Here is a 42,708-nt window from a genome sequence, read left to right as displayed (position 1 = left end):
TTCCCTTTATCCGCTCTTTCGATAACAACCGATGCGCGCCGCCTCGCGCGGTGCGCGCTCTGATTACGCATTGACAGGCACACGACAAGGAGAATCCGCAATGAAGAAGAAACTGATCTGCCTGCTGGTGGCCGGCGCGTTGCCGGGCATCGCGCTGGCCGACTCGACATCCGCCCAGATCAAGGCGCTGCAGGCGCAGGTCGCGGCGCTGCAGAAGCAGATGAAGGCGATGCAGGCGCAGCTCACCGCGAAGCCGGGCGGCGCCGTCGCCGGCACGACGGCCAAGGCGGGCGCGGCAGGCGGCGCAGCGGTCGCGGCAACGAGCGTCGACGTATCGTCGCCCGACTACGGCAAGGCGCCCGCGGTGCTGACCAACGACGACGTCACCGAGATGAAGCAGCAGATCGCGAACCAGCAGCTGAAGGTCGACTCGCTGTCGGACGCGGCCAACACCGGGCCGATCGCGGGCCTGTCGGTGACGGGCTACATCGATCCGACCTACATCTACAACCGCGCGGCCGGCACGTCGTCGTTCCTGTTTGCGAACCACGAAAGTTCGTACAACTACTTCAACAGCACGTTCGGCGACCTGTACCTCGACATCAAGAAGACCTTCGGCGTCGGCCCGATGGCGCCGTCGGCCGAGATCACGCTGATGCCGAACCGCGGCAACGGCATCACGCTGCTGCAGAACTCGCGCGGCAACATCGGCAACAACATCCTGAACACGGCGGTCGTCAACGTGCCGATCACGGCCGAGACGACGCTCGTCGCCGGCCTGATCCCGAGCTTCGGCGGCTACGAGGTGCAGCAGTCGAACCAGATGCTCACGCTCACGCACAACCTGCTGTACGACTTCTCCGATCCGGGCAGCTACATCGGTGCCGGCGCGAACTACACGAAGGGCAACTGGGCGTGGAAATTCTTCCTCGGCAACGAGCAGTACCGCACCTACGGCTCGGTCACGCAGACCGGCACCAATGCGCTCGGCGACCCGATCACGACCAGCAACAAGGTACCGACCTTCACCGCACGCGCGGACTACACGTGGTCGAGCGCGCTCGACATCGGCGGATCGTTCAACATCGGCCGCCAGACGCTGTCCAGCGCGATCGATTCGAACGGCGTCGTCCACTACGGCCCGGGCGGCAACGCACCGAGCGCGTATGGCGCGTTCTTCTTCGGCGAGCTCGACGCGACCTACACGCTCGCGGACGTGCAGTACAACGCCGAAGTCGACTACGGCCGGCAGGACCATGCGGCGTTCAACGGCGGGCTCGCGCAGTGGTACGGGCTGTCGCTGCTCGCGCACCGCAAGTTCAACGCGCCGGTGGTCGGCCGCATGGGCGTGACGCTACGCTACGATGCGCTCGTCAACAGCAAGAACGGCGGCGGCGGCGGCGGCATCGCGCTGAACGGCAACGGGATGGATCCGAACAACGGCTTCGGCGTCGATTCGGACTGCCTCGCGACGTCGAAGGCGAACGGCGGCCTCGGCTTCGAGTGCAAGGGCGCGATCCGTCAGGACGTTGCGCTCGACCTGCTGTTCTATCCGACCCAGCAGATCACCGTGAAGGTCGAATACCGGCACGACTGGGCGAACAACAAGGTGTTCCTGCGCAACGACGGCTCGTACGGCAAGTCCAACGACCTGCTCGCGACGCAGTTCATCTACTCGTTCTGACGCTGGGCGCGCGGGACGCCGTGCGGCGCGCACGGCGTCCCGCGCCGCATGAAAGGAGTCGGTTTGATGAGCCAGTCATTCACCCGCCGCGCCGACGCGCTCGCGCGCGACTCGTACTACGAAGCGAGCGCCGCGCGCCCTGCGGTCGACGATCCTGTACTCGACGACACGCTCGACGTCGACGTGTGCGTGATCGGCGCCGGATTCGCGGGCCTGTCGACCGCGCTCGACTGCCGCGCGCGCGGGCTGTCCGTCGCGGTGATCGACGCGCATCGCCCCGGCTGGGGCGCGTCGGGACGCAACGGCGGCCAGGCGATCACCGGCTTCGCGAAGGACGAGGAGATCGAGCGCCAGCTCGGCGCGAACGGCGCGCGCGCCGCGTGGGCGCTGTCGCTCGACGGCGTCGCGCTGATCGCCGAGCGCATCGCGCGCTACGGGATCGACTGCGACTTCACGCGCGGCTACCTGACGGTCGCGACGAAGTCGCGCCGCATCGACGACCTGCACGACTGGATGGACGCGGCCAAGGCGCGCTGGGGCCATCCGTCGCTGACGTGGCTCGACACCGATGCGATCCGCACGCGCATCGCCTCCACCCGCTACCTCGCAGGCGTCTACGACCCGCTGTCGGGCCACCTGCATCCGCTCAAGTACTGCCTCGGTCTCGCCGATGCCGCGCGCCGCGAAGGCGTCGCGCTGTTCGCGCACACGCCCGCGCTCGACGTCGTGCGCGGCGCGCGGCCCGTCGTGCGCACGCCGTCCGGCGAGATCCGCTGCCGGTTCGTCGTCGCGTGCTGCAACGCGGGCCCGGGCGGCGTGCTGCCCGCGGCGACCGCCGCGCGCATCGCGCCGATCGCGTCGTACATCATCGCGACCGAGCCGCTCGGCCAGGCGCGCGCCGACGCGCTGATCGCGCAGCGCGAAGCCGTGTGCGACAACAATTTCTTCCTCGATTACTTCCGCCTGTCGGCCGATCACCGGATGCTGTTCGGCGGCCGCGCGGATTCCGCGGGCGCATCGCCCGCCGCGCTCGCCGAGACGATCCGGCGCCGCATGGCGGGCGTATTCCCGCAGCTCGGCGACGTGCGCGTCGACTACGCATGGGGCGGCTTCGTCGACGTCACGCGCAACCGCGCGCCGGATTTCGGCGCGCTCGATCCGAACTTCTTCTACGTCCAGGGCTTCAGCGGACATGGCGTCGCGCTGACCGGCATCGCCGGGCGCACGATCGCCGGCGCGATCGCGGGCGACACGCGCGCGTTCGACCTGTTCGCGCGCCTGCGCCATCGCCGCTTTCCCGGCGGCGACGCGTGGCGCCAGCCCGCGCTCGAACTCGGGATGCTGTATCACCGCGTGCGCGAGCTGTTCTGAGCCATACATTTGCCTTCCTGATCATGCAGACATTCGCGAACCAGCCGCATGCCGCGTCGTACTACGCGGCCACCGTCAACGATACGACCCGCCACCCGCCGCTCGCCGGCGCAACCGACACCGACGTGTGCGTGATCGGCGCGGGCCTGACCGGCCTGTCGGCCGCGCTCAATCTCGCCGAGCGCGGCTATACGGTGACCGTGCTCGAGGCGTCGCGGGTCGGATGGGCGGCGAGCGGACGCAACGGCGGCCAGCTGATCGGCGGCTACGCGTGCGACATCGACACGTTCGCGCGCTATCTGCCCGACTCGGACGTGAAGCGCATCTGGGAGATGGGGCTCGAGACGCTGGCGCTCGTGAAGTCGCGGATCGCGAAGCACGACATCGACTGCGCGCTGGTGCCCGGCTACCTGACCGCCGCGAACACCGAGCGCGACGCCGACGGGCTGAAACGCTGGCGCGACGACGTCGCGAAGCGCTTCGGCTACGACCGCCTGCATTTCGTCGGCGAGCAGGATCTCGGCGACTTCGTGCAGTCGTCGCGCTATCGCGGCGGCCTGTACGACCCCGACGGCGGTCACCTGCATCCGCTCAACTACACGCTGGGCCTCGCGCGCGCGGCCGCCGAAGCCGGCGTGCGCATCCACGAGAACAGTTGCGTGACGCGGGTGCGCAACATCCCGGCCGGCCATCTCGTCGAGACGGCGCAGGGCCATGTGCGCGCGCGCTTCGTCGTGCTCGCGTGCAACACGTATCTCGGTACGCTCGCGCCCGCGCTGTCGAAGAAGATCATGCCGGTCGGCACCTACGTGATCGCGACCGAGCCGCTCGGCGAAGCGCGCGCGGCCGCGCTGATGCCCGCGCGCGCCGCGATCTGCGACAGCCGCTTCGTGCTCGACTACTTCCGCCCGGCGCCGGACACGCGGGTCGTATGGGGCGGCAAGGTCAGCTATTCGACGCTGCCGCCGCGCAATCTCGCGGAAGCGATGCGCGGCGACATGCTGAAGACGTTCCCGCAGCTCGCGGACGTGAAGGTCGACTATGCATGGGGCGGCTTCGTCGACATCACGATGAACCGCGCGCCGCATTTCGGGCGCGTCGCGCCGACGATGTATTTCGCGCAGGGCTTCTCGGGACACGGCGTGAACACGACCGCGCTCGCGGGCAAGCTGATCGCCGAGGCGATCGACGGGCAGGCGAGCCGCTTCGACCTGTTCGCCAAGGTCAAGCATCGCGATTTCCCGGGCGGTGCGCTGCTGCGCACGCCGGCGCTCGTGGCGGCGATGAGCTGGTATCGGCTGCTGGATGCGTTCGGCTGGCATTGAGCGCGCACCCGGCGGACGCACACGGCACGCGGCCGCCATGCAACCGCCACGCGTGATCCGGCACGGCGATGCGGCGGCACGACGCGCCGCGCGCGTCGCCCGCTCACCCGCTCCTAATCTGCCACCTTCTGCCGCATCGTGACGAACTCCTCGGCGGCGGTCGGATGGATGCCGATCGTGTCGTCGAACTGCGCCTTCGTGGCGCCCGCGCGAATCGCGATCGCGATGCCCTGGATGATCTCGCCCGCGTCGCGGCCGACCATGTGCGCGCCGACGACCCGCTGGCTGTCGCGCGCGACGACGAGCTTCATCAGCGTGCGCTCGTCGCGTCCGGTCAGCGTGTGGCGCAGCGCCTTGAACGACGTCCGGTAGATGTCGACATCACGATACACGTCCCGCGCGCGCGCCTCGGTGAGGCCGACGGTGGCGACCTCCGGCTGGCTGAACACCGCCGACGGCACCCACTCGTGATCGGCCGCGACGGGCCGTCCGCCGAACAGCGTCGTCGCCAGCAGGCCGCCATCGCGCGTCGCGACCGGCGTGAGCTGCGGGCGCGACGTCACGTCGCCGATCGCATGGATCGACGCGACCGACGTCGCCGAATACGCATCGACCGCGATCGCGCCGCGCGCATCGAGCGCGACGCCCGCCTGTTCAAGCCCGAGGCCCTCGACGTTCGGCACGCGCCCGGTCGCATAGAGCGCGGCGTCGTACGGCCCGTGCTGCGCGCCGCCGGCCCGCACGCTCAGCGTGCCGTCGTCGGCGCGCTCGATCGCGTCGACGGAGGTGCGGGTATGGATCGTCACGCCCTGCTTCGTCATTTCGTCGGCGAGGAAGTGCCGGATGTCGTCGTCGAAGCCGCGCAGGATCTGCTCGCCGCGATAGAACAGGTCGGCCCGGCTGCCGAGCCCGTTGAAGATGCCCGCGAACTCGACCGCGATGTAGCCGCCGCCGACCACCGCGATGCGTGCGGGCAGCGTCGCGAGCGACAGCGCCTCGCGCGACGTGATCGCGTGCTCGATGCCCGGCAGCGGCGGCAGCGACGGGCGCGAGCCGGTCGCGATCGCGATGTGGCGCGCGGTGATGCGGCGCTCGCCGACCGCGACCGTATGCGCATCGACGAGCGTCGCGCGCGCGGCGTGCATCTCGACGCCGGATTGCCGCAGCAGGTTGATGTAGATGCCGCTCAGCCGGTTGATCTCGCGATCCTTTGCGGCGATCAGCGCGGGCCAGTCGAGCGTGCCCGCGCCGAAGGTCCAGCCGAAGCCGCGCGCGTCGTCGACTTCATGCGGGTAATGCGAAGCGAAGACGAGCAGCTTCTTCGGAATGCAGCCGCGCAGCACGCAGGTGCCGCCGATCTGCTCTTCTTCCGCAATCCCCACGCGCGCGCCGTATGACGCTGACATCCGGGCCAGCCTGACGCCGCCCGAGCCGGCGCCAATCACGAACAGGTCGTAGTCGAATTCCATCGCATGCCCTCATCACGGTTCGGCAGTTCGGATGACGGCACGATAGCAAGATTCCGGCTTGCTTGCCGCGCGCGGCGCGCGCACAAAAAAAACGGCGAGAGACATTGCCTCTCGCCTGTCAATCCAGCTGCCGGGTGTGCCATGCGTCACCGATCGACCGCATGCCCGACCTGCCGGCTGCGCGGCACCGGCTCGCCCGCTCGCGCGGATGCGCGGAACGCGGGACCGAGCCGGCCGCCATGCTCATGCCTGCGACGTGTCGCTACCGTCGGTGGCCTGCGTATCGTCTGCCGCTTCCTCGGGCTTCTCTTCCTTCTTCTCGAGCATGCCTTCGAGCGCTTCGGCACCCTTGAAGCCGGCGACCGCAGCCGCGGCCTTCGTCAGCAGGCCCGCATCCGGATCGAGCTTCTCTGCGGCCTCGACAGCCCCCACGGCGCCCGCGATTTCGCCAACGGTGTTCAGGATACCCATCGTCATCCCCTTTCAAGGTAAATCGTGTGACGCATCGTCCCACGAAAAAAACCGGCGGACTGCGTTTGTCATCACCGGATACACAATTTACGGACTATGCCGGCCACGCCCGCCGCGCGCACCGGAGCAACGCGCGCGCGTGCCCACGGACACACGCCGGGCGATGCACGCAGATTAGCGGAAAGGTGTCGCGCGCACTGTAAAAATATGTTCTGGAATACCGACGGAACCCTTACGGCTTAAGGATTTCGCTATGTAGCGCACGCTGCATAGTCGCGCTTGCGCATGAAGGCCGATGGCGCGGCGCGACCGGATGCACGCACAAAAAAAAGAGGTCCGGCGCAAGCTGCCGGGCCTCTTCGTCATCAGCCGGACATCGGTCCGGTGTAGTGCGTTCGTCAGAAGATATTGCGCAGACCGATCGCGATACCCGTCTGGTTGCTGCGGCCCGGCAGTTCGACGTTGGCCGCGCCGTTCGTCTTGTTGAAATCGACGGTGCCGTAGACTTCGGTGCGCTTGCTGAGCGCGTACTCGGCGATGCCGACGATCGCGTAGCGGTTGCCGCTCGACAGCGTGCCGTTCGTGGTCATCGCGTTGCGCATGTGGTCGTAGTAGAACGCGCCCGTCAGCGTCAGCGGCGCGGTGACCTGCCAGCTCACGCCCGCGTACGGACCGTCGTCGATGCGGCCGGTACCCTTCGCGACCGGAATCGTCTGCTGCGCGAGCAGGCTGTCGACGAAGCCCGTGTCGTCCTTCGAGCGCAGGTAGCCCGCGTAGACCTTCGCCTTGCTGAACGCGTAGACGACGTTCGCGTGGTAGATGGTCTGCTTGCGTGCCGAGTTGTCGCTGTTCTGCTGCGCGCCGGCCGCGACGCTGAGCGGACCCATCACGTACGACAGCGCGATGCCCCACGCGTTGCCCTTGCCGAGCGAGCCGGGGATCTGGCCGGAGAAGCCGCCGGAGCCGGTCGACTCGTAGTTCGTGCCGGTCGAGTACATCGCGGTCGCGGTCAGCCCGCTGAACGTGCCCGTGTACTTGATCTGGTTGTCCGCGTACAGCCCGGCGCCGAGCGCGACCGGCAGCCACGCGTTTTCGAAGTAGTTGCCGACCGTCAGCGGATCGTAGGTGTCCGACAGCAGGTCGAACAGCGGCGTCTTCTGGCGGCCGAGGGTCACGGTGCCGTACGGGCTCGACACACCGACGTACGCCGCGCGGTTGAACATGCGGCCGCTGTCCGAGAACGCGCCGTTCTGCAGGTTCACGCCGCTCTCGAGCTTGAACAGCGCCTTCAGGCCGCCACCGATGTCTTCGGTGCCGTAGATGCCGAAGCGGCTGTTGGTGATCGCGCCGTTCGTCATCGACAGCAGGCCGTCGTTGTTGGCGTTCGCGTTGGTCAGGTAGCGGATGCTGACGTCGGCGACGCCCCAGAGCGTGACCGAGCTTTGTGCTGCTGCGTATTGGCTGGCGAATGCCAGGAAGGCGCCCCCTGCGAGTGCTGCGAGTCTGGTGGTCTGCTTCATGAGCGTTCCCTTTTTGTTGGTGTCTCCGTACATTGCCGGCCGCGTGCGCAGCCGGGTGGGATCGCGCGCGCTCTTGGCGCGCGCGATGTGGGCTGAATCATAAGACCAGCCCGACCCTTGAAAGAAGTTGAAACGTGCCGTAACGGCCGGATTGTCGCCCGCACACAACGCTGCGCCGTGCGGAGCTTGCCTGTGCGGCGGCGGATGGCGGTGAATCGCGCCCGGTCGGGCGGCCGATCCTGTAAGAATCGGCCGCGGCGAGGGGCTGAAATGACACGGGAAAATGGAGCGATTGGAGGTGTCGGGATCGGCGGGATCGGTGGGTGCGGCGGTGCGGCTGTTGCGGCACAACAAGGCGGCGCGCCCGCAGCCGAGCGGCGAACGAAGGGTACCGCCGTCAGCCGGCCTCGACGCTGCCCGCGCGCCGCCACGCGCGGCGCACGATCTCCGCGAAGGCGCCCGCGAGCAGCAGCACGGCGCCCCACAGCGCGACGTCCGGCACGAGCCGGGTCACGAGGCCGCCGGCCACCGCGCCCGCGAGGAAGCAGAAGCTGATCGTCGCGAGCAGCGCCGAGTCATGCAGCGCACCGGCGTCGTAGCGCGGAATCAGCCCGACGAACAGCTTCTGCGCGGCGCGCCGCAGGTTGCCGGTCGTCATCACCGACGTGTACGACAGTTCCTCGAGATGGGTGAACGACAGCGTCTGCAGCGTTGCGACGAACGAGATGCCGGGGATCAGCCAGGCGCTCGACGCGCCGACGAGGCCGCTCGCGGCGACGCCGAGGAACGCGATCTCGACGATCAGGCTCGCGAACGCGGTATGCCGCATCCAGCCGCGCTGCGCGGCGAGCCCGAGCAGGTGCGCGACGAACACCGCGATCACGAAGCCGACGAGCGGCGGCACATGGTGCAGCGCAGCAGCCCACTCGCCGGCCGACAGGTTGATGCCGAGCAGCGCGACGTTGCCCGTCATCGTGTTCGCGAACACGTGGCCGTGGCCGACGTACGTGTATGCGTCGAGATAGCCGCCCGACAGCGTCAGCAGCGCGGCGACCGTGAGATTGCGGCTGGCGCCGTCGAGATCCATCGCGACTCCGCTTGTCCGATTGTTCGTTTCCCGCGTGCCCGGTTCCGGCGGGCGATCACTGCCCGAAGCCCGTCAGCCCGATCAGCGCGCCGGCCGCGAGCAGCCACAGCGGATGGATGCGCGTGCGATACGCGAGCACCGCGCACGCGGCGGTGACGCCCCATTGTATGGCCGTGCGGTTCGACGCCTCGGCGATCAGCACCGCGCTCGCCGCGACGAGGCCGGCGGTGACGGGCATCATCCCCTGCTGCACATAGCGCCGCCACGGACAGTCGCGAAAGCGCTCCCACGCATGCAGCGCGAGCACGGTGACGACCGACGACGGCCCGAACTTCGCGAGCGACGCGACGAGCAGACCCTGCCAGCCGGCCACGTGCCAGCCGACGAGCGACACGATCATCATGTTCGGCCCGGGCGCCGCCTGCGCGAGCGCGAACAGCGCGGTGAACTCGTGCGCGCTCATCCAGTGGTGCACGTCGACGACCTGCCGCTGCATCTCGGGCAGGATCGTGTTGCCGCCGCCGAACGCGAGCAGCGACAGCTGGGAGAAGATGGTCGCGAGCGCGATCAGCGTGTCGGTCATTGCGCGCCTCCGTCATGCGGGCGGCGCCGATCCGCGTCGCGCGGCGCGTACCGCGCACCGGCTTCCGACGCGCCGGCGCCGGATGCGCCCGATGCGCGGGGTGAGCCAGGTGACCCCGATGCCCCCGCCCCGGGTGTCGCCCGTTGCCCGGCCGCCGCCGCCGCCGCCGCCGGTTCCGCCCGGCGGCGCGCGGCGAGCCACACGCTGAGCGGCGTCAGCACGAGCATCGTCGTCAGCAGCGGCAGGCGCAGCACGGCGATCGCGACGAACGCGAGCGCCGCAATGCCGGCCGCCGCGCGCGCGTGCCGCAGCGGCTTCGCGACCTTCACCGCCATCGCCGCGAGCAGCCCGGCCGCCGCGGCCGCCAGCCCGGCGAACAGATGCTGGACGCGCGGGTCGTTCTCGGTTTTCGCGTACAGCACGCCGAGCGCGACGACGACGAGCGTCGGCCCGGCGATCAGCCCGAGGATCCCGGCGAACGCGCCCGGCACGCCGCGAAAGCGCATCCCGACCGCGACCGACAGGTTGATCACGTTGCCGCCGGGCAGAAACTGGCACAGGCCGAGCAGATCGGTGAATTCGTCGGCGGTGAGCCAGCGGCGCTCGTCGACGATCGTGCGGCGCGCGAACGGCAGCGCGCCGCCGAACGACATCAGGCCGAGGGAGAGAAAGCCGATGAACAGCTCGGCGAGCCCGACGCTGCGCGGGCGGCCGGCAGGCGGCGTGGAGACGGATTGCATGGGAGTCCTCGACAAACGACAGGTCGAGCGTACCGCCGTCCGGCGCCCGCGCAAAACGATTTTATCGGCGCGCCCTTGTGACCTAGAATCACAAGCATGGCACGCGATCTCCCGCCCTTTTCCGCGCTTCGGGCCTTTGAAGCCGCGGCACGACATGAAAGCTTCAGCGCCGCGGGCGACGAGCTGCATGTGACTCACGGTGCCATCAGCCGGCAGATCGCCGGGTTCGAGGCCTGGCTCGGCAAGCCCGTGTTCCACCGGCTCGGCAAGCGCGTGAAGCTCACCGACGAAGGCCGCCAGTATCTGGACACCGTGCGCGCCGCGTTCGACAGCATCGCGCTCGCGACCGAGCGCTTGCGGGCCACCGGCACCGCGCGCGTGCTGCGCATCAATGCGCTGCCGACCTTCGCGATGAAATGGCTGCTGCCGCGCCTGTCGCGTTTCCAGCGCGACGTGCCGAACGTGGAGCTGAAGCTGTCGACGTCGAACGCGCCGCTCGACATGCTCGACGGCTTCGACGTCGCGATCCGCCGCGGCCCCGGCCACTGGCCGAACTGCGCGAGCGGCCGCTTTCTCGACGAGAGCGTGATCCCGGTGTGCAGCCCCGCGCTGCTCAAGCGCGCGCCGATCGTGCGCGCCGACGATCTCGCACGCCACGTGCTGCTGCATTCGGATACGCGCCCGGAAGGCTGGCGCGACTGGTTCGCCGCGGCCGGCGCGACGATGAAGGCCCGCAAGCGGCAGTCGTTCGACCACTTCTACCTGGCGCTGCAGGCGGCGGTCGACGGGCTCGGCGTCGCGCTCGGCCCGCTGCCGCTGATCGACGACGAACTCGCGAGCGGCCGGCTCGTGATGCCGCTGCCCGGGCCGCGCATCGCGACGCGCAGCTACTGGTGGATCACGCCGCGCGAGCACGCGGACGAGCCGCTCGTCGCGCAGTTCTGCACGTGGCTCGAAGCGCAGGCGAACGTCGCCGGCGCGTGATTGGGCGGGACGCGGCGCTCGGCGTTGCCGGCCCCGCATCGGGCTGCCACCGGCGGCGAGCGCGCATCGCGCTTCGCCGGCTGCCCAAGAGATTGCCGATCGCCGGAACCGGCGTCAGACCACCGGCCCCGGCTCCTTCTCCTTGCGCAGGATCGCGTACAGCAGGATCGCGCCGAACGTCGCGGTGCCGATCCCGCCGAGCGCGAAGCCGCCGAATTTCAGCGAGAAGTCGCCCGCGCCGAGCACGAGCGTGACGGCGGCGACGATCAGGTTGCGGTTGTCGGAGAAGTCGACCTTGTTGACGACCCAGATCCGCGCGCCCGTCACCGCGATCAGCCCGAACACGACGATCGACACGCCGCCGAGCACCGGGCCCGGAATCGTCTGGATCACCGCGCCGAACTTCGGCGAGAAGCCGAGCACGATCGCGATCAGCGCGGCGACGACGAACACGAGCGTCGAGTAGATCCGCGTGACGGCCATCACGCCGATGTTCTCCGCATAGGTGGTCACGCCCGTGCCGCCGACGCTGCCCGACACGATCGTCGCGAGCCCGTCGCCGATGAACGCGCGGCCGACGTAGCGGTCGAGGTTCTGGCCCGTCATCGCGCTCACGGCCTTGATGTGGCCGAGGTTCTCCGCGACGAGGATCACCGCGATCGGCGCGAGCATCAGCATCGCGTGCGGATCGAATACCGGCGTATGGAACGCCGGGATGCCGAACCACGCGGCGTGCGCGACGATCGAGAAGTCGATCGGCTTGCCGAGGCCCATCCCGTTGGTCGCGGCCGCGTAGATCGCGTAGGCGATCACGAGGCCGACGAGGATCAGCAGGCGCTGCAGCATCCCGCGCGCGAACACTGCGACGCCGCCGACCGACAGCACGGTGACGAGCGCCATCACCGAATCGAAGGTCGACGCGGACACGCCCTTGACCGCGATCGGCGCGAGGTTGAGCCCGATCACCGCGACGATCGCGCCGGTGACGACGGGCGGCATCAGCGTCTCGATCCAGCGCGTGCCGACCGCCGACACGATCGCGCCGATCGCCATGTACACGACCCCGCACGCGATGATGCCGCCGAGCGCGACCGGAATGTTCGGGTTCGGGCCGCTGCCGCCGTAGCCCGTCACCGCGATCACGAGGCCGATGAACGCGAAGCTCGAGCCGAGGTAGCTCGGCACGCGACCGCCGACCAGCACGAAGAACAGCAGCGTGCCGACACCCGACATGAAGATGCACAGGTTCGGATCGAAACCCATCAGCAGCGGCGCGAGCACGGTCGAGCCGAACATCGCGACGACGTGCTGCACGCCCATCGCGATCATCTGCGGCCATGACAGGCGCTCGTCGAGGCCGACGACGCGTGCGGCCGCGCCGGTCGGCTGGACCCGCCAGCGCGGGAAATAGGAATCGGACATCGAGATACGCTCCTGGCTTGTCGGTCGCCCGGCTGCGACGGATGCGCCGGGTCTGGAATCTGGCGCGAAGTGTACGGAGCGGGGATGGCGCTGGCAAGCAGGGGCCGGCGCGGGGCGCGCGGCACGCGCGCCGGGACGGGGCCGGAGCCGATGTCAGCGGGCGCTCACATCGGCTCCAGGGCCCGGGACATCAAGGATTGATGTACTGGAACAGCGACAGGTTCTGCAGCTGGACGAACGCCTTCTGCGCGCCGGTCAGCGCGTTCTGCATCTGCAGGTACTGGCTGATCGTCGACACCATGTTCGTGCTCGTCAGGTCCGCGAGATTGCTCTGGATCTGCAGCGAGTTCGTCGACATCACCGTCTGCATCGCCTTGACCTCCTGCTCGCGGCCGCCGACCGACGCCTGCACGCTGAGGATGTTCGTCATCGTGTTGTTCAGCTTCGTCGTGCCGGTCGTCATCACGTTCGCGAGCGCGGCCGCCGCGGTCGTGCTGTTGCCGACCGGCGTATTCAGCGCGGCGATCATCGAATCGAGCGCCGCGAACACGTCGGTGCCGGCCTGCGGCGCGGGCGTGACCGAGAACGTGTCGCCGGGCGCCGGCGAGCCGGACACCGGTACCGTCAGGCCGTTGCCGACGGCGATCGCCGCACCGTCCGAATACGACTGGGCGGCCGTCGTCGACGGCGGCACGACCGTGTTGTCCGTGACCGTGTAGGTCGGCGCGGCCGCGGTGCCGCCGAACGTGATCGTGAACTGGTGCGTGTTTGTCGCGGCCGACGGGCTCGTGATCGTCACCGCACCGATCGTGCCGGTCCCGGTGTTGCCGGTGCCCGCCGCCGGCACCGGCTGGCTGCCGAGCATCGGCACCGACATAAACACGCTCGCGCCGCTGTCGCCTTGCGAGATCGAGCGCGTGTCCGAGATCTGCACGTTGCGCGAGCCGCTGTCGCCGGAATAGGCCACGCCGCCGCCCGCCTTGTTCACGAACGGCGGCGTCGTCGACTGGAAGCCGGCGAACAGGTAGTTGCCCGCACCGTCGGTCGTGTTCGCGAGCGTCACGAGCTGGTTGCGGTAGCCCTCGAGCTGCGTCGCAAGCGCCGAACGGTTGCTGTCGGACAGCGTGCCGTCGCCCGCCTGAATCACGATCGTGTGAATGCTGTTCAGCAGGCCGTTGACGCTCGTGAGCGTCTGGTCTTCCTTCTGCAGCGACGACAGCGCGACGTTCTGGTTCGACGAATACTGCGACAGCGTCGCCGACGTCATCGACAGCTGCACGGCCTGGGCCGCGCCGAGCGGGTTGTCGGCCGCCGTCGACAGGCTCACGCCGCTCGAGATCTGCTGGTAGAGCTGCGCGAGCTGCGCCTGCTGATCGTTCATCTGACTGACGTTCAGCTGGAAGAATTGGGAGCTGGAAATCCGCATCGCTTCGATCCTCGAGATCGCTTGATCAGTTGAACATGCCGAGCACGGTCTGGAACAGCGTCGATGCCGTCTGGATCACCTTCGCGTTCGCCTGGTAGAACTGCTGGTACTGCATCAGGTTCGCCGCTTCCTCGTTCTGGTTCACGCCCGACACCGATTGCTGCGCGGACGTGATCTGGCCGACGAGCGCCGTCTGCGCGGCGCTCGACGACTTGAGCTGGCTCGCGGTGTTGCCGATCCCGTTCACATAGCTCGCGTAAGCGCCCGTCAGCGTCGTCGTGCCGTTGCCGAGCGTCTTCGCGCTGACGAGCTTCGACAGCGCGAGCGCGTTGCTGCCGTCGTTGGTGCCGCCCGAGTACGGCGAGACCGTAAATGTGTCGCCGGTCGCGGGCGTGCCGGACACCGACACCGTCAAGCCTGCCGTCAGCGTGATCGCCGAGCCCGCCTGGTACGACTGCGCGGCGCTCGTCGTTGGCGGCACGGCGGTGTTGTCCGTCACCGTGTAGGTCGGCGCGGCCGAGGTGCCGCCGACCGTGATCGTGTACTGGTGAGCAAGCGTCGCGGCCGACACGCTCGTGACCGTCACCGAGCCGATCGTCCCGGTACCCGTGTTCGTCGTCGTGGCCGCCGGCACGTATGGCGACGCCGCCGCGATCGCCGAGCCGTTCGACGTCGCGAGCGCGAAGTTGTCGGTCGCGCCGCGCGTCGGCAGCACCGTGAACGCATCGCCGGCCTTCATCGAACCGGACGAGAACGAGAAGTTCAGCCCGCCGATCGCGCTCGGCATCGACGTCGACGTGCCGACCACCGCGCCGCTCGCGCGGTCGGTCAGCGTGTACTTGCTGCCGTCGTACGCGAGCGTGTAGTCGCTCGTCGTCGGCTGCGCGGCATTCGCGAACGACACGGACAGCGTCGCGTTGCCGGTGTTGCCCTGGTTCGCGTAGACGGCCGGGCTGCCGACCGAGAACAGGTTGCCGCCGGCGTTGCCCGACAGGTCGATGCCGAGCCCGTTCTGCGCGTTGACCTGCGCGGCGAAGCTGGTCGCGATCGCGCCGAGCTGCGCCTGCGCCGGGTCGAGCGTCTGGCTGCGGAACGACAGCAGGCCGCCGAGCGTGCCGCCCGACAGCGATGCGTCCGGCAGGTTCTGGTTCGGGCCCTGCGGGTTCGCGCCGGCGATCCCCTGCGACACGATGGTCAGCTCGCTCGGATCCGACGACGACGTGACGGCCGCGAGCTGGTAGCTCTTGTCGGCGACGACGAGCGGCTGGCCGCCCGCGAGGAACACGCTGGTGCCCTGCGCGTTGCTGACGGTCTGGACGCCGACGAGGTTCGACAGGTTCGACACCGCGAGGTCGCGCTGGTCCATCAGCTGGTTCGGCGGCTGCCCCTGGCTGCTCGCCGCCGCGATCTGCTGGTTCAGCTGCGCGATCTGCGTCGTGTACGAATTGATCTGCGAGACCGTGCTCGTCAGTTGCGTGTTCACGCTCTGGCGCAGCGTGTCGTACTGCTGGCCGGCTGCGTTGATCTGGTCGGCGAGCGACTGCGCGTTGCTCATCGCGGTCTGCCGCGCGGACGGGTCGGACGCGTTGTTCGCGACGTTCTGCAGCCCCGTGAAGTAGTTCGTGATCGCGGTCGAGATGCCGGCCGTCGGGCTGCCGACGTAGTTGTTCAGCTGCGAGACCATCGAATACCACGTCGACAGCGCGCCGCTCTGGGTCTGCGCGCTGTTGAGCTGGTCGTTCAGGTACTGGCTGTACTGGCGCTGGACGGTGACGGTGTTCACACCCTGCGGCATGTAGCCGCTGCCCGTGTACTGGCCGCTCGCCTCGGCATAGACGGGCCGCTCGACCGAATAGCCGGGCGTCGAAGCATTGCTGATGTTCTGGCTGGTCGTCGTCAGGCCCCATTGCGCAGCGTTCAAGCCGCTGAGACCGAGGTTCAAGAGAGTGTTGGACATGCGCGATCCTGATGAGCCGGCCGCGCTGCGGCCGCCGGGTTGCGTGACTCCCGGTATAACGGCCGCGGATCGGAAAAATTGAGGGAAAAATGCACACGGCCGCGCCTGCCGGCGCGGCGTGCAACGGCCCGCGCTGCGGGCCGGCTGGCCGGCTGGCCGATGTCAGGCGCGCGCGAGCTGGCGGCGCTTCATCTCCAGTTGCGTGATCAGCCGCTGCAGCGTGTTCTCCGCGCTGCCCGGCAGCGACATGAAGCGGAAGCCGAGCTGGTAGCGCCGCGAGCCGTTCGGCACCTGGGTCGAGCGCTGCGACACGAGCTTCAGGTCGAGCGACAGCTTGCCATGGCCGTTCAGCTCGAACTCGACGTCGGGCAGCAGCGTGCCGACCTCGAGCGCCTCGACGCGCTCGTCGGCCGTGCGCAACCCGACGCCGCCGAGCGACAGGTTGTGCACCTCGAACAGGAAGCTTTCACCGTCCGGCAACTTGCCGCGGCACAGGTACGGATCGACGATCGGCGCATCGACACGGAAATATTCGCGGCGCTGGATGCAGTACAGCAGGTCGGGGAAATCGGCCTCGAACGCGGGGAGCCCCTCGTAGCGCGTCTCGCGCGGCGTACTGGTCGCGAACTCGACGCGCACGCCTTCCGGTGAGGCCGAGAACTTGCAGTGCGCGGCCGAGAGGATCCCGGTGTTCTGCTCGGCAAGGGCCCCCCAGTCGAACGTGAAGGTGCGCGCGCCGACGTCGACCTCGAGCAGCCGGGTGACGAGCTGGCCGCCCGGGTACTGGACGGTGAGGAAATCGCCGCGGTTCACGAGGTTGCGCAGTTGCACGCCGATCTCAAGCGGGTTGCGGCGGGCATAGTCGGGCCCGGAATGTCCCGCGTCGGGACTCGTGTCCATCGACTGTTCGATATTCATGGCTTGCCGGTCTTTCTTGTCATGGGGCGCACGGGAACCGGTGCGCGATAAAACCGGGCCAGAACAGTGACCCGGTCACAGGTCTCTCACACTTAGCGGCAGTGCTGTCCGAAAGTTTAGATCGATTTTCCGAATTTTTTCGCGCAAACGTTCAAACCGTGCAAGGTCAAGCCTGGCGCGATCGGACAACGGGGGTGGGCGGCGGGACCGGCGGCCGTGCCGGCGGTGGTGGGGAGGCGGTGAGTCGGCGATCGGCCAGATCGGCCGGATCGGCTGGATCCGTAAAGCGGACCGTCCGGCGACCGGTCAGCCGATCTGCTGCATGATCGAGATCAGTTTCTTCGCGTAGTTCGGGTCGGTCGCGTAGCCGGCCTTCTGCATCCCGTGCGCGAAGCCCTCGACGCTGCGGCTCGCGCTCAGCACGCCCGCGTAGCGCGGGTTGTTCTTCAGCAGGTTCGCGTAGTCGGTCATCGCATGCTCGTACGAATCGTACGCGCGGAACTTCGCGACGACGCGGCGCGGCGTGCCGTTCACGTATTCGGTCGTCAGCGCGGACACCGTGCGGCCGGTCCAGCCCTTGCCGGCCTTGATGCCGAACACGTTGTGGCTCGTCGAGCCGTCGGCCGCGAGGATCTCGCGCTTGCCCCAGCCCGATTCGAGCGCCGCCTGGCCGACGATGAAGCGCGCCGGGATGCCGGTCGACGCGCTCGCCGCCTGCGCGGGGCCCGCGAGCCGGTCGACGAACGCGTCGGCGTCAGCCACGCCGCTCGCGCCCTTCAGCGGCGGCGTCAGCGCGCTGCCGCCCGAGTAGCCGCGCCCGTCTGCCAGCGCGCCGTTGTTGCCGGCCGCGTTCGCGTAGGCCTTCGCCATCGCGTTCATCGCGGCCATCCCGCCCTCGTTGCCGGCCGCGCCGAAGCCGGCCGCGCCGCCGTCGGCCGCCGTATCGGCGCCCGCGCCGAGGTTCGCGTTGCGCATCAGCTGCTTCATCAGCGCGTCGGCGACGCCGATGCCCTTCGACGACATCTGCTGCGCGAGCTGCTGGTCGAGCATCGACGTGTACATCTTCGACGTATGCGAGTCGAACAGCCCGCCTTCGGGCGTCGCGTCGCGCATGCTCTTCAGCATCATCTGCGTGAACATCGCGTCGAACTGCCCCGCGACGAGCTTCGCGCCCGCCTGCGGCGACTGCTTGACCTGCGCGCGCAGCGCGTCGAAGCCCTGCACGTCGAGCGCGAAGCGCTGCGTCAGGCCGTTCGCATCGGGAAGATTCGCTGCCATTTAGATGATCTCCAGGTCGGCGCGCAGCGCGCCTGCCGCCTTCATCGCCTGCAGGATCGACATCAGGTCCGCGGGCGTCGCGCCGAGCGTGTTGAGCGCCTTCACGACGTCGGCGAGGTTCGCGCCGGCCGTCACCATCTTCAGCGCACCGTTGTCCTGCTTCAGCTGGATCTGCGACTGCTGCGCGACGACCGTCTGCCCGTTCGAGAACGGCCCCGGCTGCGACACGACCGGCTGCGTGTTGACGACGACCGACAGGTTGCCGTGCGCGACCGCGCAGCTCTGCAGCGTGACCATCTGGTTCATCACGATCGAGCCCGTGCGCGCGTTCAGGATCACCTTCGCGGCGGCCTTGTCCGGGCTCACGTCGAGGTTCTGCAGGCGCGCCATGAACGCGACCTGCTGCGCCGAATCGGCCGGCGCCGCGAGCTGGATCGTGCGGCCGTCGAGCGCGGTCGCGGTGCCGAACCCGAAGCTCGAATTGATCGCGGACACGATCCGCTGCGCGGTGCCGTAGTCCATGTCGTTCAGCTGCAGCATCAGCGTCCCGTTCATCTGCGCGACCGCGTTCGGCACCGCGCGCTCGACGATCGCGCCGCCCGTGATGCGGCCCGCCGCGAGCTGGTTCACCTGCACGCGACTGCCGTTCGCGCTCGCGCCCGCGCCGCCGACCGCCATGTTGCCCTGCGCGAGCGCATACACCTGCCCGTCCGCGCCCTTCAGCGGCGTCAGCAGCAGCGTGCCGCCGCGCAGGCTCTTCGCGTTGCCGAGCGACGACACGGTCACGTCGAGCGCCTCGCCCGGCCGCGCGAACGGCGGCAGCGTCGCCGTGACCATCACGGCCGCGACGTTCTTCAGCTGCATGTTGGTCAGCGCCGACGCACCGCCGTTCGCCGACCCGTTGTTGATCGAGATGCCGAGGTTCGCGAGCATGTTCGCGAGCGTCTGCGTCGTAAACGGCGTCTGCATCGTCTGGTCGCCGGTGCCGTCGAGGCCGACGACGAGGCCGTAGCCGATCAGCGGGTTGTCGCGCACGCCCTGGATCTGCGCGAGATCCTTCAGGCGCTCCGCGTGCGCGGCGCCGCCGGCGAAGGCGCACGCGACGAGCACGCAGGACAACAGGCTTCGGAAGAAGGACTTCATGGCATCACCACGGCGCGATGTTGAGGAAGAAGCGCTGCAGCCAGCCCATCGTCTCGGCTTCGTTGATGTAGCCCTTCGCCGAGTATTCGATCTTCGCGTCGGCGACCTGGGTCGAGTAGACCGAGTTCGCGCCGGAGATCGTGTTCGGGTTCACGACGCCCGAGAAACGCACGAACTCGTTGCCCTGGTTGATCAGCATCTGCTTCTGCCCGCTGACGATCAGGTTGCCGTTCGGCTGCACGCCGGTCACCGTCACCGTGATCGTGCCGTTGAACGTGTTCGCGGCGCTCGCGCCGCCCGTCGCGGTGAACTTGTTCGCGCCTTCGGCCGACAGGTTCGTCTTCGCGAACAAGCCGCCGAGGAAGCCGGCGGTCGGCACGTCGAAGCTCGTGTTGCCCGCGCGGTTCGTGTTCGCGCCCGACGACTTCGTCGCGTTGATGTTTTCCGCGATCACGATCGTCAGGATGTCGCCGACGTTGCGCGGCCGCTGATCCTCGAACAGCGGCCGGCCCGCATAGCCCGGGTTGTAGATCGAGCCGGGCGCCTGCATCGACTGCGGCATCGGCGGCTGGGCCGTCATCGGCTGCTGGACGATCGGATCGTGCGGGATCTGCGCACAGCCGGCGAACGCCGCCACCGCGAGCACGCATGCGGCGCGAACGGTGGCGAACGGGAGGGGGCGAACCTGCTTCATGGCGACGACGCGTGTTTCCGGTTAGCTCTTCATCTGCGTGACGGTCTGCAGCATCTGGTCGGACGTCGTCACGGCCTTGCTGTTGATCTCGTACGCGCGCTGCGTCTGGATCATGTTGACGAGCTCCTGCACGACGTTCACGTTCGACGCCTCGACATAGCCCTGGTTGAGCGTGCCCGCGCCGTTCAGGCCCGGCTGCGACACGTTCGGCGCGCCCGACGACGTGGTTTCCGCGAACAGGTTCTCGCCCTTCGCCTCGAGGCCGGCCGGGTTGATGAAGGTCGCGACCTGCAGCGAGCCGATCTGCACCGCGTTGGTCGAGCCCGGCTGCGTGATCGTGACGACGCCGTCCTTGCCGATCGTCAGCGACGTCGCGTTCTGCGGGATCGTGATCGCCGGGATCACCTGGTAGCCGCTCGACGTGACGAGCTGGCCCTGCGCGTTGGTCTGGAACGAGCCGTCGCGCGTGTACGCGTTCGTGCCGTCCGGCATCAGCACCTGGAAGAAGCCCGCGCCGTTGATCGCGACGTCCTTCGAGTTGCCGGTCTGCGTGAGGCTGCCCTGCGTATACAGGCGCTCGGTCGCGACCTGCTGGACGCCGGTGCCGAGCTGCAGGCCCGACGGCAGCTCGGTCTGCTGCGTCGAATTCGCGCCGGGCTGGCGGATCGTCTGGTACAGCAGGTCCTCGAACACGGCGCGCGAGCCCTTGAAGCCGTTGGTGCCGACGTTCGCGAGGTTGTTCGAGATCACGTCCATCTGCGACTGCTGCGCGTTCATGCCGGTGGCGGCGATGTAGAGCGAACGGTTCATTCGGTTGATTCTCCTGCGTGGGCTGGCGCTGGCGCTCAGCTGAAGTTGAGCAGCTGGTTCGCCGACTGCTCGTTCTGGTCGGCCGTCTGGATCAGCTTCGACTGAAGCTGGAATGCGCGCGCGTTGTCGATCATCGCGACCATCGCGTTGACCGGATTCACGTTGCTGCCTTCGAGCGAATTCGGCGCGACGACGACGGTCGTGTCGGCATCCGCCGGATTGCCGTCGGCGGTACGGAACAGGCCATCGTCGCCGCGCGTGAGCGTCGCCGGATCGGGATTGACGAGCTTCAACTGGTCGACGATCGCGACCGCGGTCGGCGGGTCGCCCGGCATCAGCGCGGACACCGTGCCGTCCTTGCCGATCGTGACTTCCGCGTTCGGCGGCACCGAGATCGGGCCGCCGTTGCCGACCACCGGCTGGTTCGTCGCGGTGACGAGCTGGCCGTTCTGGTCGACGTGCAGGTTGCCCGCGCGCGTGTACGCCTCGCTGCCGTCCGCGGTCTGCACGGACAGCCAGCCGGCGCCCTGCACCGCGACATCGAGCGGATTGCCGGTGCGCGTGATCGGCCCCGGCGCGAAATCCGCGCCGGGCGTCGACGCGAGCACGTAGGTGCGCGTCGTCGTCGGATCGCTCGTGCTGCCGTCGCCGAAATTCATCGGCACCGCGCGATAGTTCGCGAGCTGCGCGCGAAACCCGTTCGTCGACGCGTTCGCGAGGTTGTTCGCGACGATCGCCTGCTGGTCGAGCGACTGCGACGCGCCCGTCATCGCCGTGTAGATCAGTCGGTCCATGGCTGCCCGTTATCCGCGCGTCACAGGTTGATGAGCGTCTGGTCGACGGTCTGCTGCGTCTTGATCGTCTGCGCGTTCGCCTGGTAGTTGCGCTGCGCGGTGATCAGGTTCACGAGCTGGCTCGTCAGGTCGACGTTCGAGTTCTCGAGCGCGCTGCCCTGCAGCGTGCCGTGGTTCGTGCTGCCCGGCGTGGAGATCTGCGGCACGCCCGATTGCGCCGTCTCGATGTACTGGTTGCCGCCGATGCTCACGAGGCCGTTCGGGTTGTTGAAGTTCGCGAGCACGATCTGGCCGAGCGTCGCCGTCTGGCCGTTCGAGTAGTTGCCGGTGACCTTGCCGTCGGTGCCGATCGTGAAGGTCGTCAGCGTGCCGCTCGCGTAGCCGTCCTGCGCGAGGTTGTTCACGCCGTCCTTGCCGCCGTACTGCGTCGTGCCCGTCAGGTTCAGCGTCAGGCTCTGCGGCGTCGTGGAGCCGTCGGTGTTCGGGATCGTGAACTGGAACTGGCCGAGCGCCGTGGTGGCCGTGGTCGTCCCCGGCAGCGTCGTGCTCGCGATGCCGCCCGACGCGTTGAACGTGACCTTGCCGAGGTCGGTCGGCGCCGTGTTCGCCACGCCCGCATACGCTTCCCACGTGCCGGTGCCGGACTTCACGAAGTACATGTTGACCTGCTGCGAGCCGCCGAGCGAATCGTAGGTCTGGACCGACGTCGAGTAGTTGTAGCTCGTCGAGTCGGTGTAGTTGAACGGCGTCGTGGTCGGCACCGTGTCCTGCGAGTTCAGGTTGAACTGGCCGGTGATCGTGGTCGTCGGCGTCGGCGAGATGTTGGTCGTCGGCGCCTGCAGCGGCACGGTCTGCGCGCTGTTGATCACGCCCTTCGCATTCGCCGCGTAGCCCATCAGGTTCATGCCCTGCGCGTTCACGAGGTAGCCGTTCTTGTCGCGCTGGAACGTGCCGTCACGCGTGTACGTGATCGCGCCGTTGCTCGACATCTGGTAGAAGCCGTTGCCGTTGATCGCGACGTCGAGCGACGAGGTCGTCGTGTTGATCGTGCCCTGGCTGAAGTTCTGCTGCACCGAGTTCAGCTGCGTGCCGATGCCGACCTGGTTGTTGACCGACGTCGCGATCGAGTTCGCGTACATGTCCGAGAACTGCGCGTTGCTCGACTTGAAGCCGACCGTGTTCGCGTTCGCGATGTTGTTGCCGATCACGTCGAGGTCCGTCGACGCGCCCGCGAGGCCGCTCAAACCCTGTTGATAACCCATCTCGGTCTCCGTTTCGAAGAAGCTGAATCAGTTGGTGGTGGTGCTGGTCGACGACGACGACGTGGACGCCGTGGACGATGACGACGACGTGTTCGGGTAGATCGACGCGACCTGCGTGAGGCCCACCGTCGAGCCGTTCGACAGCACGAGCCCCGCCGTGCCGTCCGCCTGCTTGACCACGCTCTGCACCTGCGCGGCCGCGAGCGTCGTCACGGTCTGCGGCGTGCCGGAGCTGTCCGTATAGGTCGCGCTGATCGTGTACTTGCCGTCCGGCAGCGCATTGCCGGCCGTGTCGGTCGGCGTCCAGTTGAACGGCACGGTGCCGGCCGACTGCGCGCCCGCATTGATCGTGTTCACGACGATGCCCGACGAATTCTTCACGGTGACCGTCAGGTTCGACACCGAGCTCGCGAGCGACACGCCGAACGGCGTCGCCGCGCCGCTCTTCACCGTGACGGCATTGCCCGGCGCGAGGACGTTCGAGCCGATCAGCATCGCGGCCTGCGTCTGCTGGCCGGCCGCGAGCTGCGTCGACAGCGACGTGAGCGACGTGTTGAGCTGCGCGATGCCGCTCACCGTGTTGATCTGCGCGAGCTGCGACGTCATCTGCGAGCTGTCGACGGGGCTCGTCGGGTCCTGGTTCTGCAGCTGCGTGACGAGCAGCTTCAGGAACGTCGTCTGCAGGTCGCTCGCCGACGTGCTGGTCGTCGACACGTTGTTCGTGTTCATCGTGTCGGTCGGCAGGGTGGTTACCGTCGTGCCGCTGCTGCCGATCGTCGAGGAGGTGGAGGTCATCCGGTCAGGCCTTTTATCAGATCAGGTAAGGGGGAACGCAGCTCACGAGCCGATCGTCAGCGTCTTCAGCATCAGCTGCTTCGCGGTGTTCAGCGTCTCGACGTTGGCCTGGTACGAGCGCGACGCCGAGATCATGTTCACCATTTCCTGCACGGGGTCGACGTTCGGCATCTGCACGTAGCCGTTCGCGTCGGCGGCGGGGTTCGCGGGGTCGTAGGTCGACTTCATCGGCGACGGATCGTCGATCACCTTCGTCACGCGCACGCCGCCGACGCCCTGGCCGGACGCCGTGCGCGCGCCGCCGATCGGGTCGGTCGCGAACACGACCTGCTTCGCCTTGTACGGCTTGCCGTCGGGGCCGGTCGCGCTGTCTGCGTTCGCGAGGTTCGACGCGGTGACGTTCAGGCGCTGCGACTGCGCGGACAGCGCCGAGCCGGCGACGCCGAAGATGTTCATCAACGAGGGCATGGAGGCTCCTTGCTTGCGGTTCGGGGGCGCGGTCGCGCGGTCACGAATTCGACGTGATCGCGGCGATCATCGCCTTGATCTGCTGGGTCATCACGGTCATCCCGGTCTCGTAGTGCAGCGCGTTGTTCGCGAACTGCACGCGCTCGACGTCGAGATCGACCGTGTTGCCGTCGAGCGCCGGCTGCATCGGCACGCGGTATTGCGCGCGGCCGTAGTCGTCGGCCGGCCCGCCCGTCGGGATCAGCTTCGCAGTGCCGGTCATGTGGCCCGGCGCCGTCGACACCATCGACATCCCGCTCGTCACGCCGGCCGGCTGCGCCATCGCGAGCGGCGCCGCATTGCTCGGTGCGAGCGCGCCGCCCGTCTGCTTCAGCGAACGGGCGAGCGTCGACGCGAAATCGACGTCGCGCGCCTCGTAGCCGGGCGTGTCCGCGTTCGCGATGTTCGACGACAGCAGTTCCTGCCGATAGGCGCGCACGTCGAGCGCCTGACGGCCGAACGCGAATTCGGCATCGAGTCTGTCCAGCATCTGTGCGTCTCTCCGTTTGCAGCGCTGACCCGCTCTTTCGCCGCACGGCGGCCAAAGAGGCTTTTTTCCATGACATGCATGGTAGGCGGCGCACGCAACCGTCAATCGGGCGAATAACGCGGCAAAGCCCCCCTCTATTCATCGTTTGCGCGGCGGCCCGGCTCCCTAGAATGCAAAGCGGATCAACGGATCGAGGACACGGCGATGACTCCCAGCGGATTTCGCAGCGACGACGGACGGCGGCCGCGCGCGCGGCGCGCGTTCGCGCTCGCCGTGGCGCTGGGGACGGCGCTGTGCGCGGTGCTGTGGGCAGTCCCGGCGGCGGCGCAGGCCGCGGACGACGGGATGATCGTGATTCCGGGACGCGGCGAAACGGCCGAATCCGCGCTCGCGAATGCGAATGCGGCGAGCAGCGGCCGGCTTCCCGGGAACGTGAATGCGGGCGCGATGCCGGAGACGGCGGGCGTGCCCCGCACGACGATGGGCGCGGGCATGTCGGGAATCGCGGGACAGGCGCCGGGCGTCGCCGCGGCCGTTGCTGTCCGGCCAGAGGCCACGCCCGCCATGATGCCGGCGGTAAACACAGCGGGGATGCCGGCACCGATGCCGGCCGGCCACCCCGCCTCGGCTTACGGCGCCGCACATCCGGCTCAGCCGGCGGCCGCCGATCCGGTCCGGATCGTCACGGTTGTCTCGGGCACGCCCGGCGAGCCTGCACAGGACACCGCCCGTGCCGCGCCCCGGCCCGCGTTCACGCCGCGCCCGGCGGTGCCGCGCGCGAACGCGATGGCGGCAGCGATGCGCCCGCCGGCGACGGCCCCCGCTTCCGCTACGGCGATGCGCACACCGGCTGCGGCCCCCGCCTCCACCCCGGAGACGGCCGCGCCGGCAGCCGCCGTGCCGCCCGGCCAGCAGGATCCCGACACGATCCGCCGCGCCGCGCTCGCCTTTCTCCAGCAGCAGATCGCCGGCCTCCCCGGCAAGACGACGGCGACCGTCGCGACCGCGTTTCCGCGCGGGCTCGCCGCCTGCACGACGCTCGAGCCGTTCCTGCCGACCGGCGCGCGCCTGTGGGGCCGCACGACGGTCGGCGTGCGCTGCGCGGGCGAACGGCCGTGGACCGTCTACCTGCAGGCGAAGGTCGCCGTGCAGGCAACCTATTACGTGGCCGCGCGGCAGATCGCGCCCGGCGAGGCGCTGACCGCGGCCGACCTCATCGCGCGCGACGGCGACCTGACCGTGCTGCCGCTCGCCGTGATCACCGATCCGTCGCAGGCAATCGGCTCGACCGCGCTCGCGCGCGTCGCCGCCGGGCTGCCGTTGCGGCAGGACATGCTGAAGAGCGCGGCGTCGGTGTCGGCCGGCCAGACCGTGCGGGTGGTCGCGGCCGGGCCCGGATTCACGATTTCGGCCGAGGGCAGCGCGCTCGCGAATGCGGCGCCCGGCCAGTCGGTGCGGGTGCGGATGGCGGCGGGACAGATCGTCACCGCGATCGTCAAGGACGCAGGTACGGTGGAGATTCCGCTTTAGGGCCTGTTCCCGCCGGTCATCGGGGAGCGCCGTTGTAAGAATGCAAAGGATTGTTTATTCGGGGGAATCGCCCGAAACACGATGCTAAAGTTTGGCCCCGCCATGCCGTTATCTGGGTCAAACCGTACAGGAACACCATCGTGAAGATCGATTCCACGCCTACCCCGAACACCCGCACCCCGGCCGCCGGCACCGGCGCGGCCCGCACGCAGCAAGGCGCGCCCGCGGCGTCCGGCGAGCAATCGGCACCCGCCGGCGCGGCCGGCGGCGACGCGACCGTGAACCTGTCGGGTCTGTCCGGACAATTGCGCACGATGTCGGCGTCCGGCAATGCGGACATCAATACCGGCCTCGTCCAGTCGATCAAGGACGCGCTGAACAGTGGCACGCTGACGATCGATCCGGGCAAGATCGCCGACGGCGTGTTGAATACCGCCCGCGAGCTGCTGCAGCAGCAGCGCCCGCAGGGCAGCTGAGCCGGCCCGACAGGCCGGCGCCCCGTTTTTTTTTGCCGGCGTGCGAATTGCCGCGCGCCGGCGTGACGAGCGAGACGCGATGAGAGACGAGCTGCTGGCCACGGTCAACGACGAACATGCGACGGTCGAAGCGTTCGCGTCCCTGCTCGCCTACGAAGAGAAGGCGCTGACGACGCCGGAGCCGCTCGCGATGCTGCCAGTCATCATCGAAAAGAAGAGCGTGCTGCTCGACCGGCTCGCGCAGCTCGAACGCGCGCGAGACACGCAACTGTCGGCGCTCGGCTTCCCCGGCGGCAAGAAAGGGATGGACCAGGCCGCCGAACGCGACGCGCGCCTCGCCGGCCGCTGGCACCTGCTGCAGCAGTCCGCCGAGCGCGCACGCCAGGCCAATGCGACCAACGGGATGCTGATCCGGATCCGGATGGACTACAACGAGCGCGCGCTCGCGGTGCTGCGCTCGGCGCCCGCGCCGAGCGGCGTCTACGGGCCCGACGGACGGGTTGCCGCGTTGATGCGCTGACAGGCTGGCATCCTCGGCGGCCGACGACCCGCGTCCGGGCCGTCCCGCCACACCCCGGTTCACCATACATTCCGCTTCGACAGACCGGACCCCAGTCCGGCACATGCGTCCCCCCGATACGCGGCAGCGCAGCCGCGCTGCCTGATCCAATAACAGATCGGAGGGCATCGATGCTTCATTCCCGTATTGCATTCACGTACCGCCCGGCCGCCGTGGCCACGCTCGGCGCCGCGCTGACGCTCGCCGCCACGCTCGCCGCGTCGCCCGCATTCGCCGGCCCGGCCCCGCTGCCGACGCCGACTGGCGACATGACGCTGTCGCCGGCCGGGCCGCTGGTTGCGCCAGCCCGTGCGCCGGCTGCCCGGCCACCCGGCGCCTCGCCTCGCGCCGCATCGCGCGGCAGCGACACCTACACCTACCTGCGCTGCTGGTACCGGATCAGCGACGATCCGCTGAAGCCCGAGGCGACCTACGAGTGGGCGCGCGATCCGGCGGGCGGCGACTGGTATCGCGTCCCCGGCTACTGGTGGGCCGACGGCATCACGCAGTGGAAGAATATGTTCTACAGCACGACGGCGCAGGACACGCTCGCCGACGTGTGCCGCCAGACGCTCGCCGCGCGCGGCATCCGTGCCCCCCTGACGCAGGCGGTCGCGGCGAACAACGCGCTGTCGTTCAATTACACGATCTGGACGATCGACGCCGCGCAGCAGGACGCGCGGGTCAACAAGCTGATCGTGTTCGGCGACAGCCTGTCCGACACCCAGAACATGTTCAATGCGAGCCAGTGGAAGCTGCCGAACGGCACGAGCTGGCACGCGGGACGCTTCAGCAACGGGCCGGTGTGGGCCGAATACGTCGCGAACGCGCTGCGGCTGCCGTTCTACAACTGGGCGATCGGCGGCGCGGCGACGGACCAGCACCTCGTCGTGCCGGGCCTCGTGCAGCAGATCGACTCCTGGCGCGAATACATGGACCGCGCGCCGGACTACCGGCCCGGCAATACGCTGTTCGTGGTCTTCGCGGGCGGCAACGATCTCGTGAACTACGGCCGCACGCCCGAGCAGGCGGCGAATGCGATGCAGGACAGCCTCGAGCGGCTCGCCGCGGCCGGCGCGACGCGGATCCTGCTCGTCACGCTGCCGGACGTGTCGCGCGCACCGGTGTTCGCGACGCGCGACGACACCGTGAGCGTCGCCGCGCAGGTGAAAGACTACAACCGGCGGCTCGCCGACGCGGCAGCCGCCGTGCGTGCCCGCTACGGTGCGACGCTGCGGCTCGAGGTGTTCGACGCGTACGCGCCGTTCGACGACCTGCTGAGCCACCCCGCGCAATACGGATTCGACGATGCGAAGCGGTCGTGCCTCGACATCCCGAAGCCGTCGTCGTTCACCTACCTGGCCGCGCAGACGCCGCGCGCGGACTGCCGCGACCCGGCGCGCTTCGTGTTCTGGGACACGCTGCACCCGACGACGCGCACGCACGCGTGGCTCGCGGAGCGGATCGCGCCGTTCGTGCGGGCGCGATTGCTGAACTGATCGGGCGCCGGATCCGGTTTCGGTGATCCGCTATCGATGATCGATGGACGGCGGGCGGCAGACGCCGCCCGCCTCGGCATTGCCGACGGCGCTTACAGCAGCGGACACGGCGTCACCTGCGTGCCCCGCTCGACGCACAGCTGCTCGTAGTCGCGCAGGTAATCGCGTTCTTCGTCGGTCAACAGGTCGAGATCGATCAGGTCCCAGTCGTAGCCGACCGCGACGATGTTCTCGAACGTCACCTTGTCCGGCTCCTGCTCGCTCGGATGGATGATCACGATGTTCTCGATCCGCACGCCGCCCTTGCCCGGCACGTAGATGCCCGGCTCGACCGAGATCACCGCATTCGGCACCAGGCCGTACTTCGACCCCGGCGCGAACCGCACCCCGCCTTCGTGCACGTGAATCCCGACGCCGTGCCCGGTGCCGTGGCCGAAATCGTAGCCGTGATCGCGGCACACCTGCCGCACGGCCGCATCGACGTCGCCACCCGACGCGTCCTTCGGGAAAGGCGTGACGAGCCCCTTGATGCAAGCCTTCAGCGCGACGGTGTAGATCTCCCGCTGCCACGGCTGCGCGACCGTATCCGGGCGGGTCCGGCGCAACACGACGCGCGTGCAGTCCGTCGCGAAGCCGCCTTCGTAGTACGCGCCGCTGTCGAGCAGCACGAGCTCGCCTTCCGTCAGCTCGACGTCGGCGCTCGCCGCCGTGTAATGCGCGGACGCGCTGTTCGCGCCGTTCGCCGCGATCGACGGGAACGTCAGCGCCACCGCCGAGCGCGCGCCGTACGCGTCGTTGATCACGCGGGCCAGGTCGTATTCGGAATGCCGCTGCGCCGGCCCCCCCTCGCCCCCTGTCTTCGCCCAGCGCATCGCGTCGGCGATCGCCGCGCAACTGCGCACGAACGCGTCGCGGAACTGGTCGAGCACTTCCGGCGTCTTGCCGACCCGCATCGCCTCGACGGGACTGAAGTCGGCATGCCGCGCGCGCGGCCACACACGGCGCACCGTCTCGACGAGCGCACTGTTGACCGACTCGAACCCGTAGCACACATGTTCCGCCACGAACTGCGCGAGGAAGCGTTCGAGCTCGACGAAGTCGCGCCGGATCACCTGCAGCACCGGATACGATTCGAGGGCGACCGGGCAACGGTCGCAGCCTTCCGGCAGGAACAGCACGACCTGCGCGCCGACCACGAACAGGAAGCCCAGGTGCGACGACGCATTCGGAATGTGATAGCCGCGGCTGTTCAGCAGGTAGCCGAGGTCGTCCGACAGGCAGGTGACGAACGCAGTCCTTCCCTTTGGCGCCCCGGTGTGCGCGGCGAGCCGCTGGCTCAGCGTCGCGATGTTCTGCGCGACGCTCACGCCGGTCATCGATTCCGGCAGCTCGAAGATCGGCCGCTCGACGACCCAGCCCGGCAGCGCGATCGCCCGGTCGATTTCGCGGCCGACGAGGCTCGTCCAGTCCAGCTTCGCCGCTTGCGTGCGTTCGAGCAGCCGGTCGCGCTGCGCGACGCTGATCCGCAGCCCGTCGTAGCCGACCCGCTTCAGCCGGTCTACGCGGGCCGTGAGCCAATCGGCCATCGCCAGCCACATCGAGTCGTTCAGCCCGAGCTTCTCGATGTGCACGCGCGCCGGATCGCACTGCTTTTCGGCCTGCAGGTGATAGCGGCCGTCGACGAACAGCACGAACTGCGGGACGCCGAGCGCCTGCGCAGCGGCCGCGCTCAGGAAGATGCCGGCGCCTGCCGAGCCGTCGAAGCCCGATACCGCGTAGCGCGGGTTGTTGCGGCGCGGCAGGTACTCGGTGATGAACTCGTCCTGCGACGTGACCACCACGGCGTCGAGCTGCACGGCGTCGAGCAGCCGCGACAGCCCCGCGTGCGTATCGTCAACGGATGCGTCATACGGAGGAAGGCCGGAGAAACTGTATTTCAGTCGATCGATCATCGGATGCCCACTTTGTTCTTTGTTGTCAGAGCGCGCGCGGCCACCAGTCCGCACGACCGCACGGTTGCGCGTCCGGCGCACCGTCCGATCGCCATGCCGGTCGCGATGCCGGTCCATGCGGAAGCGCCCCGCGAATTTTTGTCTCACTTAAATTTTGATGCGGTGCGAGAGAATCTAGAACGCGCCCAAATTTAGGTCAAGCTAAAATTTTAGTGACACTGAAATTCGCGTCCGGTGTAAAACCCGTGTGCGGCACGCACGGCATGGAAACCGCCCGGACGACGCTGCGCGGTACAATGCGCCGGCATCGTCGCCCGAGCGGCCGTGCTTCGTGCTGTGTGCGGACGATTGGCGGAACAGGCAGGTCCACGGGACTGCGCCGCCGCCTCCGCTCGCCGTCTACTCGTTGCCACGAAAGAGATTCATGGATTCAGACCTCATGCGTATCGGCCAGCGCATTCGCCGCCTGCGCCGGGAATCGAAGAAAACGCTGCTGGAAGTCGCGACCGAAGCCAAGCTGTCGGTCGGGTTCCTGTCCCAGGTCGAACGCAATCTCACGGGCATCTCGATTTCGTCGCTCGTCAACGTCGCCAAGGCGCTGAACGTGCCGATCGGCGTGCTGATCGACCAGCCGCGCCAGGCGCAGCCCGATTCGCATCAGGGCAGCCGCGAGTCGTATGCGGTCGACAGCACGTCGCAGTGCTACGAGCGCCTGTCCACCACCTTCGACGGCAGTCTCATCAACGCCGTCAAGGTCCAGATGATGGAAGGCTACTGCTCGGAATGGGTCGCGCATGGCGGCGACGAGTTCGTCTACGTGCTGTCCGGGCAGATCTGCTACACCGTCGGCAAGAAGGATTACCCGCTGTCGCCCGGCGATTCGATCCACTTCGACGCGCACAAGAAGCACCGTGTCGCGAACGTGGGCGTCGGGCCCGCGGAACTGATCGTGGTCGGCACGCTGCCGCTGTTCGACGACAGCCATGCCGAATTCGCGTCCGGCTCGACCGACATCACGCAACCCGACAGCGACGCCAGGCTGCGCCCCGGCGAGCCGCGCGTGAGCCGCTGCCTGCCGACGCCGAAGCGCGGCCGCGCCGCGGACCCGCTGCAGCCGGGCGCGATGCGGCCTGCCGTCAGGAAAGCCGGGAAAACGGACAAGGCAGCAGACAAAGCAGCGGACAAAGCAGCGAACAAAACGGCAGACAAGACGGCCTCCGCCAAGCCGCGCGCGTCCGCCGGCAAGCGGGCGGCGGATGCCGCCGCCCCGGTCGGCAAGCGCGCCGCGCGCAAGAAGAAATAACCCCCGCAGGCCGGTCGACCCGGCGCTATTCGCCGATCTCGAGCGCGCGCGCGACCGCCTGGATCCGCGCGCGATGCACGGCGTCCTTGATCTTCACCGCGTCGTTGCCGATCTCGCGCGCGATCGCGCCCGCATCGACGCTGCGCGCCGCCGAGAGCGCCTCGCGCAGCCGCTCGGCCTGCGGATACGGCTGCGTTTCGAGCCCGAGCCGGCCGCGCGCATCGGCTTCGCACGCCTGCACCATCTCGGCGAAACGCGCGGGCTTGCGCAGCGCGTCGGTGCGTTCGAACAGCCGCACGAGCGCCGCCGCGCCCATCTCCATCACGCGATGCAGGTTGCCGTGCTCGCGCGCGACGACGAGCGCGAGGTCACGGCATTCGTTCGGCACCCGCAGCCGTTCGCACAACGGCTTCAGCAGATCGACGCTGCGGCCTTCGTGGCCGATGTGGCGCGGCAGCACGTCCTCGGGCGTCGTCGCCTTGCCGAGATCGTGCGTGAGCGCCGCGAAGCGCACCGCGAGCGAATAGCCCTGCTTCGCCGCATGGTCGACCACCATCATCACGTGCACGCCCGTGTCGACTTCCGGGTGGTAGTCGGCGCGCTGCGGCACGCCCCACAGCGCATCGACCTCGGGCAGGATGCGCGCGAGCGCGCCGCATTCGCGCAGCACCGCGAACATCCGCGACGGCCGCGCCTCCATCAGCCCGCGCGCGATCTCCTGCCAGACCCGCTCCGCGACGAGCGCGTCGGCTTCGCCCGCCTCGACCATCCGCCGCATCAGCGCGAGCGTCTCGTCCGCGACCGTGAAACCGGTGAAGCGCGCGGCAAAGCGCGCGATGCGCAGGATCCGCACCGGATCCTCGACGAATGCGTCGCTCACATGCCGGAACACGCGCGCGCTCAGGTCCGCCTGCCCGCCGAACGGATCGACCACCGGGCCGACCAGCGCGCCGTCCGGGCTCAGCTCGCGCGCCATCGCATTGATCGTCAGGTCGCGTCGTGCGAGATCCTCGTCGAGCGTGACGTCCGGCGCGTAGTAGAACTGGAAGCCGTGATAGCCGGCCGCCGTCTTGCGTTCGGTGCGCGCAAGCGCATATTCCTCGTGCGTGTCCGGATGCAGGAACACCGGGAAATCCTTGCCGACCGGCTTGAAGCCCTGCGCGGCCATCTGCTCGGGCGTCGCGCCGACCACGACGTAGTCGCGGTCCTGCACCGGCACGCCGAGCAGCTCGTCGCGGATCGCGCCGCCCACTGCGTACACGTTCATGGTATCGGCTCGTATTCTGCGATCACGCTGGTTTCGCGGCGCGCGTCGTCGATCCACCGCTGCACCGCCGGCAGCGCGGTCACGCGCTCGACGTAGCCGGCCGCTTCCGGCGACAGCCCCGGCGCGTACGTGTTGAAGCGCATCACAACGGGCGCGTACATCGCGTCGGCAATGCCGAACTCGCCGAACAGGAACGGCCCGCCCGACGCCTCGAGGCATGCGCTCCACATCGCGTCGATGCGTGCGACGTCGGCGAGCGACTCGGGCGTCGCGCCGCGGCCCGGCATCGATGCGCGGACATTCATCCCCATCTGCGAGCGCAGCGCCGCGAAGCCCGCATGCATTTCCGCCGAAATGCTGCGCGCGTGCGCGCGCTCGAGCGGGTCGGCCGGCCACATCGGGAATTGCGGATAGCGCTCGGCGAGCGTTTCCGCGATCGCGAGCGACTCCCAGATCGCGACGCCGTGGTCGTCGATCAGGCACGGCACCTTGCCGGACGGCGAATATTCGAGGATGCGCGCCGTCGTGTCGTCGCGGCGCAACCCGATGACGATTTCGTCGAACGGGATGCCGAAGTGCGCGAGCAGCAGCCACGGCCGCATCGACCACGACGAATAGTTCTTGTCTCCAATGACGAGTTTCATGACGGATTTCCAGAAAGGGAAAACTAGCGCCGGCGCGAGCGGAACCAGTCGAAACGGGACCGCATCGCCGCGTCGCCGAGATAGGCGGGCACGATGCTTTCGAGACTCACGGGCTGGATGCCGAGCTCCGGCGCGAGCGGGCCGGACAGCACGTTCGGCACCGACATCGACGCGAGGTTGTCGCGCGTGATCACCGGCTCGCCCGGCAGGCATTCGAACACGCTCGCCTGCAGCCGCGCAAGCATGTCGGGCAGCCGTACGATCCGCGCCTCGCGGCCGACCAGCGTACCGCAATAGCGGACCAGCGCCTCGAGCGTATAGACCTTCGGACCGCCGAGTTCGTAGGTCTTGCCGCGCGCCACCGCCAGATCGAGCGTATTGACGAACGCGCGTACGACGTCGCCGACGAACACCGGCTGGAACTGCGCGTCGGGCATCGCGAGCGGAATCACCGGCAGCGTGCGGTGCAGCCGCGCGAACGTATTGAGGAACGCGTCGCCGGGCCCGAACACGACCGACGGGCGGTAGATCGTCACCGCGAGCGAGTCGGTGGCCGCGAGCGCATGCAGCGCGGCCTCGCCGTCGCCCTTCGAGCGCTGGTACATGCTCGCGCCTTGCGAATTCGCGCCGAGCGCGCTCATGTGCAGCAGGCGCCGCACACCGGCGTCGATGCACGCGCTCGCGAGCGCGGCCGGCAACGCGACGTGCGCGCGCTCGAAGCCCGGGCCGTACGGCGTGCCGTGGCCGCCGTGCAGCACGCCGACGAGGTTCACGGCCGCGTGCGCGCCCGCGACGAAGCGGGCCAGCGTGCGCACGTCGAAGTCGTCGAGCTCGACGATCTCGACCGGCAGCATCGCCAGATGGCGCGCATGGTTGCGGCGCCGGGTGCCGATCCGCACCTGCTTGCCCGCATCGACCAGCGAATTCACGAGCCGGCTGCCGATGAAGCCGGTGCCGCCCAACAGCGCAATGGTCTGGCGATCCATGTTCGATGCTCCATCGCGCCGGTTCGCGCCCGTCGCGGGCGAGTGAACCGGCCCTAAAGCACACTGCCGCGTCTCGCGCGGCAGTGTGCAGGTTGGAAGTTGCCGATCAGGGCGAGATCATGCCTAGACGCTTCTTCAACGATTGAGGCTTGCCTTCGAAGAGTGCCGCGTAATAGACCGTATTCGACAGCACGTTCTTCACGTAGTCGCGCGTCTCGTTGAACGGAATCGTCTCTGCGAAGATCGCGCCTTCGACCGGCTGCGTCAACACCTGCCGCCACTGGCGCGGCCGGCCGGGCCCCGCGTTGTAGCCGGCCGTCGCGAGCACCGGCGAGCTGTCGAAGTTGTTGTAGATGTCCGCCAGGTACCAGGTGCCGAGCTGGATGTTGGTATCGATGTCGTGCATCTGCGCGCGCGTGATCGTGCCGAGGCCGAGCTTCTTCGCGACGAGCTGCGCGGTGGCCGGCATCAGCTGCATCAGGCCGCCCGCGCCGACCGACGAACGCGCGTTCGTGACGAAGCGCGACTCCTGGCGGATCAGCCCGTACGCCCACTCGATGTCGAGGCCCGTCGACTGCGCGTAGCGCTCGACGATGTCGCGATACGGCGACGGGTAGCGCAGCGTGAAATCGTGCTCGGCCTTCGTGCGGTCGGCCGTGTTGACCGTGCGGTCGAGCAGGCCGACGCGCTTGCCGTATTCGGCGGCCGCGAGCAGCTGCCGGTCGGTCATCCCGCGCAGCGGCCAGTTCCATTCGCGGTTGCCTTCGAGCCGCAGGTTCAGATCGTAGAAGCGCTGCGCGAGCGCGAAGCCCGGCACCTTGCTCATCTCGTTGATCTCGGCGTCGCTCACCGTCGTGCGCGGCGGGACCTTCGTGCGCTGGCCGAGCTCTTCGCCGGCGAGCTGGCCGTAGAAGTTGAACTGGCCCGCGATCTGCTCGAATTCCTGGTTCGCCTGCAGCGTGTCGCCGCTTTGCTTGAGCGCGCGCGCGTGCCAGTAGACCCACGCCGGATCGTCGCGCAGCGACGGCGGCATCTGCTCGATCGACCAGCGCACCATCGGCCAGTTGCCGACCAGCAGCGCACTGCGCGTGCGCCATTCGTACCCGGGGTTCGACAGCGGCGCATTCGCCGATTTCGCATACCAGACCGACGCGAGCGGCGAGCGCTTCAGCGCGCCCTGGTAGCCGACCGCGCCCCACGCGATCGCCTGTTCCTGCTTCGTCAGCGACGGCGCGATCGACGTGAGCATGCCGGCGGCCTGGTCCGGATCGTTGCGCGCCAGCCGGCCGATCGCGATCAGCGCGAGCTGGTGCGACGTCGCGTCCGGACCGATGGCACCCGCGAGGAACAGCGGCGGCGCGCTGGTCGCCTGGTCGAACGCGACCGGGCGCGCGCCGAGCGCATCGACGATCTTGCCGCCGACCGTCGTGAAGTTCTGCTCGAACGCGAGCCGCGCCTGCTGCCAGACGTCGTCGCTCGAGAACTGCTGGTTGACCGTGAGCGCGGTGATCAGGTCGACGCACGCGTCGCCGTAGTTCTTCGGGTCGACGAGCAGCGCGCGCGCCGCATCGGCGACGTTCTCGCCGCGCGCCGCGCGCGATTCGAGCGCGTAGCACTTGACCTGCGTGTCGTCGTCGAGCACGAAGCGCTTGTACTGGTCGTCGAAGTTGCGCCAGTCGTGACGCGCGCCGAGCACGAGCAGGTAGTCGTTGCGCATGCGGTCGGCGATCGCCTGGCCGTCGTAGCGCTGCAGGAACGACAGCACGGGCGCATCCGGCGCATCGACGCGTGCGCGGCCCGTGGCATCGAACAGCTGCGGCTTGATCTGGAAATACTCGAGGTAGGACGGCGCCGGATAATTCGGGATCGTCGCGGCGAGCTGCGCGGCCTTCGCGGCATCGTTGCGGCGCGCGGCTTCGCGAAGCTGGATGAAGGTCTGGTCGTCCCCGGCGAGCGTGTCGTCGGACGGCGCGGCGCACGCAGCCGTGCCCGCGACGAGCGCGACGGCCGAAAGCGTCAGCGCGACCGCGCGATATACTCGAAAAAGGCTGTTCGACATCGTTTTGAATGGAGCACGAAGTGAACGAAAGCATAGCACGCAACCCCTCCGCCGAACGGAAGGCTGCCCTGCGCAAGACGCTGTCGGAAGCCCGTCGCGACGCCGCGTCGCAGCCGTCGCCGAACGCAATGCTCGATGCGCGGTTGCGTGCGCTGCTCGAACGGCTCGCCCCCCGGACGGTCGGGTTCTACTGGCCGCTGCCGGGGGAATTCGACGCGCGCGCTGCGGTGCTCGCGTGGTGCGCGGCGAGCGCCGGCCGGCAGGCGGCGCTGCCCGTGATCCGCGAACAGCGCGCGCCGCTCGAGTTCCACGCGTGGGATGACGCGACGCCGATGCGCGAAGGGCATCACCGGATCCCGGAACCGGCGTCGGGCGTCGTCGTCGTGCCGGATCTGTTGCTGATTCCGTGCGTGGGATTCGATACGTGGCTGTACCGGCTCGGCTATGGCGGCGGCTATTACGACCGCACGCTCGCCGCCTGGCCCGGCGCCGCGCTGCCCGTTACCGTGGGCATCGCGTACGAGGCCTGCAAGGTCGACGCGCTGCCGACCGAAGATCACGACCTCGCGCTGCGGTGGGTCGTGACGGACGAGGAAACCTACGTGGCCGACGCCTGAGCGCGGCGGCACCGCACAACCGCACTCGGCGGCGCACCGGATCATCGCCCGGCGTTGCCGCCATCGCGCGACGAAAGATCACCGAAAGCCTCACGCCACGCCATCCGGGCGCGTCAAGAAACCGTCGCAATCTCCAGCCTACACTCCGCTACGCCGCCCGGCCGCGCGCGGCGTCGCGCCCGCCTACAGCGATGCCGCCGCCCGCGCCGCCGTGTCGTACAGCCCGGACGCATGGCGCAGCAGCTGCGCGGCGTCGCCGATCTGTTCGTTGGTGAGGCCGCTGTCCTTGAGCGTCTCGATCAGGCAGTGCTCCCGCACCTCGCGGTACTTGAGGCACAGGTCGCGCCCGGCGTCCGTCGCGAAGAAGAACACTTCCTTGCCGCTCTTCTCGCTCTTCACGTAGCCGCGGGCGATCAGTTTTTTGAGCGCATAGGTCGCGACGTGCGTATCCTCGATGTTGAGCACGAAGCAGATGTCGGCGAGTTTCTTCTTGCGCTCGCGATGGCTGACGTGATGCAGCAGCGACACTTCGACCGCCGTCATGTCCTTCGCGCCCGCCGCCGACATGCAGCGCACCATCCAGCGGTTGAACGCGTTGCCGGCCATGATGAGCCCGTATTCGAGCTCCGAAAGCTCCGCGCTCGAATCGGAAACGAGGTGTTCGGACGAGACGATCTTGGTCGGATGACGCTTCATGGGCAGGCAGCGCAAGCAGGATGTCAGGGTGTGCAGAGTGTACGTCAGATGCCCGCGCGTGCACGCTAGGCATAAACGCTTATTAGGAAGATATCGATAATTTATTGACAATGTACGCTAACATTGCCGTCCGAACCGTGCCAGTCCGATGACGCATCCACGCATATTCCCGCTCGGCGACGCTGCGCTCGTCTGCGAAGTGCCGCCACCCGCCACGCTCGACTGCCAGCGCCGCATCTGGGCCGTTGCCGAGGCCGCACGCGCATGGCCGCACGTCGTCGACGTCGTGCCGGGCATGAACAACCTGACGATCGTGTTCGACGTGCTCGCCGCGTCCGCCGACTCGCTGTCGGCCGCGCTGCGCGACGCGTGGGAAACGGCCGACGTCGAGCACACGAGCGGCCGCGAGGTCGAGATTCCGGTCGAGTACGGCGGCGCAGCCGGGCCCGACCTCGCAGCCGTCGCCGCACACACGGGGCTCACGGCCGACGAGGTCGTCGCGCGCCACGCGGCCGCCGAATACGTCGTCTTCTTCCTCGGCTTCCAGCCGGGCTTTGCCTATCTAGGCGGCCTCGACGCATCGCTGCACGCGCCGCGCCGCGCGGCCCCGCGCCTCGAGGTGCCGGCCGGTTCGGTCGGCATCGGCGGCGCGCAGACAGGTATCTACCCGGCCACGTCGCCGGGCGGCTGGCAGCTGATCGGCCGCACGTCGTGCGTGCTGTTCGATCCATCCCGGCAGCCGCCGACGCTGCTCCTGCCCGGCGACCGGGTGCGCTTCACCATTGCGGGAGTCCACGCGACATGAGCCAAAGCAAAGCGCCGGGCAGCATCGAGGTGCTGCGGGCCGGCCCGCTGACGACGGTGCAGGATCTCGGCCGCAGCGGCGCGCGCCATCTCGGCGTCGCGCAGGGCGGCGCGCTCGACAGCCTCGCGCTCGAAGTCGGCAACCGGCTCGTCGGCAACCGCCCCGACGCGGCCGCCGTCGAGATCACGATCGGCCCGGCCGCGTTCCGCTTCACGCGCGCGGCGCGCATCGCGATCACCGGCACCGAATTCGGCGGAACGCTCGACGGCAAGCCCGTCTATTCGTGGTGGAGCCTGCCGGTCGTTGCCGGCGCGACACTCACGCTGCCGGCCGCCAAGCGCGGGATGCGCGGCTATCTGTGCATCGCGGGCGGCATCGACGTGCTGCCGATGCTCGGCTCGCGCAGCACCGATCTCGCGTCGCGCTTCGGCGGCCTCGGCGGCCGCGCGCTGCGCGACGGCGACCGGCTGCCGGTCGGCGTGCCGCCGGCCGGTGCCGGGTGCCTCGCGCCCGACGCAACCGACGCACCCGAGTTCGGCGTGAAGGCGCCGGCGTGGTGCGCGTTCGCGCGCGTCGACGAGCCGCCGCGCCGCCACCGGCCCGCGCACGCGCCGTGGGCGATGCCGGTGCGCGTGCTGCCGGGCCCCGACTACGCGTCGTTCGCCGCGGACGCGCAGCAGGCGTTCTGGGGTGAGGAATGGCTCGTGACGGCCAACAGCAACCGGATGGGGTATCGTCTCGCAGGTGTCGAGCTGGTACGCGAGCGGCCCGCGGAGCTGCTGTCGCACGCGGTGCTGCCCGGCACGATCCAGGTGCCGCCGAACGGCCAGCCGATCGTGCTGATGAACGACGCGCAAACGACGGGCGGCTATCCTAAGATCGGCACTGTGATCCACGCGGATCTGTGGAAGCTCGCGCAGGCGCGGCTGAACCTGCCGATCCGCTTCGTGCGCACGACGCCCGAGGCTGCGCGCGACGCGCTCGCCGCCGAGCGCGCCTACCTGCGACAAATCGACGTCGCGATCGAAATGCGGGAAGAAGCGCGCGTGCGCATGCAATCGCGCGCGGCATGAACACGGGAGACCCGGCGCCACGTCCAGGGGGCGCACCATCATACGGATGGACGGAAACATCATGGAAATCGATCTGAACGCCGATCTCGGCGAAGGATGCGGATCGGACGAGGCGCTGCTCGAGTTCGTCACGTCGGCGAACATCGCGTGCGGCTGGCACGCGGGCGGCGCGAACGCGATGCGCGACTGCGTGCGCTGGGCCGTGCAGAAGGGCGTATCGATCGGCGCCCACCCGAGCTTTCACGATCCGGAGAATTTCGGCCGCAAGGAAATGCAGCTGCCGGCCGAGGAGATCTACGCGGGCGTGCTGTACCAGCTCGGCGCGCTGTCGGCCATCGCGCAGGCCGAAGGCGGCCGCATCGTGCACGTGAAGCCGCACGGCGCGCTGTACAACCAGGCCGCGCGCGATCCGCTGATCGCCGACGCGGTGGTGTCCGCGATCCACGATTTCGATCCGTCGCTCGCGGTGTTCGGGCTCGCGAACAGCGTGTTCGTCGCGGCTGCGCGGCAGGCAGGGCTCGCCGCGGTCGAGGAGGTGTTCGCGGATCGCGGCTACCGCGCGGACGGCTCGCTCGTGCCGCGCAGCCAGCCGGGCGCGCTGGTCGACGACGAGCAGGAAGTGATCGCCCGCACGCTCGACATGGTCGGCAACCAGCGGGTGCGCGCGGTCAGCGGCGAATGGGTGCCACTCAATGCGCAGACTGTCTGCCTGCATGGTGACGGGCCGCATGCGCTGGCGTTCGCGCGGCGGATCCGCGCGGCGCTCGAAGCCGCGGGCGTCGATGTCGTCGCGCCGGGGGCGCTGCAGGCGGGGGAAGGCGCATAGCGCGATCGTGGCTGTGGGTCGTCGCGACGGTAACCCGGCTAATCATAAACGCGGCTGCGAGCCGCGTTTTTTATGTGAATCTTCAATTCGACCCAAAAACCGTGAGAAATTCCATATTTCCGGGAGAACGGACCAGTGATAAGTTAGGCACCTGAGCGGTTGACCGGATTGGCCGGTCACTTGTCTCAAATTTATAGGAGGCCTAACTCATGCGCGTTTTGACAAAGAGCGAACTCGATCAGACAAGTGGCGCGATTACTTGCACACTCAATCCGAATCCGATCAATCTTTCTGATCTGGCAATGGCAGCAGCAACTGGTGCAGTGGTCAGTCCGCAAATGGCGCTTCTTCTCGCCGGGGCGAATTACGTATCCCAAAGCTGGATTTGCCGGTTCTGACCTTATCGATAACCGGACCTTCCGGGTTGGGGCAATTTTCCGCCCCGACCCGGCGAGCCGCAAAAAGAGAACCAAAATCAATGAAACTCAGCACTGTCAAAGGCATCCTGAAAAGATACTGGGCCTACGGTATTTTTCTCGCACCGCTTGCCCCCCGTTTTGGAGGCGCCTGGAGAGGAATCCTAGCGGCCGCGATCGTCAGAACATTGGTATTTGCGATTCCTTATGCGATCGTGCTTCATACATTCTCGCCGGCAACACTGTTCGGATGGCCGCTTGCCACTTCTGCCGTTTTTCTCTATTCACTGTGGCTTGAATTCCGCTTGAATCGCAAACACCGACACTGACGTTACCCATCGTCACGTGATATCGCTACCCTGCTTCCTCGCCCGACGACACCCACCTGCCCCCTCCATTCCGTCAGCGCCCTTTCGCGGACGAATAGCGTCGCCGCATATGCATGCGCGTCGACGAACCTCCGACGGTTCACATCGGTCAATGAACATCAAAGCCATAACTGCCGCCGCAAGGAAATTTGCCAAGTACGGCATCTTCATGGACCCGCTTGCCCCCGCCTGGGCGGCGGATGGATCGGCATCCTGGCGGGCGGTGCCGTCAGGGGACTCGTATTTTCCGTACTGTCCGCACTGGCGGTGTACTTGCTGGGCACATGGGAGCTTTTCAAATGGAGCGCGGGGGCCGTCGTTTTCCTCGTGTATTCGATCTTGCTCGAAATGGACTTGAGCCGGCAAAGGCAACGGTGACGTCCGCGCCCCCATCGACTCAAGCTTGAATCATAAGATCCGGCACTGACGCTACGCACTATCCGGTAGAACGCTCCCCCGGTGCAAATCCGCCATCCCCGCCCTCGCACCCATCGATCATCCCGAGCGCGATCGCTCGCGTAATGGCATGCGTGCGATTCCTGACCTGCAGCGCCTGCATGGCGTTCGCGATGTGATTGTCGACCGTGCCGACGGCAAGACCCCGCTTCACCGCGATCTCCTTCGTCGAATACCCTCGGCAGAGCAACGACAGGACATCCCGCTGACGCCGCGTCAATCGCACGCCGGGATCGTCGCTCGACGCGACTTCCGGAAACACCCGCTTTCCGTCGAGTATCGATTGCAATCCTGTGGAGAACGCGTCGAGCGGCATCGACTTCACGAGGTACGCGATCATGCCGAGACGCTTTGCCTCGGCAATCCAGGACGGATCATCGGTGGCCGTGACGATTGCACACCGGTCGGCGACGCCCCATGCGTGAAACTGCCGGGCGAGGGCAATC

General features: G+C 68.4%; 39 protein-coding genes and 3 pseudogenes (1 of these 42 running past the window's edge). 15 read left to right on the top strand and 27 right to left on the bottom strand.

Annotated elements, in window-relative coordinates; translation table 11 throughout:
- Positions 1-100 precede the first annotated feature (100 nt).
- The 3 genes from ACV229_RS06615 (at position 101) to ACV229_RS06605 (ending at position 4,380) form a co-directional block, all read left to right on the top strand.
- Positions 101-1,684 (top strand): DUF3138 family protein, encoded by a 1,584-nt coding sequence (locus ACV229_RS06615; RefSeq protein ID WP_448082306.1) that lies wholly within the window; start codon positions 101-103, stop codon positions 1,682-1,684.
- A 66-nt stretch (positions 1,685-1,750) separates the two neighbouring features.
- Positions 1,751-3,055, top strand: coding sequence for an NAD(P)/FAD-dependent oxidoreductase (locus ACV229_RS06610; protein ID WP_448082305.1), 1,305 nt, complete (start codon positions 1,751-1,753; stop codon positions 3,053-3,055).
- A 23-nt stretch (positions 3,056-3,078) separates the two neighbouring features.
- Positions 3,079-4,380, top strand: coding sequence for an NAD(P)/FAD-dependent oxidoreductase (locus ACV229_RS06605; RefSeq protein ID WP_448082304.1), 1,302 nt, complete (start codon positions 3,079-3,081; stop codon positions 4,378-4,380).
- A gap of 113 nt (positions 4,381-4,493) precedes the next feature.
- Here the strand turns inward: ACV229_RS06605 and gor are convergent, their stop codons facing one another.
- The 6 genes and pseudogenes from gor to ACV229_RS06575 all read right to left on the bottom strand — a co-directional run.
- Complete coding sequence (gene gor / locus ACV229_RS06600) at positions 4,494-5,849, bottom strand: glutathione-disulfide reductase (RefSeq protein WP_448082303.1); 1,356 nt, start codon at positions 5,847-5,849, stop codon at positions 4,494-4,496.
- Positions 5,850-6,092: 243 nt separating this feature from the next.
- Entirely contained in the window at positions 6,093-6,320 is a 228-nt protein-coding gene (locus ACV229_RS06595) for a hypothetical protein (protein ID WP_448082302.1), read from the bottom strand.
- A 398-nt stretch (positions 6,321-6,718) separates the two neighbouring features.
- Positions 6,719-7,840, bottom strand: a complete 1,122-nt coding sequence (locus tag ACV229_RS06590) for a porin (RefSeq protein ID WP_448082301.1) — start codon at positions 7,838-7,840, stop codon at positions 6,719-6,721.
- A gap of 397 nt (positions 7,841-8,237) precedes the next feature.
- Positions 8,238-8,927, bottom strand: a complete 690-nt coding sequence (locus ACV229_RS06585; RefSeq protein WP_448082300.1) for a YoaK family protein — start codon at positions 8,925-8,927, stop codon at positions 8,238-8,240.
- Between the two features lie 55 nt (positions 8,928-8,982).
- A complete protein-coding gene (locus ACV229_RS06580; protein ID WP_448082299.1) occupies positions 8,983-9,510 on the bottom strand; it encodes a chromate transporter in 528 nt (175 codons plus the stop codon).
- Positions 9,511-9,656: 146 nt separating this feature from the next.
- A pseudogene (locus ACV229_RS06575) lies at positions 9,657-10,250 on the bottom strand (chromate transporter); the annotation flags it as partial.
- Between the two features lie 96 nt (positions 10,251-10,346).
- Here ACV229_RS06575 and ACV229_RS06570 point away from each other — a divergent pair.
- Complete coding sequence (locus tag ACV229_RS06570) at positions 10,347-11,234, top strand: transcriptional regulator GcvA (protein ID WP_448082298.1); 888 nt, start codon at positions 10,347-10,349, stop codon at positions 11,232-11,234.
- Between the two features lie 114 nt (positions 11,235-11,348).
- Here the strand turns inward: ACV229_RS06570 and ACV229_RS06565 are convergent, their stop codons facing one another.
- From ACV229_RS06565 to flgB, 14 genes and pseudogenes are all read right to left on the bottom strand, one after another.
- Positions 11,349-12,656, bottom strand: coding sequence for a solute carrier family 23 protein (locus ACV229_RS06565; protein WP_448082297.1), 1,308 nt, complete (start codon positions 12,654-12,656; stop codon positions 11,349-11,351).
- A 190-nt stretch (positions 12,657-12,846) separates the two neighbouring features.
- Positions 12,847-14,082: a flagellar hook-associated protein FlgL gene (gene flgL / locus ACV229_RS06560; RefSeq protein ID WP_448082296.1), complete on the bottom strand. Its 1,236-nt coding sequence runs from the start codon at positions 14,080-14,082 to the stop codon at positions 12,847-12,849.
- A 25-nt stretch (positions 14,083-14,107) separates the two neighbouring features.
- Positions 14,108-14,500: pseudogene (locus tag ACV229_RS06555) on the bottom strand (flagellar basal body rod C-terminal domain-containing protein); the annotation flags it as partial.
- Between the two features lie 174 nt (positions 14,501-14,674).
- Positions 14,675-16,039: pseudogene (gene flgK, locus ACV229_RS06550) on the bottom strand (flagellar hook-associated protein FlgK); the annotation flags it as partial.
- A 162-nt stretch (positions 16,040-16,201) separates the two neighbouring features.
- Positions 16,202-16,957 (bottom strand): flagellar brake protein, encoded by a 756-nt coding sequence (locus ACV229_RS06545; RefSeq protein WP_448082295.1) that lies wholly within the window; start codon positions 16,955-16,957, stop codon positions 16,202-16,204.
- Positions 16,958-17,263: 306 nt separating this feature from the next.
- Positions 17,264-18,235 (bottom strand): flagellar assembly peptidoglycan hydrolase FlgJ, encoded by a 972-nt coding sequence (flgJ, locus tag ACV229_RS06540; RefSeq protein ID WP_448082294.1) that lies wholly within the window; start codon positions 18,233-18,235, stop codon positions 17,264-17,266.
- The gene (locus ACV229_RS06535; protein ID WP_448082293.1) at positions 18,236-19,378 is read right to left on the bottom strand and encodes a flagellar basal body P-ring protein FlgI; all 1,143 of its coding nucleotides are present in this window, start codon (positions 19,376-19,378) and stop codon (positions 18,236-18,238) included.
- 4 nt (positions 19,379-19,382) lie between these two features.
- Complete coding sequence (gene flgH, locus ACV229_RS06530) at positions 19,383-20,072, bottom strand: flagellar basal body L-ring protein FlgH (protein WP_448082292.1); 690 nt, start codon at positions 20,070-20,072, stop codon at positions 19,383-19,385.
- 21 nt (positions 20,073-20,093) lie between these two features.
- The gene (gene flgG / locus ACV229_RS06525) at positions 20,094-20,882 is read right to left on the bottom strand and encodes a flagellar basal-body rod protein FlgG (protein ID WP_448082291.1); all 789 of its coding nucleotides are present in this window, start codon (positions 20,880-20,882) and stop codon (positions 20,094-20,096) included.
- A 35-nt stretch (positions 20,883-20,917) separates the two neighbouring features.
- The gene (flgF, locus tag ACV229_RS06520; RefSeq protein ID WP_448082290.1) at positions 20,918-21,676 is read right to left on the bottom strand and encodes a flagellar basal-body rod protein FlgF; all 759 of its coding nucleotides are present in this window, start codon (positions 21,674-21,676) and stop codon (positions 20,918-20,920) included.
- Positions 21,677-21,696: 20 nt separating this feature from the next.
- Positions 21,697-22,938 carry a flagellar hook protein FlgE gene (flgE, locus tag ACV229_RS06515; protein WP_448082289.1) on the bottom strand — a complete coding sequence of 414 codons (1,242 nt, stop codon included), beginning with the start codon at positions 22,936-22,938 and terminating at the stop codon, positions 21,697-21,699.
- Positions 22,939-22,965: 27 nt separating this feature from the next.
- A complete protein-coding gene (locus ACV229_RS06510) occupies positions 22,966-23,733 on the bottom strand; it encodes a flagellar hook assembly protein FlgD (protein WP_448082288.1) in 768 nt (255 codons plus the stop codon).
- A 42-nt stretch (positions 23,734-23,775) separates the two neighbouring features.
- A complete protein-coding gene (gene flgC, locus ACV229_RS06505) occupies positions 23,776-24,201 on the bottom strand; it encodes a flagellar basal body rod protein FlgC (protein WP_006402757.1) in 426 nt (141 codons plus the stop codon).
- Between the two features lie 40 nt (positions 24,202-24,241).
- Entirely contained in the window at positions 24,242-24,730 is a 489-nt protein-coding gene (gene flgB / locus ACV229_RS06500) for a flagellar basal body rod protein FlgB (RefSeq protein ID WP_448082287.1), read from the bottom strand.
- Positions 24,731-24,934: 204 nt separating this feature from the next.
- Here flgB and flgA point away from each other — a divergent pair, with 204 nt between their 5' ends.
- The 4 genes from flgA (at position 24,935) to ACV229_RS06480 (ending at position 28,794) form a co-directional block, all read left to right on the top strand.
- The gene (flgA, locus tag ACV229_RS06495; RefSeq protein ID WP_448082286.1) at positions 24,935-26,260 is read left to right on the top strand and encodes a flagellar basal body P-ring formation chaperone FlgA; all 1,326 of its coding nucleotides are present in this window, start codon (positions 24,935-24,937) and stop codon (positions 26,258-26,260) included.
- Positions 26,261-26,400: 140 nt separating this feature from the next.
- Positions 26,401-26,736: a flagellar biosynthesis anti-sigma factor FlgM gene (gene flgM / locus ACV229_RS06490; RefSeq protein WP_448082285.1), complete on the top strand. Its 336-nt coding sequence runs from the start codon at positions 26,401-26,403 to the stop codon at positions 26,734-26,736.
- 79 nt (positions 26,737-26,815) lie between these two features.
- Complete coding sequence (locus tag ACV229_RS06485) at positions 26,816-27,256, top strand: flagella synthesis protein FlgN (RefSeq protein WP_448082284.1); 441 nt, start codon at positions 26,816-26,818, stop codon at positions 27,254-27,256.
- Positions 27,257-27,426: 170 nt separating this feature from the next.
- Positions 27,427-28,794 (top strand): SGNH/GDSL hydrolase family protein, encoded by a 1,368-nt coding sequence (locus ACV229_RS06480; RefSeq protein WP_448082283.1) that lies wholly within the window; start codon positions 27,427-27,429, stop codon positions 28,792-28,794.
- A 92-nt stretch (positions 28,795-28,886) separates the two neighbouring features.
- Here the strand turns inward: ACV229_RS06480 and ACV229_RS06475 are convergent, their stop codons facing one another.
- A complete protein-coding gene (locus tag ACV229_RS06475; RefSeq protein ID WP_448082282.1) occupies positions 28,887-30,746 on the bottom strand; it encodes a M24 family metallopeptidase in 1,860 nt (619 codons plus the stop codon).
- 424 nt (positions 30,747-31,170) lie between these two features.
- Here ACV229_RS06475 and ACV229_RS06470 point away from each other — a divergent pair, with 424 nt between their 5' ends.
- Positions 31,171-32,049 (top strand): helix-turn-helix domain-containing protein, encoded by an 879-nt coding sequence (locus ACV229_RS06470; RefSeq protein WP_448082281.1) that lies wholly within the window; start codon positions 31,171-31,173, stop codon positions 32,047-32,049.
- Positions 32,050-32,074: 25 nt separating this feature from the next.
- On the opposite strand, the gene ACV229_RS06465 is transcribed toward ACV229_RS06470, so the two are convergent.
- The 4 genes from ACV229_RS06465 to ACV229_RS06450 form a co-directional block, all read right to left on the bottom strand.
- Complete coding sequence (locus tag ACV229_RS06465) at positions 32,075-33,316, bottom strand: multifunctional CCA addition/repair protein (protein ID WP_448082280.1); 1,242 nt, start codon at positions 33,314-33,316, stop codon at positions 32,075-32,077.
- Positions 33,313-33,960, bottom strand: a complete 648-nt coding sequence (locus ACV229_RS06460; RefSeq protein ID WP_448082279.1) for a glutathione S-transferase family protein — start codon at positions 33,958-33,960, stop codon at positions 33,313-33,315. Before ACV229_RS06460 ends, ACV229_RS06465 begins: the two co-directional genes overlap by 4 nt.
- Positions 33,961-33,983: 23 nt before the next feature.
- Positions 33,984-34,946: a complex I NDUFA9 subunit family protein gene (locus tag ACV229_RS06455; RefSeq protein WP_448082278.1), complete on the bottom strand. Its 963-nt coding sequence runs from the start codon at positions 34,944-34,946 to the stop codon at positions 33,984-33,986.
- Positions 34,947-35,052: 106 nt separating this feature from the next.
- Entirely contained in the window at positions 35,053-37,005 is a 1,953-nt protein-coding gene (locus ACV229_RS06450; RefSeq protein ID WP_448082277.1) for a transglycosylase SLT domain-containing protein, read from the bottom strand.
- An 8-nt stretch (positions 37,006-37,013) separates the two neighbouring features.
- On the opposite strand from ACV229_RS06450, the gene ACV229_RS06445 reads away from it, so the two are divergent.
- Positions 37,014-37,622, top strand: a complete 609-nt coding sequence (locus tag ACV229_RS06445) for a 5-formyltetrahydrofolate cyclo-ligase (protein WP_448082276.1) — start codon at positions 37,014-37,016, stop codon at positions 37,620-37,622.
- A gap of 183 nt (positions 37,623-37,805) precedes the next feature.
- Here ACV229_RS06445 and ACV229_RS06440 read toward each other — a convergent pair whose 3' ends face one another.
- On the bottom strand, positions 37,806-38,318 hold the full coding sequence (locus ACV229_RS06440) for a winged helix DNA-binding protein (protein WP_448082275.1): 513 nt from the start codon (positions 38,316-38,318) through the stop codon (positions 37,806-37,808).
- 148 nt (positions 38,319-38,466) lie between these two features.
- On the opposite strand from ACV229_RS06440, the gene pxpB reads away from it, so the two are divergent.
- The 5 genes from pxpB (at position 38,467) to ACV229_RS06415 (ending at position 41,767) form a co-directional block, all read left to right on the top strand.
- On the top strand, positions 38,467-39,123 hold the full coding sequence (gene pxpB / locus ACV229_RS06435) for a 5-oxoprolinase subunit PxpB (RefSeq protein ID WP_448082274.1): 657 nt from the start codon (positions 38,467-38,469) through the stop codon (positions 39,121-39,123).
- Entirely contained in the window at positions 39,120-40,196 is a 1,077-nt protein-coding gene (locus tag ACV229_RS06430; RefSeq protein WP_448082273.1) for a 5-oxoprolinase subunit C family protein, read from the top strand. Before pxpB ends, ACV229_RS06430 begins: the two co-directional genes overlap by 4 nt.
- A gap of 61 nt (positions 40,197-40,257) precedes the next feature.
- Positions 40,258-41,022: a 5-oxoprolinase subunit PxpA gene (gene pxpA, locus ACV229_RS06425; protein WP_448082272.1), complete on the top strand. Its 765-nt coding sequence runs from the start codon at positions 40,258-40,260 to the stop codon at positions 41,020-41,022.
- Positions 41,023-41,231: 209 nt separating this feature from the next.
- Positions 41,232-41,420, top strand: coding sequence for a hypothetical protein (locus tag ACV229_RS06420; RefSeq protein ID WP_448082271.1), 189 nt, complete (start codon positions 41,232-41,234; stop codon positions 41,418-41,420).
- 80 nt (positions 41,421-41,500) lie between these two features.
- Positions 41,501-41,767, top strand: coding sequence for a hypothetical protein (locus ACV229_RS06415; protein WP_448082270.1), 267 nt, complete (start codon positions 41,501-41,503; stop codon positions 41,765-41,767).
- A 475-nt stretch (positions 41,768-42,242) separates the two neighbouring features.
- On the opposite strand, the gene ACV229_RS06410 is transcribed toward ACV229_RS06415, so the two are convergent.
- On the bottom strand, positions 42,243-42,708 hold the 3' portion of the coding sequence (locus ACV229_RS06410; RefSeq protein ID WP_448082269.1) for a LuxR C-terminal-related transcriptional regulator. Its footprint extends 179 nt past the window's final position; the window shows 466 of its 645 coding nt (coding positions 180-645); its start codon lies beyond the right edge, outside the window; it ends in the stop codon at positions 42,243-42,245.

Source organism: Burkholderia sp. MR1-5-21 (assembly GCF_053427715.1).
This window is presented reverse-complemented; position numbering and strand designations above follow the sequence as displayed.

Excerpts from the sequence above, each read along its gene's own strand:
- ACV229_RS06615 (WP_448082306.1), top strand. The coding sequence starts at position 101 with ATGAAGAAGAAACTGATCTGCCTGCTGGTGGCCGGCGCGTTGCCGGGC.
- ACV229_RS06610 (WP_448082305.1), top strand. The coding sequence starts at position 1,751 with ATGAGCCAGTCATTCACCCGCCGCGCCGACGCGCTCGCGCGCGACTCG.
- ACV229_RS06605 (WP_448082304.1), top strand. The coding sequence starts at position 3,079 with ATGCAGACATTCGCGAACCAGCCGCATGCCGCGTCGTACTACGCGGCC.
- gor (WP_448082303.1), bottom strand. The coding sequence starts at position 5,849 with ATGGAATTCGACTACGACCTGTTCGTGATTGGCGCCGGCTCGGGCGGC.
- ACV229_RS06595 (WP_448082302.1), bottom strand. The coding sequence starts at position 6,320 with ATGGGTATCCTGAACACCGTTGGCGAAATCGCGGGCGCCGTGGGGGCT.
- ACV229_RS06590 (WP_448082301.1), bottom strand. The coding sequence starts at position 7,840 with ATGAAGCAGACCACCAGACTCGCAGCACTCGCAGGGGGCGCCTTCCTG.
- ACV229_RS06585 (WP_448082300.1), bottom strand. The coding sequence starts at position 8,927 with ATGGATCTCGACGGCGCCAGCCGCAATCTCACGGTCGCCGCGCTGCTG.
- ACV229_RS06580 (WP_448082299.1), bottom strand. The coding sequence starts at position 9,510 with ATGACCGACACGCTGATCGCGCTCGCGACCATCTTCTCCCAGCTGTCG.
- ACV229_RS06570 (WP_448082298.1), top strand. The coding sequence starts at position 10,347 with ATGGCACGCGATCTCCCGCCCTTTTCCGCGCTTCGGGCCTTTGAAGCC.
- ACV229_RS06565 (WP_448082297.1), bottom strand. The coding sequence starts at position 12,656 with ATGTCCGATTCCTATTTCCCGCGCTGGCGGGTCCAGCCGACCGGCGCG.
- flgL (WP_448082296.1), bottom strand. The coding sequence starts at position 14,082 with ATGCGGATTTCCAGCTCCCAATTCTTCCAGCTGAACGTCAGTCAGATG.
- ACV229_RS06545 (WP_448082295.1), bottom strand. The coding sequence starts at position 16,957 with ATGAATATCGAACAGTCGATGGACACGAGTCCCGACGCGGGACATTCC.
- flgJ (WP_448082294.1), bottom strand. The coding sequence starts at position 18,235 with ATGGCAGCGAATCTTCCCGATGCGAACGGCCTGACGCAGCGCTTCGCG.
- ACV229_RS06535 (WP_448082293.1), bottom strand. The coding sequence starts at position 19,378 with ATGAAGTCCTTCTTCCGAAGCCTGTTGTCCTGCGTGCTCGTCGCGTGC.
- flgH (WP_448082292.1), bottom strand. The coding sequence starts at position 20,072 with ATGAAGCAGGTTCGCCCCCTCCCGTTCGCCACCGTTCGCGCCGCATGC.
- flgG (WP_448082291.1), bottom strand. The coding sequence starts at position 20,882 with ATGAACCGTTCGCTCTACATCGCCGCCACCGGCATGAACGCGCAGCAG.
- flgF (WP_448082290.1), bottom strand. The coding sequence starts at position 21,676 with ATGGACCGACTGATCTACACGGCGATGACGGGCGCGTCGCAGTCGCTC.
- flgE (WP_448082289.1), bottom strand. The coding sequence starts at position 22,938 with ATGGGTTATCAACAGGGTTTGAGCGGCCTCGCGGGCGCGTCGACGGAC.
- ACV229_RS06510 (WP_448082288.1), bottom strand. The coding sequence starts at position 23,733 with ATGACCTCCACCTCCTCGACGATCGGCAGCAGCGGCACGACGGTAACC.
- flgC (WP_006402757.1), bottom strand. The coding sequence starts at position 24,201 with ATGCCCTCGTTGATGAACATCTTCGGCGTCGCCGGCTCGGCGCTGTCC.
- flgB (WP_448082287.1), bottom strand. The coding sequence starts at position 24,730 with ATGCTGGACAGACTCGATGCCGAATTCGCGTTCGGCCGTCAGGCGCTC.
- flgA (WP_448082286.1), top strand. The coding sequence starts at position 24,935 with ATGACTCCCAGCGGATTTCGCAGCGACGACGGACGGCGGCCGCGCGCG.
- ACV229_RS06485 (WP_448082284.1), top strand. The coding sequence starts at position 26,816 with ATGAGAGACGAGCTGCTGGCCACGGTCAACGACGAACATGCGACGGTC.
- ACV229_RS06480 (WP_448082283.1), top strand. The coding sequence starts at position 27,427 with ATGCTTCATTCCCGTATTGCATTCACGTACCGCCCGGCCGCCGTGGCC.
- ACV229_RS06475 (WP_448082282.1), bottom strand. The coding sequence starts at position 30,746 with ATGATCGATCGACTGAAATACAGTTTCTCCGGCCTTCCTCCGTATGAC.
- ACV229_RS06470 (WP_448082281.1), top strand. The coding sequence starts at position 31,171 with ATGGATTCAGACCTCATGCGTATCGGCCAGCGCATTCGCCGCCTGCGC.
- ACV229_RS06465 (WP_448082280.1), bottom strand. The coding sequence starts at position 33,316 with ATGAACGTGTACGCAGTGGGCGGCGCGATCCGCGACGAGCTGCTCGGC.
- ACV229_RS06460 (WP_448082279.1), bottom strand. The coding sequence starts at position 33,960 with ATGAAACTCGTCATTGGAGACAAGAACTATTCGTCGTGGTCGATGCGG.
- ACV229_RS06455 (WP_448082278.1), bottom strand. The coding sequence starts at position 34,946 with ATGGATCGCCAGACCATTGCGCTGTTGGGCGGCACCGGCTTCATCGGC.
- ACV229_RS06450 (WP_448082277.1), bottom strand. The coding sequence starts at position 37,005 with ATGTCGAACAGCCTTTTTCGAGTATATCGCGCGGTCGCGCTGACGCTT.
- ACV229_RS06445 (WP_448082276.1), top strand. The coding sequence starts at position 37,014 with ATGGAGCACGAAGTGAACGAAAGCATAGCACGCAACCCCTCCGCCGAA.
- ACV229_RS06440 (WP_448082275.1), bottom strand. The coding sequence starts at position 38,318 with ATGAAGCGTCATCCGACCAAGATCGTCTCGTCCGAACACCTCGTTTCC.
- pxpB (WP_448082274.1), top strand. The coding sequence starts at position 38,467 with ATGACGCATCCACGCATATTCCCGCTCGGCGACGCTGCGCTCGTCTGC.
- ACV229_RS06430 (WP_448082273.1), top strand. The coding sequence starts at position 39,120 with ATGAGCCAAAGCAAAGCGCCGGGCAGCATCGAGGTGCTGCGGGCCGGC.
- pxpA (WP_448082272.1), top strand. The coding sequence starts at position 40,258 with ATGGAAATCGATCTGAACGCCGATCTCGGCGAAGGATGCGGATCGGAC.
- ACV229_RS06420 (WP_448082271.1), top strand. The coding sequence starts at position 41,232 with ATGCGCGTTTTGACAAAGAGCGAACTCGATCAGACAAGTGGCGCGATT.
- ACV229_RS06415 (WP_448082270.1), top strand. The coding sequence starts at position 41,501 with ATGAAACTCAGCACTGTCAAAGGCATCCTGAAAAGATACTGGGCCTAC.